Below are 54,628 nucleotides of genomic sequence, written 5' to 3' on the forward strand. Positions count from 1 at the left end.
GGGCATAACTCGTTCGGTTCGCCCGCGTTTTACCTGGTGCGGGCGAGTGCCCGCGACCTGTATGGCATGTATGGAAGGCAGGGACCCATGAGACGGGCTACCCGAAACGGTGTGCTCGCCGTAGCAGCAGCCTCCGGCGCGATGGCCGCCGTGACGATGCCGGCGTTCGCCGACTCCTCCGCCGCCGGTACCGCGGCCGGCTCGCCCGGCGTGGCCTCCGGCAACGGCGTGCAGCTGCCGGTGCACCTCCCGGTCAACCTCTGCGGCAACACCGTGGACGTGGTCGGCTTGCTGAACCCCGCGTTCGGCAACAGCTGCGCGAACAAGGGCGCCGCGCCGAAGCACGCGCCGGCGTCCGGGGCGGGCGCGACGAGCACGACGGCCGGCTCGCCCGGAGTCGTCTCCGGCAACGGTCTGCAGGCGCCGGTCGACCTGCCCCTGAACGCCAGCGGGAACAGCGTGGACGTCGTCGGGGTCCTGAACCCGGTGTTCGGCAACCAGTCGGTGAACGGCCCGGTCGACAAGCCCGTGCACCCGGCGCAGCCCGGTCGTCCGAGCGCGCCGGTGCCGCCCACGCGCCAGCCGTCGGCCCCCGAGCCCGAGCCGCAGCGTCCCGCCCCGGGCACGAAGACCGTCCCGCACGCCCGGGCGCCCCAGACCCCGGCCTCCGAGCGGACCGTGTCCGCGCTCGCCCACACGGGCGCCGACGCGACCGTGCCCGCCCTGGCCGGCAGCGCGGCCCTGGTCCTGGCCGGAGCGGTCCTCTACCGCCGCTTCCGCCCGGGCGCACAGGGCTGAGCGCACGGGGCTGAGCGCACAGGGCCGAGCGCACAGGGCCGAGCCTCCTGAACCTTCACCGAGGCGATCCGCAGGCCCCCGCCGAACGGGGACCTGCGGTGCGCACCCGCCGGCCCGCGGAGGAAGCGCCGTACTCGGCCGCGCGGTGGAACCTCCGGTCAGGCACCGCCGCCGGGTGGGTGGGTGGTGTCGGGCCGAGCCGCCGGGCGGGTGGATGTCGCCGGGCCGAGCCGCCGGGCGGGTGGATGTCGCCGGGCCGAGCCGCCGGGCGGGGTGCAGGGCCGAGCCGCCGGGCGCGAGGTGTCGTCGGGCCGAGCTGCCGGAGGACCGGGTAGATGCCGGGCCGCCTGCTGGGTGGATGTTGTGGAGCCGGGCCGCCGGACTGGGCAGATGTCGTGGAGCCGGGCCGCCGGACGGTCGATCTCGGCGAGCCGAGCGTCGGACAGGCGTCGGCCGAGCGCCGGACGGGTGCCGGACGGGTGCCGGCCGCCGGGCTCAGGCGCCGTGGAACCGTCGGTGCAGTGCGCGTACCTCGTCGGTCAGCTCCGGGACCGGGCCCTCCGCGGTCACTCCGGGGGCCACCTCGTGCACCCGGCAGGGGCCGTACCGGGGGTGCCGCCGCCCCCCACTCCTCCAGCCAGGTGCCGAGCTGGGCGGACGAGGCGACGTGGACGATCCGGCCGAGGCCGACCCAGGCGTGGGCGGCCGCGCACATCGGGCAGTGCTCGCCGGAGGTGCAGACCGTGGCAGCCGCCCGCTCCCCGGGTGTCAGCGGGGCCGCCGACCAGCGGGCCGGCTCGAATTCGGGATGCCGGGTGCGGTCGCCGCCCGCCACCCGGTCGTGGTGCTCGGCGAGCACCGTGCCGTCCCCGCGGACCAGCACCGACCCGAACGGCTCGTCCCCGGCCTCCAACGCCTCGGCGGCCAGCTCGACACAGCGGCGCAGATACGGCGGCTCGCTCTCCTCGATCACGGCGTACGGCCCTCCTCGCGGGCGTGACGATCTTCGGCGCCGCACAGCCTGGGGGTGCCGGCCGGGGCCGACGCCGTTAATGCGTTGTGGGGGGCGGCACCGGGGTGCTGGAGTGGCCCGTATGGATCATGCCGCGGTACTCGCCCTGTACGACCGGGACATGCGCGAAGGCGCCCGCCCGGAGAGCTCCGACGCCCGGGTCGAACGGACCGGGGGCGTGGTCCGCCACGTCGGCGGCGAGGGCGGCTGGAACGGCGTCCTCTGGTCGGACCTGGACGGCAGGGACGCGGACGCCGCGATCGCCGCCCAGATCGCCTACTTCGCGGGGCGCGGGGTGGAGTTCGAGTGGAAGCACCACGGCCACGACCGCCCCGTCGACCTGGGACGACGGCTCACGGACGCCGGGTTCGCCGCCGAACCGGAGGAGACGCTGATGATCGGCGGGACGAGCGACCAGCTCGTCGACGCGCCGCCGCCGCAGGGCGTGCGGATCGTGGAGGTGACCGACGCGGCGGGCGTCGAGCTCATGGTCGCGGCCAACGAGAAGGCCTTCGGTCACGACGGCTCCTTCCTGCGGGACCTCGTGCTCGCCCGGCTCACCGCGGACCCGGACACGATCGTCGCCCTGGTCGCCCTCGCCGGTGACGAACCGGTCAGTTCGGCGCGCATGGAACTCGTCCCCGGCACCCGGTTCGCCGGCCTGTGGGGCGGTGGCACCGCCCCGCAGTGGCGCGGCCGCGGCATCTACCGCGCGCTGATCGCCCACCGCGCCCGCATCGCCGCCGAGCGTGGCTACCGCTATCTCCAGGTCGACGCCTCCGACCAGAGCCGGCCCATCCTCGAACGTCTCGGCTTCGCCGCGCTGACCACCACCACGCCGTACCTCTACACGCCGTAGCCCCGGTCACGCCGTAGCCCCAGGCCGCCCAGCCCAGGCCGCTCAGCCCAGGCCGAAGCCGTCCGCCAGCAGATCGAGCTGGGCCGTGAGCAGGGTGGCCCCGTCGTGTCCCATGCCCTCGAACTGGCCGGACACCTCGAGGCCGCCGGCGCCGTGCACGTGTGTCCAGGCGAGCACGGCGCCCGCCAGGGCGACGCCCTCCGCACCGGGGGGCACCTGGGCGCGGGCCCACTCGGCCACCGCCGGGTCCTGCGCCGCCCACTCCGTCATCTGGGCCACCACCGGCCGTACCGAGGCCGAGGGATCCGCCTGCGGGAGCGGCGATGACCGAGGAGACCCCGTGGCGGGCGACGACCCGCAAGGGCCGCATGCGGGCCCGGCTGGACGAGGAGTACCTCGCCGCGCACCGCGAGGGGCGGGCCCGGGTGGTGCTGGGCCGCTCCGCCGACTTCGTCGGCCCCGGCGTGCTCAACTCCACCCTCGGCGGAGCGGTCTTCCCGGCCGCGCCGACCGGTGGCGAGGTGCTCGGCATCGGCGACATCGACCTGCCGCACAGCCATACGAGCATCCTGGACGTGGCGACCGGCCTGGCCACCCTCGGTGAACACCCCGAGGGCGACGGGCGGGTCCGGCACCTTCCGACCGCGCCGCGCCCGCCGTCAGCACGCGCGCGATCCACGCGATGATCGAGCGACGCCTCGGCGGCCCGCTGAACGTCCTGGTCGTCGGGGAGTCCCGCCCCTACGGCCCCTTCGACGCGGAGTTCATGACCGAGTACGAGGAGATGTGGTACCAGCACGAGGGGCTGCTCGGCGGGCGGTGAGGGGCGGCCGGCGGGCCGGGGCCGGGGTGGGCGGTGACCCGCTCGCGCGGGTGCGGATCGGCTCCCGCCCCGGCCCCGGCGCGCTCACCGGCGTGTCCTCACCGGCGTGTCCTCGCCCGGTCCAGCGCCGTCACTCCGAACGCCGCGAGGCCGATCTGGATCAGCCACTCGATCCAGTCGACCCCCTTGGTGTCGGCCACGCCCAGTACCGAGGCGAGGGCCGACCCGATCAGTGCGGCCACGATGCCGACCGCGATCGTCCACAGCATGCCGATCCGCTGGCGGCCCGGGACGACGAGTCGTCCGAGCACGCCGATGATGATGCCGATGAAGATGGCACTGATGATGCCGTCGATCTCCATCTCCGCCCCTCCTTGGTGAGAGCCTTGGGTGAGGGCCTTGGTGAGAGCCCGTCGACTGGCTTGTGCCCGCTCCGGGGTGGGGCAGTCGGTTCCGGTCCCGCTGCTGACGTTAGTGCGCACGTTATTGCCCGCGCTTGATGTTCACGGAGGGGGCGTGCCATGTACCTTTCAATAAGTCCACGCGTGTAGAACCCTTCCTTGCGAGGTCTACGCGCGCAGATCGCCGCCGCACCCGCCCTCTCCCCACCCCCTCACGGAGGTTCGCCGGATGCCCGGATCACCGAGACGCCCCCGCAAGGTCACCACGCTCCTGGCCGGCCTCGGCCTGCTCGTCACCGGAGCGGCGCTCCAGGTCGCCGCCACCGCCACCCCCGCCCACGCGGCCACCCCCCACCGGATCCTCTTCGACGACGGCCACGCCGAGGAGGCCGGCAACGCGGACTGGATCATCTCCACCAGCAAGCCCGACCCGCTCTCCCAGGACTCCTCCCCGTCCTCGGAGACGGACTGGACCGGAGCGCTGTCGTCGTGGGGTGTCGCCCTCCAGAAGACCGGCGACTACAGCCTCAAGACCGCCACGAGCGCCCTCACCTACGGCGGCTCGTCCACGACCGACCTGTCGAACTTCGACACGCTGGTCCTGCCGGAGCCCAACACGCTGTTCACCACCGCCGAGAAGACGGCGATCATGAACTTCGTGAAGAACGGCGGCGGTCTCTTCATGATCTCCGACCACACCGGCGCCGACCGCAACAGCGACGGCGAGGACGCCGTCGAGATCCTCAACGACCTGATGACGAACAACAGCGTCGACTCCACCGACCCGTTCGGCTTCTCCATCGACTCCCTCAGCATCAGCTCGGACTACCCCTCGGCCATCAGCGACAGCACCGACCCGGTGCTGCACGGCTCCTTCGGCACCGTGAGCAAGAGCCTGATCGCCAGCGGTACGACGGCCACCCTGAAGCCCGCCGACAACTCCGCCGTCAAGGGCCTGCTGTACCGCACCGGCTACTCCGGCAACACGGGTGCCTTCTTCGCCACCAGCACCTTCGGCAGCGGCCGGGTCGCCTTCTGGGGTGACAGCTCACCCATCGACGACGGCACCGGCCAGTCCGGGAACACGCTCTACGACGGCTGGCACGACTCCGGCGCCACCAACGCAGCCCTCGCCCTGAACGCCACCGAGTGGCTCGCCGGCGGGAGCAGCAGCGGCGGCGGTGACGACGGCGGCGGCTCCGGCACCTGCACCGCCGCCCAGCTCCTCGGCAACAACGGCTTCGAGTCCGGCGCCGGCACGTGGAGCGCCACCAGCGGGGTCATCACCAACTCCTCCAGCCAGTCGGCCCGTACGGGCTCCTACTACGCCTGGCTCGACGGATACGGCTCCGCCACCACCGACACGCTCTCCCAGTCGGTGACCATCCCGTCCGGCTGCACCACCGCCGCCCTCAGCTTCTATCTCCACATCGACACGGCCGAGACCACCACCAGTACGGCGTACGACACCCTGAAGGTCCAGGTGCTCAACAGCTCCGGCACGGTCCTGAGCACGCTCGCGACCTACTCCAACCTCAATGCCGCCGGCGGCTACACCCAGCGCGGCTTCAGCCTGGCGGGCTACGCCGGACAGACCGTCACGCTCAAGTTCACCGGCACCGAGGGCTCCACGCTCCAGACGTCCTTCGTCATCGACGACACGGCGCTCAACGTGAGCTGACCCCTCCTCACGCATGACCCGGCCCGGCCGATCCGCCTGTGCGGGCCGGCCGGGCCGCCTTTCTCGTTCGGGTGGGCCGGGGGCTACGCCTGCGGGGCGCTCCTCGCCGCCGTGAAGGCGCACATCATCCCCAGGACCACGGCCAGGGCGCCGATGATGATGTTGTTGACCACGACGCCGGTGTCCGGGCTGGTCCCGACGACCCACGGCGCGATGATCATCCACACGCCGAGTGCGCACATGGCCCAGCTCAGGCCGTACATCCGGGCCGGAGCGGCGGTGAATCCGAGACCCAGCAGACCGATCGCGACGCCCACGACCAGGTTGTGGGTCATGAGGTCGGGCTGGCTGGTGGTGTAGTGGAGCACCCACGGTGACACCGCGCAGTACAGACCGAGCAGGAACACCGGTCCGTCCACGAGCGCCACGTCACGGCCGCCGCCGAGCACGGCCTCGTAGCGTGCCCGCATCTCGGATACGTCGGGGTGGGTCGATATGTCACTTCTGTCTGGCGAGACGTTGGCCATCACTCGTCTCCTTCGACTGGCTGGCCTGACCGCGTCTGGTGCGGTGTGCGGTAAGCGCCGCGCACGGACATTCTGCGCTTATCCGGCCTTTATGTGTAGAGGTCGAGTCGTCCTGTTTCGCCGGGTGGAGAGCGCCCCCGGAGAGCACCGACACTCCCCGGGGGCGGGCGGGAGGGGCCGCTCTCCCGCCGGCCGCACTCGAGGGGACGTGGAGGTGCGGCCGAACGGTACTTCCGGGGGAGGGTGAGGGCCGGATGCACCGTCACACCCGGGGAAGGCAAACGCCCATCGCCGACGTGTGCAGCGTTTATGCGTCGAAAAGAGATTCGGTCCCCGGCGCGGTCGGGGGTCAGCCCTCGCCCAGGGGCTCCAGACGGACCCGCAGCCGCTGCATGCCGCGCCGCGCATGGCTCTTGACCGTGCCGAGCGGCCAGCCGGTGCGCTCCGCGATCTGGGTCTGGGTGAGGTCCTCGTAGAACGTCAGGCGCAGCACCCGCTGCTGGGGCGCCGGGAGCCGGGCGAGTTCGCCGCGCACCAGCACGCGGTCGAGAGCGGCCTCGGGGCGGTCCCGGTCCGGGTCGGTGAGGGCGAGCTGGGAGCCGGCCGCGGCGACGAGACGCAGCCGCCTGGTCCGCGCCGCCAGGCTGTCGGCGATCCTGCGGCGGGTGATGCCCACGATCCAGCCGCCCAGGGTGCCGCGTTCGGGCCGGTAGCCCGCACGGCCCCGCCACACGCCCAGGAACACCTGCTGGCTGACGTCCTCGGCCTCCCGCACGTCCCCCAGGGACCGCCAGGCCAACGAGTGCACCAGCGCGGACCAGCGACGGTAGGCGGCGGCCAGACAGGCCTCGTCGCCCGCCATCAGGCCACGGGCGATCTCCTCGTCGGCGAGCGGCTCGGCGCCTCTCGCGCGCACGGACGGGACAGCGGGGGACGGCTGCGGGCTCATGACGACGGCTCCTCACGTCGGGCGACCCGTCCCGGGCCGGTGCGGGACGTCCTGCGGGGCGTGGCCCCGTGAGGTCATCGTCCGAGCGGTGCGCGGTCCCTCTCAACACGCGTCGTTTCTGCGTCGTATCAGCCGTAAAGTCGGCACATGAGCGAGTTCACCGCCTCCGACGACACCGGACTGACCACCGGTGCCCTGGCCCGCCGCCTGGGCGTGGCGCCCACCACCCTGCGCTCCTGGGACCGGCGCTACGGCATCGGTCCCGCCGTGCGCGGAGACGGCCGGCACCGCCGCTGGCGCCCGGACGACGTGGCCGTACTGGAGGCGATGTGCCGGCTCACCTCGGCCGGGGTGCCGCCCGCCGAGGCCGCCCGCGCCGCGAAGGAGGGCGCCGGTCCGCCCCCGGGCAAGCCGGCCGGCGGGGTCCGGGAACACTCCCGTGAGACCGGCGGGCTCCCGCTGGGCGGCGACGTCCGCCAGGAGTGCAGGGGCCTGGCCCGCGCCGCCGTACGGCTCGACGCGCCGGCCGTCGCCGAACAGCTGACGCAGGCCGTCGACCGGCACGGACTGGCCGCCGCCTGGCAGGAGGTGATGGTGCCGACCCTGCACGCGGTGGGACGTAAGTGGGCCTCGTCCGGGGACCGGTACGTCGAGGTCGAGCACCTGCTGTCCTGGCACGTCTCCACGGCCCTGCGCCGCGCCACCCGCCCCGCCGCGCCCGGTGACGTCACGGGCGGGCCGGGGCCGGTGCTCCTCGCGTGCGTACCGGGTGAGCAGCACACCCTGCCGCTGGAGGCGCTCAACGCCGGTCTCAGCCGGCTCGACGTGCCCACCCGGATGTTCGGCGCCGCCGTGCCCGCGGAGGCGCTGTCCGCGGCCGTGCAGCGGCTGGGCCCGGTGGCGGTCGTCCTGTGGGCCCAGGCCCGCTCCACCGCGAGCCTGGCCCTCGCCCGGCATGTCGCGGCGACCCGCTGGGGCGTGCGCGGGGCCCGCCGTACACCGTCCGTGGTGCTCGGCGGCCCCGGCTGGGCCGGCCGCGCCCCCGGCCTGCCCCGCCCGACCGGCCTGGGCGACGCACTGGAGACGCTGGCGGCCGTGTACGACGCCGGGTGAGGCGTCCGGCGGCCCCTCAGCCGAGCTGCTTCAGCAGTTCCTCCGCGAGCGGGGCGGACGAGGCCGGGTTCTGACCCGTCACCAGGTTGCGGTCGACGACCACGTGCGGCGCCCACGGCTCGCCCACCCGCACGTCCACGCCCGCCTCGGTGAGCCGGTCCTCCAGCAGCCACTTCGCCCGCTCGGCGAGACCGGCCTGCCGTTCCTCGGCGTTGGTGAAGGCGGCCACCCGGTAGCCGGCGAAGGCGTTCGAACCGTCCTCCCGCACCGCCGCCAGCAGTGCGGCCGGACCGTGGCAGACGACACCGAGGGGCCGGCCGGAGTCCAGCGCCGCGATCAGCACCCGGCCCGAGACGGGATCGACGGCCAGGTCCTCCATCGGGCCGTGGCCACCCGGGTAGAACACCACCGCGTAGTCGGCGGGATCCACGTCCTCCAGCCGCACCGGCCGCTCCAGCTCGCCCATCCCGGCGAGCGCCGCGGCGATCCGGTCGGCCGCCTCCTGCCCGCCGTTGGCCGCCGCGGCCAGGCTGCCCTTGTCCACCGGCGGCACCACACCGCCCGGCGTGGCGACCACCACCTCGTGGCCCGCCGCGCGGAAGACCCCGTACGGGGCGACGGCCTCCTCCGCCCAGTAGCCGGTCGGGTGCGGGGTGCCGTCGGCGAGCGTCCAGTGGTCGCTGCTGGTCATCACGAAGAGGATCTTGGCCATGGGGGGTGCCTCCGGAAGTGTCGCGTGGGTCGTGCCCCTCGAATCTAGACCAGTGCCGCCGCGCTTCAGTCGCGGCCGCGCGCCCGTTTGAAGCGGGCCAGCCCGTCGGTGAGGTCCACGACCGGGTCGGGGTAGTCGACGGCCGCCCGGTCCAGACCGCGCAGCCGCCAGGGTTCGTGCACCGCCGCACCCTCCAGGCCCGCCAGCTCGGGCACCCAGCGCCGTACGTACGCCCCGTCGGGGTCGTAGCGCTTCGCCTGGGTGACCGGGTTGAGCACCCGGTTGGGCCGGGAGTCGGTGCCGGTCCCGGCCATCCACTGCCAGTTGAGCTGGTTGTTCGCCACGTCCCCGTCGACCAGGAGGTCCAGGAAGTGCCGGGCGCCGATCCGCCAGTCGACGTACAGCGTCTTCGTGAGGAAACTCGCCGTCAGCAGACGCCCCCGGTTGTGCATCCAGCCCTCGTGGAGCAGCTGCCGCATCGCCGCGTCCACCACCGGATAGCCGGTACGGCCCTCGCGCCACGCCTCGACGTCCTCGCCCGCCGTGCGCTCCGTCCGCCAGCGGTCGTGCTTGGTGCGGTAGTCCGCGAGCGCCGCGCCCGGCCGCGCGGCCAGCACCTGGCGGTGGAAGTCGCGCCAGGCGACCTGCCGTACGAACGCCTCGGCGCCCGGACCGCCCGCGGCGCGCGCCCGGTGCACCAGCTCGACGGGGGACAGGGCACCGAAGTGCAGATACGGCGAGAGCCGTGAGGTCGCGTCGCCGGCCAGGTCGTCGTGCCGGTCCTCGTACGCCGGGATGCCCGAGCGCAGCCAGGCGGTCAGCCGCGCGCGGCCCTGCGTCTCGCCGCCCTCGGCCAGGGCCGGCGACAGACCGGACAGGCCCTTGCGGTCCGGCAGTTCCTCCGAGCCGACGCCCTCCGGCACCCGTAGCGCCCGCGGCGCGCCGAGCACGTCCCGCAGCCGCTGGCGCGACCAGTGTCCGAAGTACGGGGTGAAGACCGCGAAGTGGTCCGAGGAGCCCGGGGCCAGCACACCGGGGTCCACCACGGTCGTCACCGTGCCGTGCACATGCAGCCGCACCCCTTCCGCCTCCAGCGCGTGCCGCAGCCGCTCCTCACGGCGCTGGGCGTACGCGCTCCCGTCCGCCGCCAGATGGACCTCGTCGGCCTCCGCCTCGCCGGCCACCCGGCACACCTCCTCCACCAGGTCCCCGGACCGCAGCACCAGCCGGCCGCCCCGCTGCCGCAGACCCGCGTCCAGATCGCGCAGGCAGTCGGCGAGGAACGCCAGCCGGTTGGGCGCGGCGAATCCCGCGCCGTCCACCGCCCGGTCGCGCACGAACAGCGGGACCACCTCGCGCGAGCCGTCGAGGGCCGCGCGCAGCGGAGGGTGGTCGTGCAGCCGCAGATCGGAGGTGAACAGGACGACCGAGACGTTCATGGCGGGCTCCGGGAGGAGGGGATGTCGGACTGTCAGGCGCTTCCGCCCGGCGGGGCCCGGCGGATGCGCCCGCCGTCAGCCGGTGGGCGTCCGTTCGTCCGTCCTCGCCGCCGCGTCCGCGAGGGCGGCCCGCGCGATGTTGCGGGCCATGCCGCTGAACACCACCGTGTGGAAGGGCGACACGCTCCACCAGTAGACGTGGCCGAGCAGCCCGCGCGGATGGAACAGGGCGCGCTGCCGGAACCGGGTGCGCCCGGAGTCGTCCGTCTCCGCGTACATCTCCAGCCACGCCAGACCCGGCAGCCGCATCTCCGCCCGCAGCCGCAGCAGCCGCCCCGGTTCGATCTCCTCGACCCGCCAGAAGTCCAGCGAGTCGCCCACCCGGAGCCGGGACGCGTCCCGGCGTCCCCGGCGCAGTCCCACCCCGCCCGCGAGCCGGTCCAGCCACCCCCGTACCGCCCAGGCGAGCGGGAAGGAGTACCAGCCGTTGTCGCCGCCGATGCCCTCGATCACCCGCCACAACGAGTCCCGCGGGGCGTCCACGTCCAGCTCGCGGTGGTCGCAGTAGAGGCTTCCGCCGGCCCAGTCGGGGTCGGTGGGCAGCGGATCGCTGGGCGCCCCCGGCAGCGAGGCCGAGGACCAGCGGGTGGTCACCCGGGCCTCGCGCACCTGCTGCAGGGCGAGCCGGAGCGCCTCGTCGAAGCCGATCGGATGACCCGGCGGATCCGGTACGTACCGGGCGATGTCGTGCTCACGGCACACCACCTCGTGCCGCAGCGACTCGGTGAGCGGCCGGGCGATCGACGCCGGCACCGGGGTGACCAGTCCGACCCAGTGGCTGGACAGACCGGGGGAGAGCATCGGCACGGGCAGGATCAGCCGGTGCGGCAGCCCCGCGACGGCGGCGTAACGGGCCATCATGTCGCGGTACGTCAGGATGTCGGGGCCGCCGATGTCGAAGGCCCGGCTGACCTCGGGCGGCATCCGTGCGGCGCCGACCAGCGTGCGCAGCACGTCCCGCACCGCGACCGGCTGGATCCGGGTGTGCACCCAGCTGGGGGTGACCATCACCGGCAGCCGCTCGGTCAGATAGCGCAGCATCTCGAAGGAGGCCGACCCCGAGCCGATGACGATCGCCGCCCGCAGCACGGCCGTGGGCACGCCGGAGCCGAGCAGGATGCGGCCGACCTCGGCGCGCGAGCGCAGATGCGGCGACAGCCGTTCCTCCGGGACGCCGTACGGGGTGAGTGCGCCCAGATAGACGAGCCGGTGCACTCCCGCGCCGTGCGCGGCCCTCCCGAAGATCCGCGCGGCCCGCCGGTCCGTCTCCTCGAAGCCCCCCCCGGCGCCCAGGGCGTGCACCAGGTAGTACGCGACGCCGACGCCCCGCATCGCCGCCGCGACGGACTCCGCGTCCGTGACGTCCCCGCGGACCACCTCCACCCGGCCCGCCCACGGATGGTCGCGCAGCCGTTCCGGCGAGCGGGCGAGGCAGCGCACCCGCAGGCCCGCCGCCAGCAGCTCCGGGACGAGCCGCCCGCCGATGTACCCCGTGGCTCCGGTCACCAGACACAGGGGTCCGGTGCCGAGGTCGTCTGCCGTCATGAGCTGTCGGTCCTTCGCGTCCGGCCCCCCTGCCTGCCGTTCTCCTCCGCCTACCGCTTTCCTCCGTCTACCCCTTCCCGCCGGAACACCGTCCCGGATGCGCAGCTCCCACCGGTGCCGCCCGATCGGCCGAGCGGGGCGGGCGACTAGGCTGACCGCGTGGCCACAGCGAACGATCAGGACCGGCAGCCGGCGGAGCGGCGACGGCCGTCCGGCGACCCCGGGGCGGGGACCGATCTGCACTCCTTCGCCGTGGCGCTGCGCCGGATGAACGGCGAGATCAACCGTCTGGTGCACGCGTTCGCCGGTGACCACGGACTGCACGCCACGGACGTCCAGGCGCTCGCGGCGATCCTCGACTCCGAGGAGCCGATGACACCGAAGCGGCTGCGTGAACACCTCGGGCTCACCTCCGGCGCCGTCACCGCGTGCGTGGACCGGCTGGAACGGGCCGGGCACATCCGCCGCGTCCGGGAGAGCGCCGACCGCAGGGTGGTGCACCTGTACTACGCGGCCGACGCGCGGTCCGCGGCCCGCACCTACTTCCGGCCGCTCGCCGAGGCGACCGAGGCGGCCCGCGCCCGCTTCACCGAGGACGAACTCGTGGTGGTGGTGCGGTTCCTGACGGCGATGAACGAGGAACTCGGCACCACCGCACCGCACGGCCGCTGAGCCGGGTTAGGATCCCCGGGAAAACTGACTCAATCATTGAGATTGTTCATCGCTGAGATTTCTGGAGCCCGGAGCCCCATGTCCTCCCCATCCCGACGAGCCCGGCGGCTCGTCCCGCTACTCCTGATCGCCGTCTGGCTCGCCGTCGGCGGCATCCTCGGCCCCTACGCGGGACGCCTCGGCGAGGTGGCCACCAACGACCAGGCCGCGTTCCTGCCGCGCAGCGCCGAGTCCACCGAGGTCGTCGACGCCCAGCGGGCCTTCCGCCAGGACGAGACGCTCCCGGCCGTCGTGGTGTGGACGGGCTCCGGCCTCGCGGACCGGCGCGCCGCGGCCGACCGGGCCCTCGCCTCCCTCACCGGTACCCCCGGGGTGCGGGGCCGGATCTCCCCGGCCGTCCTCGCCCGGGACGGCGCCGCCCTCCAGGCCGTGGTCCCGCTCCGCCCCGACCTCGGCGACGGACTCGCCGCCGCCCTCGACCGGATCCGAGCCGCCGCCGGGCGCGTCCCCGGCTCCACCGTCCACCTGGCGGGCCCCGCCGCGAGCCAGGCGGACCTCTCCGACGCCTTCGCCGGCATCGACGGACTGCTGCTCGCCGTCGCCCTGCTCACCGTCCTGGTCATCCTGCTGCTGGTCTACCGCAGCGTCCTGCTCCCGCTGGTGATCATCCTCGGCGCGGTCTTCGCGCTGGGTCTCGCCTGCGCGGTCGTGTACGTCCTCGCCGACCACGACGTGGTCCGGGTCGACGGACAGGTCCAGGGCATCCTGTCGATCCTCGTCATCGGCGCCGCCACCGACTACGCCCTGCTGCTGGCCGCCCGCTTCCGGGAGGAACTCGCGCTGGGCGGCGACCGCTTCACGGCGGTGCGGGCCGCACTGCGGCAGTCCTGGGGCGCCGTCGTCGCGAGCGCCGCGACCGTCGCGCTCGGCCTGCTCGCCCTGCTGCTCAGCGACCTCACCAACAACCGGGCGCTCGGACCGGTCGGTGCCGTCGGCATCGGCTGCGCCGTCCTGTCCTCGCTCACCTTCCTGCCCGCCGTCCTCGTCGTCCTGGGCCGCGCCGCGTACTGGCCGGCCAGGCCCAAGGCCGTCACCGCCGAACCCGGGGCGGAGGAAGGAGCCGCGGGGCAGGGCGTGTGGGGCCGGGTGGCCGGGCTCGTCGACCGGCGGCCGCGCCGGGTCTGGGCCGCGACCCTCGCCGTACTGCTGGCCGGCGCCGCCTTCGCGCCGGTGCTCGACTCCCGGGGCGTCCCCCTCGACGAGACCTTCGTGAACGCCGCACCTTCCGTCGCCGCCCAGAAGACCCTGAGCGAGCACTTCCCCGGCGGCGCCGGCAATCCCACCGTGGTCGTCGCGGACGCGGACCGCCTGGAGCGGGTGCTCACCGTGGCCCGCGCCACCGACGGCGTCGCCTCGGCGGCGGCCGGGACCGCGAGCGGACGCCCCGGCGGCTCCCCGCTGGTCGTCGGCGGACGCGTCCAGATCGACGTCACCCTGGCCTCGGCCGCGGACAGCGACGACGCCCGGCGGACCGTGGCCCGTCTGCGCACCGCCCTGCACGCCGTTCCCGGTGCCGACGCCCTCGTCGGCGGCTACACCGCCCAGCGCTACGACACACTGCGCACCGCCGAACGCGACCGCACGCTCATCGTCCCCGTGGTCCTCGCCCTCATCCTCCTCGTCCTGACCGGGCTGTTGCGGTCCCTGCTGCTGCCCGCCCTGCTGGTCGCCACGGTCGCCCTGAACCTCTTCGCCACGCTGGGCGTCTCCGCGCTCGTCTTCCGGTACGTGTTCGGTTTCACCGGCACCGACCCGTCCGTGCCGCTCTACGGCTTCGTGTTCCTGGTGGCGCTGGGTGTCGACTACAACATCTTCCTCATGTCCCGGGTCCGCGAGGAGTCCCTCGTGCACGGTGTGCGCCGGGGCGTCCTGCGCGGCCTGGTGAGCACGGGCGGGGTCATCACCTCGGCGGGCGTGGTGCTCGCCGCGACGTTCGCCGCGCTCGGCGTCATCCCTCTGGCCTTCCTCGCCCAGATCGCGTTCATCGTGGCCTTCGGCGTGCTCCTCGACACCCTCGTGGTGCGCTCCCTGCTGGTGCCCGCGCTGGTCCTGGACATCGGACCGCGCGCCTGGTGGCCGAGCCGTCCGGCAGGGGACCACCGGGCCACGGCCGACGACACCGCCCGGCCCGCGGCGGAGGAGGCCCCCGTGCCCTCGGCGTGAACATGCCCGCCGCGATCCGGGGCAGACGCACCGTAGTCGTCCCCCACGGGCCCCGAGCCGGAGGTGTCTGCCCCATGCGCGCGACGGTGCTGGAACGCTTTCCCGCGGGAGCGCCCCGCGGCTCCTGGCCGGCCGAGGAATGCGCGGCGAGACTGCGCGCCGAGGGCCGCCCCGCGACCGTCGTCATGGACCTGAAGTCCGACGCGTTCCTCGTCGTCGTCCCGGCGCGCGACGAGGAGTGCGGGACATGACCCGACCGCATGCCGGTACCGAGAGAATGCGGTTCCATTCCATGGCCGTTGAAGGGTTTCCCGGTCACGCCTTCGTGAAATCCCATGGTCCGCGATACGAGACCGGTCGGGTTTTCCTTGACTGCCGTCGCCGGCGACTGTCACGATCTACGGCATGAAGATGCGACTGGACCTCACGCGGCGACGCCACGTCGACCTCGCGCGCGTCTCCAGCGCCTCCTGTCGCGCCGCGGCCTGATCCCCCTTCCCCGAGATCCGTCGCGCTTTCCCTCTTTCCCCGTCTCAATTCGCTCTGCCCGCACAGTCCGTGCGTCCTGCACGGGCCTCCGGGCTGCCTGAATTCGGCGTGCCCGAAAACATTCCGCCCGAAAACATTCCGCCCCAGGAGTTCCGCATCCCTGCCGCGCCCCTGGGAATTCGCCTGTCGGGTTTCAGAGCGACGAGGTACGCCCGTCACCGCCGAAGCCGGCCGCAGGGCGCTGGAGGGCCGACTCCCCGAGCCGGCGCCCGAGTCCGGGACCGGTCCCCGTCTGAAACCCCTCGCCCGCTCCGAAAGAGGACCCATGGCCACCGTCCTGTCCGTCTCCGGCAGCCCTTCCGCCTCCTCCCGCACCGGCCGCCTGCTGCGCCACCTCGACCAGCGGCTCACCGCCCAGGGCCATGAGGTGATCCCGCTCGACGTGCGGACGATCCCCGCCGAGGCACTGCTCGGTGCGGACTTCCGCCACCCGGCGATCGTCGAGGCCACCGAGCTGTTCGCCCGCGCCGACGGCGTGGTCGTCGGCACCCCCGTCTACAAGGCGTCGTACTCCGGTGTCCTCAAGGCGCTGCTCGACCTGCTCCCGCAGTACGCGCTCACCGGGAAGACCGTCCTGCCGCTGGCCACCGGCGGCTCCACCGCCCATGTCCTGGCCCTCGACTACGCGCTGCGGCCCGTCCTGAACTCCATGGGCGCCGCGCACATCGTGCAGGGCTGGTTCACCCTCGACAAGGACATCACCGCCCACGAGGACGGCACGGTCACCGTCGCCCCGGCCACCGCCGAGGCGCTCGGCCAGGTCGTCGACCAGTTCTCGGCCGCCCTCGGCCGCACCCCGTACCTGGCCGCGGCGAGCTGACCACGGCCGCGGCGCCCCGGCCGCCGCGTCACGGACTCCTCCAGCGGCTTCCCCCCGGGCACCTGCGACTCGGCGGCACTCTCGATCGGAGACCCCACGTGTCCCTCACCTTCCACTGGTTCCTGCCCACCAACGGCGACAGCCGGCATGTCGTCGGCGGCGGTCACGGCACCCCGGCCACCGCCTCGGGACGGGACCGGCCGCCGACGGTCGCCTACCTGAGCCAGATCGCGCGCGCCGCCGAGGACCTGGGCTTCGTGGGCGCGCTCACCCCGACCGGAGCCTGGTGCGAGGACGCGTGGCTGACCACGGCCATGGTCAGCCGGCACACCGAGCGGCTGAAGTTCCTCGTCGCCTTCCGGCCCGGGTTCGTCTCGCCGACGCTCGCCGCGCAGATGGCGTCCACCTTCCAGCGCCAGAGCGGGGGGCGGCTGCTCCTGAACGTGGTGACCGGCGGCGAGAGCCATGAACAGCGGGCCTACGGCGACTTCCTCGACAAGGACGACCGGTACCGCCGTACCGGTGAATTCCTGGAGATCGTCCGGGGGTTGTGGGACGGCAGGACCGTCGACCTGGACGGCGGGCACCTGCGGGTGGCGGACGCGCGGCTGGCCCGGGTGCCGGACCCCGTCCCCGAGGTGTACTTCGGGGGCTCCTCGCCCCTCGCCGGGGAGATCGCCGCGCGGCACGCGGACGTGTACCTCACCTGGGGCGAGCCGCCCGCCCAGGTCGCCGGGAAGATCGCCTGGATCAAGGGGCTCGCGGCGGCGGAAGGGCGTGCTCCGCGGTTCGGCATCCGGCTGCACGTCATCACCCGGGACACCGCCGAGGCGGCCTGGGCGGAGGCGAACCGGCTGCTCGACGGGTTCGATCCCGAGACCGTGAGGTCCGTCCAGGCCGGGCTCGGGCGCAGTGAGTCCGAGGGACAGCGGCGGATGCTCGCCCTGCACGGCGGCAGCCGCGACGGGCTGGAGATCCATCCCAACCTGTGGGCCGGGATCGGGCTGGTGCGGGGTGGCGCGGGGACCGCGCTGGTGGGGAGCCACGCGGAGGTGGCCGAGCGGATCAAGGAGTATGCGGCGCTGGGGATCTCGGAGTTCGTGCTGTCCGGGTACCCGCATCTCGAGGAGGCGTACTGGTTCGGGGAGGGGGTGCTGCCGCTGCTCGCCGGAGAAGGGGTGTGGCAGCACCCTTCGGAGCAGCGGGTGAACTCCGTTCAGGTGCCGTTCGCGGGCTGAGACGGGTGTCCGGAGTGCGTGGACGAGTGTGGGTGTGGGTGCGGGTGCGGGTGCGTGGTGGCTTGTCGCGCAGTTCCCCGCGCCCCTAAGCGCTCAGGGAGTTGAGATGTGCTCGGCGGGATTCTCCCGTCTGCCCCTGGACCAGGAGGAACAGGGCCTCCCTCGCCAGGCGTTGGGCCCTGCTCGTCAGCAGCATCGCGCGGCCTCCTCCCGTCACCACGGCCGCCGTGGTCGCCGTCCGCATCAGCGCGTAGGCCTGGGAACGCAGGGCGAGGCGGTCTTCGAGGTGCTCGTGGGGCTTCGCCTCGTCGGTCAGGGTGTAGGCCTCGGCGCGCACCGTCGCGAGGCGGGTGCGCAGGCGGGCGGCCGTCGCCTCGTCCGACAACCCGAGTGCCGCCTCCGTGATGCCGAAGACCGCCGGGTTGGCGTTCACCGTCCTGAGGCGGTCGGTCGCGGCCCAGGTCCGGTGCGGGGTGCGCAGGGCCACCGCCTCCTCGGGGAGCCACAGGCCGTCCAGGTCCAGGGAGACCGTGCGGGCCGCGGTGAGGGCGGCCAGGCGCAGCGGGGCGGATGCCCGCAGACCCGGCTGGTCGCGGGCCTCCGTGAAGGCGAACAGGGCCTCGTCGGCGTCCGTGACTCCGGCGAGGAGCAGCACGTCGTTCAGGCCCCAGCCCGTGTACCAGGGGACCTTGCCGTCGAAGCGCCAGCCGCCCCGCTCGCGGGTGGCCCGGACGGGGACGCGGGGGTGGGACCGCAGATGGGCGTACGCCACCCCGGACAGCAGGTCGCCGGTCGCCAGCCGGCCGAGCAGGCGCTCGCGCACCGGGCCCTCGCTCTTCGCCAGGGTCAGCACCGGGGTGTGGTGCTGCGTCTGCACGAACCAGGTCGAGCAGCAGGCCCCGGCCAGGATCTCCGCCGTCTCCCGCACCACCGCGCCGGGCGCCTCGGCACCGCCGTACTCCTTCGGCGCGTTGAGCCCCAGCAGACCCGAGCGTCTGATCTCCGTGAGGTGGCCCACCGGCACCTCGCCCTGGTCGACCTGTTCGGCGTGCGGGAGGAGGAGGTCGTCGGCGAGGCGGCGGGCGCGGGTGACGAGGGGGTGCGGTGCGGTCATGGACGAGATTCTTTCCCGTGTCGGGGTCCGGGGTGTCGATCCGGGGGACTGCCGTTCGTGTAGGAGGTGGGACAACGGCACGAAGCCAAGGAGGACGTCATGAAGCACTACCTGCTCAGCGTGGTCCAGCCGGCCGGCGGGACGCCGCCCGCCCCCGAGGAGCTGGCCGAGATCATGCGCCGGGTGGAGGCGTACAACGACGAGCTGCGCGCCGCCGGGGCCTGGGTCTTCGCCGGCGGTCTGCACGGACCCGAGACGGCCACCGTGCTCCGGCCGAAGGACGGTGACGTGCTCGTCACCGACGGCCCGTACGCCGAAGGGAAGGAGTACCTCGGCGGTCTGTGCCTGATCCGCGCCGCCGACCTCGACGAGGCCCTGGAATGGGGCAGGAAGGCCGCCCTGGCCACCACCCTCCCCATCGAGGTGCGGCCGTTCGCGGACCGGCACTGAGGCCGGACGATGGGTGACCCCGTCGACGTCGAGGCCGTGTTCCGCGCGGAGTACGGCCGGGCCGTCGCCGTCCTGGTCCGCCACCTCGGTGACATCGGCCTCGCCGAGGAGGCGGTCCAGGAGGCCTTCACCACGGCCCTGCGGCGCTGGCCGGAGACCGGTCCGCCGCCCAGCCCGGCCGGATGGATCATCACCACCGCCCGCAACCGGGCCGTCGACCGGCTGCGCCGCGAGGCCGGCCGGGACGCCCGGCACGCCGAGGCGGCCCGGCTGTACGCCCCCGACCCGCCCGCGGAGGAGGGCCCCGTGCGCGACGACCGGCTCCGTCTGATCTTCACCTGCTGTCACCCGGCGCTCGCCCCGCAGGCGCGGGTCGCCCTGACCCTGCGGCTCCTCGGCGGTCTCACCACCGCGCAGATCGCCCGCGCGTTCCTCGTCCCCGAACCCACGATGGCCCAGCGCCTGGTCCGCGCCAAGGCGAAGATCCGCGACGCCCGCATCCCGTACCGGGTGCCCCGCGACGCCGACCTCCCGGACCGGCTGAACGGCGTGCTCGCCGTCGTCTACCTGATCTTCAACCAGGGGTACGAGGGTGATCCCGGCCTGTGCGCGGAAGCCCTGCGTCTCGGGCGGTTCCTCGGCGAGCTGATGCCGGACGAGCCCGAGGTCACCGGGCTGCTCGCGCTGATGCTGCTCGTCGAGTCCCGCCGGGACGCCCGTCAGGACGCCGGCGGCACGCTCGTCCCGCTGCCCGAACAGGACCGGCGCCGCTGGGACCGGGCGCTGATCGCCGAGGGACAGGACCTCGTCCGCCGCTGTCTGCGCCGCGACCGGCCGGGGCCGTACCAGATCCAGGCCGCCGTCCAGGCCGTCCACAGCGACGCGCCGACCGCCGCGGCCACCGACTGGGGGCAGATCCTGCGGCTCTACGACCAGCTGACGGCCCTCGCCCCGAGTCCGGTGGTGGCGCTGAACCGGGCGGTGGCGGTCGCCGAGGTCGACGGCCCGCGGCCCGCCCTCGACCTGCTGGACGCGCTCGACCTCGACGGCTACCACGTCTTCCACGCCGTCCGGGCCGACCTGTTGCGGCGCCTCGACCGCCGCACCGAGGCGGCCCGGGCCTACGCGTCCGCCCTCGCGCTGGCCGAGAACCCGGCCGAGCGCGCCTATCTGGAGAAGCGCCTGCACACCCTGCACGGACTGTAGTGGTTGCCCGGGGAATGTATTTTGGTCCATGAAAGGTTGGCATATACACCGAGCCGACCGCTCGCCGTCCGAACCCAGGGCCGCAAGGCCCGCGCACCCCAGCGAGGCACCGTGACCACCGCCGCCACCCCCGAGCAGCCCACCGGCCCCCTCGCCGCCCCCGAGCGGCCCGCCGATGTCGTGGCCCGGCTGCGCGCAGCCTTCCGCACCGGCCGCACCAAGCCCGTCGCCTGGCGCACGGACCAGCTGCGCCGCCTGCGCGCGCTGCTCACCGAGCACGGCGCCGACCTCGCCGCCGCCCTCCACGCCGACCTGGGCAAGAGCGCCACCGAGGCGTACCGTACCGAGATCGACTTCACGATCCGCGAGATCGACCACACCCTCGACCACCTGGACGCCTGGCTCACCCCCGAGCCCGCCCCGGTCCCGGCCCACCTCGGCGCCGACGCGCGCGCCTGGACGCAGGTCGACCCGCTCGGCGTCGTCCTCGTCATCGCGCCCTGGAACTACCCCGCCCAGCTGCTGCTGGCCCCGCTGGTCGGCGCCCTCGCCGCCGGAAACGCGGTCGTCGTCAAGCCCAGCGAGCTGGCCCCCGCCACCTCCGCCGCGCTGGCCCGGCTGCTGCCCGCCCACCTCGACACCGAGGCGGTCGCCGTCGTCGAGGGCGGCGTTCCCGAGACCACGGCCCTGCTCGCCGAGCGCTTCGACCACGTCTTCTACACCGGCAACGGCACCGTCGGCCGGATCGTGCTGCGCGCCGCCGCCGAGCACCTCACCCCGGTCACCCTCGAACTCGGCGGCAAGTCACCGGCGTTCGTCGACCGCGACGCCGATCTCACCGTCGTCGCCGACCGGCTGGCCCGCGGCAAGTTCCTCAACGCCGGCCAGACCTGTGTCGCCCCCGACTACGTCCTCACCGACCAGCGGACCGCCGCCGCCCTCGAACCCCTGCTGGCCCGCGCCGTCGAGACCCTCTACGGCGCCGACCCGCAGACCTCGCCCGAGTACGGCCGGATCGTCAACGAACGCCACTTCGACCGGCTCACCGCCCTGCTCGACTCCGGGCGGACCGTGACCGGCGGCCGTCACGACCGTACGGACAAGTACATCGCGCCGACCGTCCTCGCCGACGTCGACCCCGCGTCGCCCGTGATGGCCGAGGAGATCTTCGGCCCCATCCTGCCGATCGTGACCGTCGCCGGGCTGGACGAGGCGATCGGGTTCATCAACGACCGCGACAAGCCCCTCGCCCTGTACGTCTTCTCCGAGTCCGACACCACGCGCTCCCGCATCGCCGCCGAAACCTCCTCCGGCGGCCTCGGGTTCGGCCTGCCCCTCGCCCATCTCACCGTCTCCGACCTGCCGTTCGGCGGTGTGGGGGAGAGCGGCATGGGCAACTACCACGGCCGCTACTCCATCGAGACCTTCAGCCACCGCAAGGCGGTGCTGGACAAGCCGCTGGGCTGAGCCCGCCGGAACGCGACAGAAGGAAACGTGACAGAAGGAAACAGGGCAGAAGCGGGCATCGGTGGGGCAGTAACGGTGCCGCGATAGTCCGGAATGGCGCGGTCCGTAGTCCGAAGCGGCCAATTCCACCGGACTTTCGAATCCGGCATGCACGAAACGCGCGTCCCGAACGCCGTGGTGGCAGAAGGTGTAACCGTCGCCTTCCGGGGCTCCTGAGCCCCGCACACCCAGCGGAAGGACCGAACGGTCCGTGAACGACCAGTTCGCACAGCTCGCCCGGGACGTGGCGCTGTCCCTGCTCGCCCTCCGGGTCTTCGGACCCGGGGCCGTCACGCTCGCGCGCCGGGTCGCCGCCGCCCTCGTGCGGGTGGGCGTCCGGGAGATGGACCACCGGCTCCCGGGAGGCGATCGGTGACCCAGGAGGAGCTGCGCCCCACCGGCAACCCCAGGGCGCCGGAGAAGCTGCCGCTGGACTTCAGCGCCTTCCACCAGCTGCACCGCCCGCGCTACGTCCGCGAGGCCGAGCGCTGTCTGCGCTGCCGGGCGGACGCCGAGGAGGCCGTCGACGAGGCGTTCGTCCAACTCGCCCGGGAGTGGCCGCAGATACTGCGCGCCGAGAACCCCGCCGCCTACGCCTGGCGGGTCATGAAGAACCGCGTCGTCGACCACGCCCGGGCCCGGGGCCGGCGCGCCACCCTCATGGACACCGCCGTCTTCGAGACGGTGACCCTCCAGGGCGCCGAGGACGCCTTCGAGGTCATCGAGCAGAACCTGCGGCTGTTCCACGCGATCTCCGCCCTCCCCGAACGCCAGCAGGACGTCATCCGGCTGCGCTACTGCGAGGGCTACGACACCGCCGAGGTGGCGCACGAACTCGGCATCACCGAGGCCGGGGTGCGCTCCATCGAGCGCTACGCCAGGCACCGGCTGCGGGAGATCTACACATCGTGCGCCGAGGAGGAGGCGGAGCGTTCATGACCTACGACACCGTGAGCGACATCGACACGCTGCTGGCCGGGGCGCGGCTGGTGCCCACCGCCCCCTACCGCCGCTGCGACATCGAGGCCGCCGAGGCCCGGATAGCCGCCCGGGTCGCGGTCCCGGCCGCCGACGGCATCGGGGCGCGGACCCGCCCCCAGCAGGCCGCCGCCCGCCGTCCCCCGAGGGTCCATCCCTCGGCCCGGGACCTGCGGGCCCTGTGCGAGGCGCTGCTGACCCGCCCCGGCGCCCTGAGCGACCTCGGCGCCTTCCACGGCAGCGCGCTGCCCGAACCCTCCGGAGCGCGCGTCCTCGGCGCCCTCCTCCATCTGGCCGGCTGCGAGGACAGCGGCCGCTTCTGGTGGCAGTACGGGGCCGGCGCCGGCGACACGATCTCCTCGTACTGCCTCTACCTCCACCACCGCTCGCACGGCGAGGACGAGGAGGCGGACTGGTGGCTCAGCCACACGGAGATCACCCCCGCCACCCTGAGCCGGGAGGCCACCGAGGTGGAGATCGCCACGGCCCTGCACGTGCTCAGAGGTCTGCGGCGCGGCCGCCGGGGACTGACCAAGGCGCTGCGCGCCCTGGTGGAGTACGTCCCGGCCGTGGTCGGCTTCGTCGACGAGGACCTGGAACTGCCCCTCCCGGACGGCGATCTCGCCGGCATCGTGGAGGAGGCCGTCGCCCACGGCGGCACCCCGCCCGCCGGGGAACGCCGGTGCGTACGGTCCCGCCCGCTGCTCGAACGCCGGGAGTCGGCCGTGCACACCGTCTCCTCGGCCACCCCGCGCACGGCCCGCCACTGGAGCCGGGACGTCCAGGAGGCGCTGCGCAAGTGCGAGGAGACCGTGGCCTGTTGACGGCGCGCCACGAGGAGGCGCCGGCGTCCGCGGCAGCTCGATCGCCGTACTGCGCCGGGCCGTCGAGCTCGGCGTCGACCACATCGACACCGCCGCCTTCTTGATCACTTCATACGCGGCGGGGAGTGGCTGGAGGTACCCGCCCGCGACCTGCGGGTCAGCAACGCGCCGTCGACCTTCACCGCCCGGTCGTCCCTGGTCGCCCAGCGCCTGCGTACGCCGTCCTCGTGCTCGGCCTGCGCCCGTTCCACGGCCTCGACGTCCATACCGTCCACGGACCAGGCGACCATGCCGTAGGAGGTGGCGCGCATCGCCAGGTCGGTCTGCGCCTGGTGGCGCTCCAGGGCTGTGCCCATGGCGTACAGGTTGTTTTCGCAGACGAACAGCAGGGGGAGGTTCCACAGGGCCGCGAGGTTCGCCGTCTCGTGGAACTCGCCCTCGGCGAAGGCCCCGTCGCCGAAGAAGCAGCACGTGACGCGGTGCTGTCCGCGCATACGGTCGGCGAGCGCCAGGCCGGCGGCCAGGGGGAGCCCGCCGGCGACGATGGCGTTGCCGCCGTAGAAGCGCCGGCTCGCGTCGAACAGGTGCATGGACCCACCCCGGCCGCCGCTGCACCCGGTGGCCCTGCCGTACATCTCCGCCATGACCGCCTCGGCGGTGATGCCGCGCGCCAGCGCGTGACCGTGGTCGCGGTAGGTGGAGACGACCGCGTCCTCGGGTGTCAGCGCCTCGTTGACGCCGACGGCGACGGCCTCCTCGCCGATGTAGAGGTGGACGAAGCCCCGGATCTTCGTGGCGCTGTACAGCTCGACGCACCGCTCCTCGAAACGCCGGATACGCAGCATCGTCTCCAGCAGATCCGTGCGGTGCCCCGTACCCGGCCCCAGCTCGGTCTTCGCGGTCTTCGGGGTCTTCGGGGACTTCGCGGCCTTCGGGGACTTCCTTGCGGGTTTCCGGGTACGGCTGGGGCGGGCCAGGCTCATACGGATCCCTCCAACGTGGACAGGTCGCCGGTGGGCAGGCCGAGTTCGCGTGCGCGCAGCAGTCGGCGCATCACCTTGCCGCTGCGGGTCCTGGGCAGGTTCTGGTCGAACGCGATCTCCCGGGGAGCGACGGCGGGACCCAGCTTGCGGCGGCCGAAGCCCAGCAGCTCCCGTTCCAGGTCCGGGGTCGCCTCCACCCCCGGGCGCAGGGACACGAACGCCTTGACGACGTTCCCGGCGACCGGGTCCGGCCGCCCGATCACCCCCGCCTCGGCCACCAGCGGGTGTTCCATCAGCGCGCTCTCCACCTCGAACGGGCCGATGAGATGACCCGCCGACTTGATCACGTCGTCGGCGCGTCCCACGAACCAGTACCAGCCGTCGGCGTCCCGGCGCACCAGATCGCCGGTCAGGTACCAGCCGTCGGCGAACGCCGCGTCGTAGCGCTCCTTGTCGTGCAGATAGCCGCGGAACATCGAGGGCCACCCCGGCCGCAGCGCCAACTCGCCCTCGACGCCGGGAGTGCCCACTTCCGTCACCCTGCCGTCGACGACCAGGGCACGGCCGTCCTCGCCCTGCTCCAGCACGCTCGCCTCGACTCCTGGCAGTGGCCGTCCCATCGAGCCGGGCCGGATCTCGCAGGCCGCGAAGTTCGCGATCATGATGCTGCCGGTCTCCGTCTGCCACCAGTTGTCGTGCACCGGCAGGCCCAGCACGTCCCGGCCCCATACGACGGCCTCCGGGTTGAGGGGCTCACCGACGGAGGCGACGAAGCGGAGGGCGGAGAGGTCGTGCGAGCGCGGCAGGGCGTAGGGGCCCTGGCGCGGTGTGGCGCGCATCAGCATGCGCAGGGCCGTCGGGGCGGTGTACCAGACCGTGACGTGTTGTCCGCCGAGGATCCGGTACCAGCGCCGTGCGTCGTAGTCGCCCTCGTCGAGGACCACCGTCACGCCGTGGACGAGCGGGGCGATGACGCCGTACGACATGCCGGTGACCCAGCCGGGGTCGGCGGTGCACCAGTACACGTCCTCGGGACGCAGGTCGAGTGCGTGGGCGGCGGTGGCGTAGTGCGCGACGACCGCCTCGTGGACGTGGACCGCGCCCTTGGGCGTGCCGGTGGTACCGCTGGTGAAGTGCAGCAGGGCCATGTCGTCGGGGGACGTCGGGGGAATGGCGAAGGTGTCGGGGGCCGTGGACATCAGGCCGTCGAAGGACGCGGTGCCAGGCAGCTCTGCGGCGCCGGGGCCGATGATCAGGACGTGTTCCAAGCCGGGCAACGACGCGCGGCGCCCGGCGACCTTGCGCCGGTAGAGGTCCGCGGTGGTGACCAGGACCCGCGCGTCGCCGAGACGCAGCCGCTGCTCGACCGGATCGGGGCCGAACGCTGAGAAGAGGGGGCAGAGCACGCTGGTGTTCTTCAGCGTGCCGAGCACCGTCGTGTACAGCTCGGGGCGGCGGCCGAGCAGCGTGAACACCCGGTCCCCGTGGCCGACGCCGAGCGACCGCAGTACGTTCGCGAAGCGGGCGGTACGGCGGGTCAGCTCGGCGTACGTGACGGTGGAGACGGAGTCGTCCCGGGCCACGCAACTCAGCGCGACCTTCTCCCCGGCACCCGAAGCCGCGTGCCGGTCGACCGCCTCGTGGGCCATGTTGAGGCCGCCGCCGGGGAGCCCGGCCAGCTCGCTGCGCGCCTGCGACCACGTGAAGGCCGAGCGGGTCAGGTCGTAGTCGGCGAGACGCGGCGGCACCGCGGGGTCGGTGTCCTTGGGGATGGTGTCCCAGTGCATCGGTGCTCCTCCCGGCACTGCCCCCGTTTCTCCAGGGTCCCCGAGCGGCGCTGTGACCGCACTTCGGTCGCAGGACATGGTCCGACGCACCGATGGGGCGCATGCACGGCGTCATGGAGCCGGGGGCCGCCCGCTTCTTGCGGGCCCGAATCGCACGGTGCGCGGCTCCGCTCCGCTTCTCCGTGTCACCTTGTGGCCCTCGGCTCACTTCCATGACACCGCTGTGCGCCGCCGGTGTGCAGGGCCGAAGGGCCCTTGGCAGCTCGGCCGACCGGCCCGGCCCGGCGGCGCGGCACGACCTTCACCACACCGGCGACCCGACCGTCGGCCTCCACGACCGGCACGGCACTGACATTCCGGCGGTTCGGCTCTCCGTCCCCGGCATCACCGGGCCGTGTGCCATCGCAACCCGGCCGGAGGCGCCCGACCTGTGTCGCGGTCGCTCGCCTGCGGTGCGACGGTATTCACAGGGGTCTCCGAGCAGCAGGACGGGAAGGCGGTGGCGGTGATGGAACTCCCGCTGGTCGTGGGCGTCGACGGATCGGACTCCAGCCTGCTGGCGGTCGACTGGGCAGTGGACGAGGCGGCACGGCACGGACTGCCGCTGCGGCTGGTCCACGCCTTCCGGTGGGAGCGTTACGAGCGAACCCTGCCGTCGTTCACCACCGGTCGTCGTTCCGGGGAGGTGATGGCGCAGAACATCGTTGCTTCCTGCGCGCAACGCGCCGGACTCCGGGACCCGGAGGTGAAGGTGTCCGAGGAGGTACTCCCCGACGACGCCGTGTCCGCACTGCTGCGCACGGCGCCCGACGCGTTCGCCCTGGTCGTGGGAGAACGCGGGCGGGGTGAGGTGCCCGGGCTGCTTCTGGGGTCGGTCAGCCTGGCCGTGGCGGCGCGCGCGGCGTGCCCGGTCGTCGTGGTCCGGGGCGCGAAGCCCAACGTCCAGGGATCCCTCGGCCGGATCGTGGTCGGCGTCGGCGACGAGGCCGAGCACACGGGTGCCGTACGGTTCGCCGCCCACGAGGCACAGGCACGCGGCTGCGCCCTGACAGCCGTACGGGCATGGCGCCGCCCGGCCCACGCCGGGGACGACGCCACCCAGGCGCATGACGAGCGGGCCTCCACCGAACTGGAGGACGCCCTGCGCGAAGCCGCGCGGGAACACCCCGACCTCTCCGTCCACCGCCACACCGTCGAGGGCCCGGCGCACCGCGTCCTGCTCGACGCTGCGGCCGACGCCGACCTGGTCGTCGTCGGAGCCCGACGCAGGCACGGCCACTTCGGTCTGCAACTCGGCAGGGCCGCCCACACCCTGCTGCATCACTCCGCCTGCCCGGTCGCCGTCGTCCCTCAGCGGGTCTGAGGGCCACCGCGTGGCCCGGTCCTGCCGAGCCGAGGAGAAACCGCTTCGTGCGCCGCGCCGGACACACGTACCGCGGTGACCTTGTACTCGGGGCAGGAGGTAACGGTGTCCGTGTGGTCGGAGGTGAGGCGGTTCACGCCGCTCGCGGGGAAGTGGAAGGAACTGAACACCTGGCCGGGTGCGGTCTGTTCGCTGACCCGGGCGACGAGCCGGGCCCGGCCGTGCCGGCTCTCCACGGTGAGCTGTGCGCCGTTCCGCACGTCGTACCGGGCGGCGTCATCGGGGTGGAGGTCGAGGTGGTCGACGGGATCGAGTGCGAGGGTGCCGCCGCGGCGGGTCATGCTGCCGGAGTTGTAGTGCGCCCAGCGCCGACCGGTGACCAGGAGCAGTGGGTAGTCGTCGTCGGGTTGCTCACCGGGTGGGAGGTAGGGGGCCGCGGAGAGGTGGGCCCGTCCGTCCGGTGTGGCGAAGCGCTCCTCGTACAGCTTGGCCAGCCCGGGGCGGCCCGGGTGAGGGCACGGCCACGGCACGGCGCCCTCCCGGTCCAGCCGTTCATGGGACAGACCGGCGAAGACGGGCGCGATGCGTCCGCATTCGGCAAGGGCGTCGGCCGGACGGGGGCAGGCCAGGTCGGCCCCCATCGCAGCGGCGAGGGCGTGGACGACGTCGAAGTCGCTCCAAGCCTCACCCGGCGCAGGCACGGCGGGGCGGACCCGCTGGAACCTGCGGTCGAAGTTGACGAAGGTGCCGTCCTTCTCCAGCCAGGACGCGGCCGGCAGGACGACGTCGGCATGGCGGGCGGTCTCGGACAGGAAGAGTTCGTTGCACACCACGAGCGGGCATGTCCGAAGGGCTTCGGTCACGCGGTTCGTGTCGGGGTCGGTCGCGCAGACGTCCTCGCCGATGACCCACAACGCCCGCAGATCCCCGGCCCGCGCGGCGGCGAACATGTCCGGGATCCTCAGGCCCGGGCGGTCCGGGATCCGTACACCCCACACCGCTTCGGCCCGGGACCTTGCGCCAGGGTCGGTCACCTTCCCGTAGCCGGGCAGCAGGTCGGGCAGCGCGCCCATGTCCGAGGCGCCCTGGACGTTGTTCTGGCCGCGCAGCGGATTGACACCGTACCCGTGGTCGGTGCCGACGGCGCCGCGCAGGATCGCCAGATTGGCCAGTGAGCGCACGCCGTCCGTGCCGTGCAGGTGCTCGGTGACGCCGAGGCCGTAGACGATGGCCGGCTGCTCGGCCCTGCCGTACAGCCGCGCGGCGGCGACCAGGTCCGCGGCGGGTACCCCGGTGGTCTGCGCGACCCGGTCGGGCGGGTAGTCGTCCAGCAGCTCGGTGAGCTCGGACAGACCGGTGGCCCGCTCGCGCAGGAACTCCTCGTCGGCCAGTCCTTCGGTGAGCAGGACGCGGGCGAGCCCGTGGAAGAGCGCCACGTTGGTGCCGGGCCGGGGCCGTAGATGCACGTCGGCGTGCAGGGCGAGGCCCACGGCGCGGGGGTCGGCGACGATCAGCCTGGCGCCGTGCAGCACGCGCTGGAGCAGCCGCGCGCCGACCACCGGGTGGGCCTCGACGGGATTGGCGCCGACGACCAGCAGGCAGTCCGCCCGCTCCACGTCGTCGAAGCTGTCCGTGCCCCCGGAGAGCCCGAAGGAAGCGGTCAGGCCGGCGGCGGACGGCGAGTGGCACAGGCGGGAGCAGTTGTCGACGTTGTTCGTGCCGATGACGGCCCGCATGAACTTCTGGACGAGGTAGTTCTCCTCGTTCGTGGCGCGGGCCGAGGAGATCGCTGCCACGGAGTCCGCGCCGCCGTCCGTGACGGCCGCGCCCAGCCCTCGCGCGACATGCCCGAGTGCCTCGTCCCAGCTCACCGGCTCGAGGCGGCCGTCGCGCCGCAGCAGGGGCCGTGTGAGGCGTTCGGGAGAGGTGAGATATCCGTGGGCGAAGCGTCCCTTGACACAGGCGTGCCCCCGGTTGACCGGGCCGTCCCGGGCGGGGAGGACCGCCGTGACCCCGCCGTCGGAGGCGACGACGTCCAGAGCGCAGCCGACACCGCAGTATCCGCATGTCGTACGCGTCCCGGCCGGCCGGTGGGCGGAGGTGAGCCCGCGCCCTGGCCCCGGCTCGGTGATCGCGCCGGTGGGACAGGTGTCCACGCATCCGCCGCAGGCCACGCAATCCGACTCGGCCCAGGGCCCGCCGGTTCCGGGAGCGACCACCGTGTCGGCGCCCCGGCCGGTCAGGGTCAGGGCGAAGGTACCCTGCACCTCGGCGCACATGCGGACACACCTCCCACAGGCGATGCAGAGGTCCCGGTCCAGGTGGACGTAAGGGTGGGAGTCGTCCGCACCCCGGCCTCCGGCAGCCCGAGCCGTGTCGGGGCCGATGCCCGACGAGCGGCAGACCTCGGCCAGTTCGCTGGGGTTGTCCCCGGTGAGGGCGCGGGGCGGCAGAGCCGATGCGATGAGCTCCACCGCGTCCCGGCGCAGCCGCCGGAGATCGTCGGCGGCGGCTTCGACATGCGCCCCCGATGCGGCCGGGGTCACGCAGGCCGCCACGACCGACCCGTCGGCCCGCACGAGACACGTACGGCATGACCCGGCCGGGCCGATCCGGTCGTCGGAGCAGAGCGAGGGCAGTTCGACACCGGCTGCCCGTACCGCCACGAGCAGTGAGGCTCCCTCGGGAACGGTGACGCCCGTACCGTCGACCTCGACCTCGATACCGCTTCCGGTCATGACTCCCATCCCGGCAGTCGCTCCCCGTAGGCGCGGGCGAGGCTGCGCACCGCCGGTGGGATGCGCCGCCCGAAGGCGCACAGACTCGCCTCGGCGAGGACACGCCCGAGTCGTTCCCATTCGGGGCCGGGCGGGGTCCCGGCCGACGCCAGCTCCAGGCCGCGGCGCGAGCCCACCCGGCAGGGGGAACACGCGCCGCAGCTCTCCGCCGCCGCGAACTGCCAGATGTGCCGCAGCGCTTCCCGAGGCGGCACCCGCTGGTCGAAGGCGACCAGCCCGGCATGGCCGAGCGCGGCGCCACGGGACGCGAGGCCGGCGGTGGTCAGCGGTACGTCCAGCGCGTCAGGGCCGAGGAAACCGCCCAACGGACCGCCGACCTGCAACGCGGCGAGCTCGCTGCCGTCCTGCAGACCGCCGCCCAGCTCGGTGACGATGCGCGGCAGCGGGGTCCCCAGCTCGACCTCGTACGCCCCCGGCCGGGCGAACCGCTCCGACAGACAGACCAGCTTCGTCCCGCTCTCGTCGGGTGTGCCACGTCGGGCGTAGTCCTCTCCGCCACGCGCGATGATCCACGGGACGGAGGCGAGGGTCTCGACGTTGTTCACCACCGTGGGCGCGCCCCACAGACCGCGCCGGGTGGGGTAGGGCGGGCGCGGCCGGGCACAGCCCCGGTCCCCCTCCAGGCTCGCGATCAGCGCCGTCTCCTCGCCCGCCACGTACGATCCGGCGCCCGCCACCACCTCGACGTCGAGCCTCGTGTCCGTCGCGTGCACGGACGGGCCGAAGTGCCCGTCGGCGTACGCCTGTTGCACCGCCTCCCGCATCCGCGCCAGGGCCAGCGGATACTCCGAGCGCACCAGGATCACACCCCGGCCGGCCCCGCACGCGAAGCACGCCAGGGCCAAGCCCTCCAGCACCCGCTCCGGCTCCGCCTCCATCAACAGCCGGTCGGCATAGGAGCCGGGATCCCCCTCATCCCCGTTGGCCACGACGACGGTGCCGGGAGTCCGGCCGGCCGCCTCCCACTTCGAGGCCACCCGGAATCCCGCGCCACCACGGCCCCGCAGACCGGAGGCGGCCACCTCCCGCTGAACCTCGTCAGGACGGCCCGCCGTCACCGTCCGCGGCCACACCTGCCACGGGCGCTCACCGGCCAGTACCGTTCCCAGGAGCACGGGGTCGCCGGTGTCGTCTGCCACCGGGATCCCGGGCGCCCGTGAGGGTGCGCGTCCCGCGAGCTGACCGGTCAGCGTCCGGCCGGTGCACGGGGTGTCGTCGTCGAGTGCCGCGGGGCCCGTGTAGCAGTACCCCAGACAGCGGATCGTCTGCAGCGAGGTCTCACCGTCGGGCGAGACCCTGCCCGCGGCGACGCCCAACTCGTGCTCCACATCGGGGAGGTGCCGGCCGGCCTGTGCGGCGAAGCACGCGGTTCCCGCACAGACGCGGACGTGACGGCGGCTGTGCGGGGCGGCGAGGTCCGCGTAGTACCCGGCCGGTCCGAGCGCGGACGCAGCGGGAAGTCCCAGAGCGGCGGCGACGGCCGGAGCCCAGGTTCCGGGGCTGTCCGCCGTTCCCGCCCTGGCCTCCGCCAGCGACTCGATCAGCCGGCCTCCCGGCCGACCGCGCCGGTCGGCCAGGGCCCGAAACGCATCGAAACGGTCCGCGGAGCCCACGGGAATCATGACCTCATCGTGGAGCCGGTGGCCGGCGACCGCAATCGGGCGGCGGCGGGCGCTGTCCGCGTCTTCCCCAGCCTCGGCGTGACCCTCACGGCGGGAGGCCAGCCGGGCGGGACCAGCGGACGTATATGCCGCGCAGCGTGGTGATCTGCCGGGACTGCCGCTGTGGCAGCCCCGAAGATCAGCGGAGTCGATCGCACCCAGCAGGTCGCGCCCCGGCTGGAGCGGCTGCTGTGCGACGACGTGGAGCGACACGTCGAGGTCATCGGCTCCCGTCTGGAGCCGGCAGCCGGCGACGTCCTCTCGGACGGGAAGTCGTCCCTCGCGGCGGCGAACGCGCTGACGCTCGATGTGGACAGGTCGCGGGCGGCGGCCGAGCCCTCGTCCCTCTCGTCGCGTCGTCGCGATCGTGAGGGTGTCACCGGCAGTAAACCCAGGTGCGGGGACCCGGGGTCCGGGGAGAAGATGCGGCTGTGGATGATGAATCGGACGAGGTGAACGAGGCGGTGACGGGCGAGCTGCGCCTGATGGACCCCAGGGTGCGGGCGTCGCGCACCCTGGCCGGGGAACTGCTGGACCCTGAGTTCGTCGAGGTCGGTGCCTCGGGCCGGCGGTGGACCTTCGAGCAGATGCTCGCCGAGTTGCCGGACATGACCGGCAGTTTCGAGGAGGGCCCCCGCTACCAGCCGTCGGACATCACCGGAGTCGTTCTGGCGCCCGGGCTGGTGCACCTCACGTACGAGACCGTGCGCGATGGCCGGAGGGCGCGACGCAGCTCGCTCTGGCGCAGGAGGAGCGGCGGGAGCGGCTGGCAGATGTACTACCACCAGGCCACTCCCGTTCCGCCGGAGGTCGCGTAACAGGGACCGCACCCTTCGTCGCCCGCGTCGGGGAAGGGGCCGTGCAGGCCGACCACCGGTTTCGGGTCATGGCGCAGCGCGTCGGTATCGAGGTCGTCGACGATGCGGTAGGTGCCCTTGCCGCCTCGGGCGGCGGACACAGCGCGGATCCCCGGGTCGCCGAACGCAGAGCTCGGATGGCGGCGACCGCACGCCCTGCGGACTGTCGAGGCAGTCCATGCCGAAGTCCGTGGTGGACGCGCACGTCGTGCGTGCCCCACGGCGGCGGAACTCGCGGCTCACGGTCGACGGTTCTCCGATGGGCTCGCCCAGGCCCTTGTCGTGGGGGCAGCGGCCCGCCTCGGTGCGCAACAGGACGGTGGTGATGTCTGCGGCGCCGCCACCCGGCAGCAATCCTCGAACTGCCCGCCCCCGTCGTCGCGGACGCCCTCGGCCACCCCCGACCACACCACCCCCCGGCTCCGCAACGAGACCGGCGGGACATGGAGCCGATACCCCCCTGGGGATCACGGTCCCCGGGGCGAGGGCCCGGTGACCGTGGCCGGCCGAGGCGACTGGCGTCCCCGTAGTTTTACGTATAACCTCTCCCGTCAATCGCCTCTGCCGCGCCTCCCGAAAGGCCCCGATGTCCCGCATCGCCCTGGTCACCCTCGTCGTCGACGACTACGACGAGGCGATCCGCTTCTACACCGACGCGCTCGGCTTCCGGCTCGCCGAGGACGAGCCCCGGCCCGACGGCGCCCGCTGGGTCGTCGTACGGCCGGGCGAGGGCCAGGACGGCACCGGGCTGCTGCTCGCCCGGGCCAAGGGCGACGCCCAGCGCGACCGGATCGGTGACCAGACCGGCGGCCGCGTCGGCTTCTTCCTGCACACCGACGACTTCGCCCGCGACCACGCCCGGATGCTCGCGGCCGGCGTGACCTTCCTGGAGGAGCCCCGCCACGAGCCGTACGGCTCCGTCGTCGTCTTCCAGGACCTGTACGGCAACCGCTGGGACCTGCTCCAGCCCGCCGGCTGATCCGCTTCCCGTACCCCCGTACCCCCGTACCCCCGTACCCCCGTACCCCCGTACCCCCGTATACCGAACCGCCCCGCCCAGCCCTGCCCGAGGAAAGACCCGCCATGACTGCTACGCGCGTAGACGCCGATGTGATCCGCCGCCTTCCCAAGGCCGTCCTGCACGACCACCTCGACGGCGGCCTGCGCCCCGCCACGGTCGTCGAGCTCGCGGCCGAGATCGGCCACGCGCTGCCCACCACCGACCCCGACGAGCTGGCCGCCTGGTACTTCGAGGCCGCCAACTCCGGCGACCTGGTGCGCTACATAGCCACCTTCGAGCACACCCTCGCCGTGATGCAGTCCCGCGAGGGTCTGCTGCGCGTCGCCGAGGAGTACGTCCTCGACCTCGCCGCCGACGGCGTCGTCTACGCCGAGGTCCGCTACGCGCCCGAACTGAACGTGCGGGGCGGGCTTACGCCGAACGAGGTCGTGGAGACCGTGCAGGAGGGGCTCGCGGCCGGAATGGCGAAGGCAGCCGCGGCCGGCACCCCGGTCCGCGTCGGCACCCTGCTCTGCGGCATGCGGATGTTCGACCACGTCCGTGCGGCCGCCGACCTGGCCGTCGCCTACCGTGACGCCGGCGTCGTCGGCTTCGACATCGCCGGCGCCGAGGACGGCTTCCCGGCCGCCGACCACCTCGACGCCTTCGAGCACCTGCGCCGCGAGAGCGTGCCCTTCACCATCCACGCCGGTGAGGCCTTCGGGCTGCCCAGCATCCACCAGGCGCTCCAGGTGTGCGGCGCCCAGCGCATCGGGCACGGGGTGCGGATCACCGAGGACATCGTCGACGGCAAGCTCGGGCGGCTCGCGAGCTGGGTGCGCGACCGCCGTATCGCGCTGGAGATGTGCCCGACGTCCAACCTCCAGACGGGCTGCGCCGCCTCCATCGCCGAGCACCCGATCACCGAGCTGAAGGACCTCGGCTTCCGTGTCACCCTCAACACCGACAACCGTCTGGTGTCCGGCACCACCATGACCCGCGAGATGGCGCTGCTCGTCGAGCAGGCCGGCTGGGGCGTCGAGGACCTGCGCACGGTCACGGTGAACGCCCTGAAGAGCGCGTTCATCCCGTTCGACGAGCGCAACGCCCTCATCGAGGACGTCGTCCTGCCGGGTTACGCCGGCGCGCTCTGAAGCAGCCCGCGCACATAAGCGGCCTGTCCGACGTGCTGAAGATCGTCGGACAGGACGCTGACCAGCCGTACGCCCAGCGTGACCGGAGGATCCCAGCGCACGTCCACGACCCGCTCGAGATCGGCCGCCGTCAGCGCGCGCAGCGCCTTGTGGCTCTGCTCGTGCACGGCGTCGTGGTAGCCGGTCAGCAGGCCGGGGTCGGCGACCCGCACCTTCGCCACCTTCGCCGGACCGTGCCCGTATCCGGTGTCATGGCGCGGCAGGTCAAGACCGAACCGTTTCTCCCAGTTGTCGGCCTGGCCCCACCACACCTGGTCGAGGTCGAAGGCGTCGGCGATGTGGTCGTCCTGGACCCGGGTGAGATGCCAGACGAGCCAGGTGACCGAGTTGGTCGCGGGGGTGGGCCGGGCGTTGAGGGCGTCGGTGTCCAGGCCCTCGACGGCGGCGTGGACTTCTTCCTGGATGCGGTTGAACCCGTCGATGAGGATGTCCTTCGCATGCATGACTCCACCATCGCGCAGCCCACGCCCGCCCGCCGCTTCTTTGCCCGCCCCTGGGGAGGCCCGGGGCCGGTGGCCGCCGTTCGGATCACCCCGGGCGGCCCTTGAGGTGATTGCCGCACGCCGCGCGAGCCCGGCCCGCGCGGCGGGGGTACGGCATTCAGGACGTCCGGCGGGTGCCGGACCCGGACCCCAGGTGAGGAGCTCGGCGATGTACGCAGCGGTGCGGCGGTACGAAGGGGTGACCGACCCGGCGGAGGCGGGACGGCTCGTGCACGAGGGGTTCGTCCCGCTCATGCGCGAGGTCCCCGGCTTCGTGGCCTACTACTGGCTCGACGCCGGGGACGGGGTGATGGTCTCGACCAGCGTCTTCCAGGACCGGGCGGGCGCCGAGGAGTCGATCGCGCGGGCCGCGGACTTCGTACGGGAGCACCTCGCGGCCCTCCTGCCCAACCCTCCGCAGGTCATGGCGGGCGAAGTGGTCGCCTTCGCCTGACGGGGTCAGGCCTCCCCGGCCTCCAGCAGCGCCATCAGCGCCCGGGCCGCCGGGCTCGTCGCGTCGGGGGCCGGCAGCAGGGCGACCGTCTCGTAGGCCGCCTCGCCGGTGTCCTTCAGGGGCAGCGCGGTCAGCGCCTCGCGCTTGTGCCGGAAGTGCCGCGGTACGACGGCCACCCCGAGGTTCTCGCCCACCAGGTCCAGCAGACTGTGCACGTCGTTGACCTCCAGCGCGACCGTACGGCGTACGCCCGCCTCCACGAAGGCGGCGTCGGTGGCCCGGCGCGGCCCCCAGTCCGGGTGGAAGTCGACGAACACCTCGCCCGCGAGGTCCTCCGGGACGAGGGCGGCCGCCGCCCGGGTGAGCCGGTGGTCGGGATGGCACAGCACGTACATCGGCTCGGTGGCCAGCGGCACGCAGCGCAGCTGGTCGGTGTCGGCCTGGGTGCGGTAGGCGAAGGCCAGGTCGAGCCGGCCCGCCGCCACCTCCTCGCCGAGAGCGCCCGAGCCGGTCTGCCGCAGCCGGATCTCCACGTCCGGGTGCCGTCGCCGGAACGCGGCCAGCAGCCCCGCCACATGCACCCCCGCGATGCACTGCTCGGTGCCCACGGAGAGCGTCCCGCGCACCACGCCCTGCACCGCGGCCACCGCTTCGTGCGCGGCCTTCACCTGCGCCAGGATCCGCTCCGCCTCCGCCAGCAGCGCCCGCCCCGCCTCGGTCAGCGTCACCCGCCGGGTGGTCCGCACGAACAGCGGCGCCCGCAGCTCGCGCTCCAGCGCCCGGATGGACGCCGACAGGCCCGACTGGGACACCAGCAGCCGTTCGGCGGCCCGGGTGAAGTGCTGGTCCTCGGCGACCGCGACGAAGTGCTGGAGGTGGCGCAGTTCCATGATTGAGAAGCGTAACCGCACAATTCCATCGGATTCTTCTGTTGGACCACTGCACGGCTCTCGGGAACAGTGGAGGCGGAAGATCGTGGGCCAACCCCGGATGGAGTCGCGTTGTACACCGCACACCCCGACCGCTACGCGGACATGCCCTACCGGCGCACCGGACGCAGCGGCCTGAAGCTCCCCGCGCTGTCGCTCGGACTGTGGCACAACTTCGGTCCGGACCGTTCGGCCGAGACCCAGCGGGCCATCCTGCGCCGCGCCTTCGACCTCGGCATCACCCACTTCGACCTGGCCAACAACTACGGCCCGCCGCCCGGCGCCGCTGAGTCCGCGCTCGGTCACTTCCTGAAGACGGACTTCGCGTCCTACCGGGACGAGCTGGTGATCTCCACCAAGGCCGGCTACCTGATGTGGCCCGGACCGTACGGCGAGTGGGGCTCGCGCAAGTACCTGCTGTCGTCGCTGGACCAGAGCCTGAAGCGGATGGACCTGGACTACGTCGACGTCTTCTACTCGCACCGCCCCGACCCGGAGACTCCCCTGGAGGAGACGATGGGCGCCCTGCACTCCGCCGTCCAGCAGGGCAAGGCGCTCTACGTCGGTGTCTCCAACTACTCCGCGGAGCAGACCCGCGAGGCCGCCCGCATCCTGGGCGAGCTGGGCACCCCGCTCCTCATCCACCAGCCGCGCTACTCGATGCTCGACCGCCGCCCGGAGAGCGAGGGCCTGCTCGACGCCCTCGATGAGCTCCAGGTCGGCTCGATCGTCTTCTCCCCGCTGGAGCAGGGCCTGCTCACCTCCCGCTACCTCGACGGCATCCCCGAGGACTCGCGCGCGGCGAGCGACAGCCCGTTCCTGAACTCCGACGCGCTCACCGAGGACCTCGTCGGCAGGCTGCGCGCCCTGGACGACATCGCCAAGTCCCGCGGGCAGTCCCTGGCCCAGCTCGCCCTGGCCTGGGTGCTGCGCGGCGGCCGGGTCACCTCCGCGCTGGTCGGCGCGAGCAGCGCCCGCCAGATCGAGGACAGCGTCGGCGCGCTGGCCAACCTGGACTTCGAGGACGGTGAGCTGGCCCGCATCGACGCGGTGATCAACGGCTGAGCCGCTCGCGGACCGCGGCCGGACGCCGTAGGTTCACGATTCCTCCCCTTCCGGTGGTCCTCGTTCCCGTAGACCGCCGCACGGGGAGGCACGCATCGTCGGCCAGGGCGCTATCCGGCCACCGCAGCCGAATCCGTCGTGTCATCGGCCGGTTACCAGGCGAAACGGTCCGCAGGTGAGCGGAGGGATCGGGTCCACTGCCGGATTTCGGCCAGGAGTGGCGGTGAATATGCCAAGAGACTGGCCGGAAAGTCATGGTGACAGTGTTTTAGAAGTGAACATACTCGAACGTCAGGGGCAGTCCGCCCCACAGGAGCCGCACGGAAAGCGAGGCAGGGCCGGCATACGAGCACTCGGGGGAGTGGAGACATGCACGACGAATTCCTGTGCCATGTCACGGCGTACGGATACTGCGACGGCCGCCGCATCGGCGTACCGCTCGGGACGTACCGCGCGCCGACGCTGGCGCTCGCGCTGTGGTGGTTACGGGACCGCGCGTCATGGATGGCCGAGCGCCTCGATCCGCAACCCGACGGCCCGCGCGTCCCGCCGGGCGCCCTCGTGCCCGTCGGCGACGGCGTCCCCGACGTACCCGCCCTGCTGCGGTCCTGGTGCGCGAACATCGACCAGCAGGAGCTGGTGGCCGACGAGTTGGCGGGGGGACGGCTGGTGCGGGTCGCCGTCAGTGACGACACCACCGAGTACGAACTCCTCGCCGAGTCCGTGGACGCCCTGCGGATGCAGCGGACGGTCCCGGCGCTCGTCCTCCCCGTCGGCTGAACTCCACTCCGAGGGTGCACACCACTGGGCGTCCCCAGGTGCGAATCGATAGAATTCCGGCATGGTGGAGCGCCCCGTCGCCCCGACTGCGCCCGAACTCGTGCTGGAGACCGAGACGGGCTCCACGGTGATGATCCCCGGACGTGCCTACTACCTCGGCCGGGACCCGCTCAGCGACATCGTGATCGACGATGCCCGGGTCTCCTGGCACCACGCCGTGCTGCGGCCCGACGGCGACCACTGGACCCTCACCGACGAGGACAGCACCAACGGCACCTGGTCCGAGGGCCGCCGTGTCCGGGTGCTCGGCGTCGGCCCCGGCAGCGTGATCCGCTTCGGCAGCCCGGCCGACGGTCCGTGCGCCGTCCTCGCCACTCGACCGCCACCGGCCCCGGAACGGCCCTCGGCCGTGTCCATGCCCGCCCTGACCGGCACCTTCCGCCGGCCCACCTCCGTACGGCCGCTGCCCACCCGGACCGTCCGCATCGGCCGCGCCGCCGACAACGACCTCGTCATCGACGACCTGGTCGTCTCGCGCCGCCACGCCGAACTGCGCGCCCTGCCCGAGGGCGGCTACGAGATCGCCGACCTCGACAGCCACAACGGCACCTATCTCAACGGCTTCCCCGTCACCCGCGCCCCGATCGGTCCCGGGGACATCGTCGGCATCGGCCACTCGGCGTTCTGCCTGGTCGGCGACGAACTCCAGGAATACGTCGACACCGGCGAGGTCTCCCTCGACGTCCAGGACCTCACCGTCGCCGTCGACCGCGGGCGCAAGACCCTGCTCGACCATGTGTCGTTCCCGGTGGGGGAGAAGTGCCTGCTCGCCGTCGTCGGCCCCAGCGGCGCCGGGAAGTCCACCCTGCTCAACGCCCTCACCGGGCAGCGCCCCGCCGACCACGGCACCGTCGTCTACGACGGCCGTGACCTCTACCACGACTACGCCGAACTGCGCCAGCGCATCGGCCTCGTCCCCCAGGACGACATCCTGCACGCCCAGCTCACCGTCCGCTCCGCCCTCACCTACGCCGCCGAACTGCGCTTCCCGCAGGACACCGCCAAGGCCGAGCGCCGCGAGCGGGTCACCGAGGTCATCCGCGAACTGGGCCTCGAACAGCGCGCCGGACAACCGGTGCACAGCCTCTCCGGCGGCCAGCGCAAACGCGTCAGCGTGGCGCTGGAGTTGCTCACCAAACCCTCGCTGCTCTTCCTCGACGAGCCGACCTCCGGCCTCGACCCCGGCATGGACCGCTCGGTGATGCACATGCTGCGCGGCCTCGCCGACGACGGCCGCACCGTCATCGTCGTCACCCACAGCGTGCTGAGCCTCGACGTCTGCGACCGGCTCCTGGTCCTCGCCCCCGGCGGCCGGGTCGCCTACTACGGGCCGCCCGGGGACGCCCTCGGCTTCTTCGGCTTCGCCCAGTGGCCCGAGGCCTTCGAGGCCTTCGAACGGGACCAGGACCGGGACTGGGCCGGACAGTACCGCGACTCCGCGTTCCACCACCGCTACGTCGTCAACTCCAGCGCCCAGCCCCGGCTGCCCCGCGAGGGCCCCGTCATCCTGCTGCCGCCGCCCCGGCCCCGCAGCCGCGCCGCCCAGCTCGGCACCCTGGTCCGCCGCTACACGGCCGCGCTGGGCGCCGACCGCACCTTCCTCGCCATCATGGTCGCTCTGCCGTTCGTGATGGGCGCCATGGCCCGCGCCCTCGCCGGCGGAGAACTCACCCGGGACACCGCCATGAACGCGCTGCTGATCCTGTGCGTCGGCGGCGTCCTCACCGGCGCGGCCAACGCCGTGCGCGAACTCGTCAAGGAACGCGTCATCTACCGGCGGGAGCGGGCCGTCGGCCTGTCCAGATCGGCGTACCTGATGTCCAAGGTGGTCGTCCTCGGCGCGGTCACCGTGGTCCAGGCGGTCGTCCTCACCCTGGTGGCCCTGCTCGGCGTCGACCTCAACGCGCCAGGCGGCGAGGGCGTGTTGCTGCCACCCCTGGTCGAGATCACGATCGCCGTCGCCCTGTTGGCGTTCACCGCGATGATGCTCGGCCTGCTGGTCTCCGCGCTGGTGCGCAAGGAGGAGGTGACGATGCCGCTGCTCGTGCTGCTCGCCATCGTCCAGGTGGTCTTCTGCGGAGCCCTGCTGAAACTCGACGGGGTGCCCGGCCTGGCAGAACTGTCCTGGCTCGTGCCCTCGCGGTGGGCGCTCGGCGCGATGGCCGGCACCATCGGACTCGCCCGGATCGTGCCCGGCGACATCACCGCGGACCCGCTGTTCGAGCACCGGGCGGCGGTGTGGCTGCTCGACATCGGCATGCTCGTCGTGCTCTCGGCCGTCTTCGGGTTCGTCGTCTCCCGGCTGCTGCGCCGGCACGAACCCGCCGTGATGCGGAAATAGGGGCGGCCCATGACGACCACCGCCTTCGGGCCCACGCACGTCGTCCCCCCGCTCGGCATGCCCGCCTGGGAGGCCCCCGACCCCGCCCGGCCCACCGTGCCCCTGGACCCGCTGCTGCCCGTCCGGCTCCTGGAGCGGCGCGGCGACTGGGGCCACGTGCTGTGCGCCAACGGCTGGCAGGCCTGGGTCGACGGCCGCCACCTCGTCGCCGTACCGCAGGACCCGCCCGCCCCGGACGCCCCGCCCACCGCCGTCGCCGACCCGAGGTCCCTGCTCGCCCGGGCCGAGGAGGCCCTCGCGCGCTACCGGGCCGCGGTCGAGGAACTGGCCGGCGGCGCCCTGGACGGCGAGTCCTTCCGGCGGCGGACCCGGGACCTGCGGATCGGGGTGGTCGTCGACGGCGAGTCCGTGTGGCTGTACGACTCCACCGAGAAGCGCTGGGTCTACGGCGACGGCACCCGGCTGAGCACCTACGCGACCGACCACCCGCCCGACACGGCCCCCGGAGCGCCCTGATGGGCACCAGCGCGTTCTCCGGGCGCCCCTCCGACCTGGTGGGCCGGCAGATCGCGGGCTACCGCATCGAGCACGAGATCGGCCGGGGAGGCATGGCCGTCGTCTTCCGCGCCCGCGACCTGCGCCTGGAACGCACCGTCGCCCTCAAGCTGCTCGCCCCGGAACTGGCCCGCAACGACACCTTCCGCAAGCGCTTCACCCATGAGTCCCTGGTCGCCGCCGCGATCGACCACCCGCACATCGTGCCGGTCTTCGAGGCCGGGGAGACCGAGGGCGTGCTGTACATCGCCATGCGCTACGTCGAGGGCAGCGATCTGCGCGGCCTCCTCGACCGCCAGGGCCCACTGCCGCTCGCGACGGCCGTACGGATCGCCGCGCAGGTCGCCTCCGCGCTGGACGCGGCCCACGAGCACGGCCTGGTCCACCGGGACGTCAAACCCGGGAACATCCTGGTCTCCCGGGGCACCGACAGCGACCACCCCGAGCACGTCTACCTCACCGACTTCGGCCTGACCAAGAAGTCGCTGTCGCTGACCGGCTTCACGACCGTCGGCCAGTTCGTCGGAACCCTCGACTACGTCGCCCCCGAGCAGATCTCCGGCCGCCCGGTCGACGGCCGCTGCGACGTCTACAGCTTCGCCTGCGTCGTCTACGAGACCCTCGCCGGGCATCCGCCCTTCCTCCGCGAGGAGGACATGGCCCTGCTCTGGGCCCACCAGGAGGACGAGCCGCCCCCGCTCACCGAGTCCCGGCCCGACCTGCCCCCGCAGGCCGACGCCGTGTTCGCGAAGGCCCTGGCCAAGAGCCCCGAGGCCCGTCACGACACCTGCCGGGCCTTCGTCGCGGCCCTGCGGGCGGCGGGAGGGGGCGACCCGAGCGCCGGGCACCCGTCGACCGAACCGGCCGGTCTCCCCGCCGTACCCCCGCCTCCCCCCGCCTGGGCCCGGCCCGTCTTCCGCGACCTTCAGCCCTGACCCGGGGGCGGGCCCGTCGCGCCGCGCCGGTGCACCGGCCGCGCCAGCAGCGCGCCCAGGAACCCGGTGACCAGCCCCCACAGCGCCGCCAGCCCCAGCGCGGACCACACCTCGGGACGCAGGAACAGGTCCCCGGAGAGACCGGCGAGATCGTTGATGCCGAGCACGGTCAGGCCGTAGTGCGCCGAGACCCGGCCCAGCAGACAGATCGTCAGCACGGTGAGCACCAGCGCGGCCGCCATGTGCACGGCGTGCCGCCAGGCACGCGTCCGGGCCGGGGAGCGGGCCGCCATCACGAACGCGGCCCCCAGCAGCAGGACCACGTCCACCACGACCAGCCACCACACCCGGCCGTCGTACTCGGCCATGCTGCTCAGGTTCAGCGCGGCGGTCTCCTTGCCGCGCAGCACCTCGTCCAGCACATGGGGCATGGGCAGCCCGAACGGGCCGTCCACCCGGCCGTTCCAGGTGGCGCCCAGCCCGAGGGTGAACACCATCCACACCAGGTTGGGCAGCCCGAGCAGGACCACCGCCAGGGTCTCCGGCGCGTGCCCGCGCGTCGCCGCCACCACCAGGGCCACGACCAGGCCGACGACGACACACGCGAGCAGCAGCGCGACCATCGCGTACGCCGCCGGCCGCACCGACTCCTGGAACCGCAGCAGCCGGGCCGGCAGCGGCGCCCCGGGTGAGACCAGCAGCGCCAGCAGCAGCACCCCGGCCAGCCACAGCACCCCGACCAGCAGCGTGAGCGGCACGTCCGTGGTGAAGCCCACCTCCGGGTGGACGCCGAACAGATCGCCCAGGTCGTTCAGCGTGTCGTTGCCCAGGTCGATCGCGAAGGTCTGGCGGGCGGCGAGCGCCAGCCCCAGCAGACCGAGCAGCCACAGCACGGCGATCCGGGCCGCCCAGCCGGCCAGCTCCCGGGCCCCGGCGACCGCCCGGTGCCGCAACGGCCGCAGGAACCCCGCGGCGGTGACCAGCGCCCCCACCAGGGTCACGGACAGCGGGATCACCGTCAGCCCGGCCCGGGTGTCGGCGAGTCCGCCGGCGTCCCCGGACAGCTCCACGGTGCCCCCGACGGCCGTGACCACGGTCGCCGCGACCACCCGGGGGAACGCGTCCTGCGGCAGGTCCGTGGCCCCCGCCGCCCACAGGCCGAGCGCGGCGACGACCACCATCGAGGCGAGCCCCGTCAGCGCCACGCCGAACGCCGTGGCCCATCCGTGGCGGCCGGCCGCCACCCGGTCGCTGCCGGGCCGGCCGGCGGCCTGGTCGGTGGGGGTGCGTGGGCTCACGCTGCCACGCTAAGCAGGGCCGGGAGAGCCCGCCCGTCGGGAGGGGCCGTCCGCGTCCGGCTTGCGGGCTCCGCCCGGGCGGAGCACACAATGAATCCGTTGTGGCACAAAGCGGTGCGTATTTCCGAAAGTCGGGCATCGCTGAACATATTCCACATCGGGAGAGCATGTGAGCGTCGAACCTCCGTCCTCCGACCGCCCCGCGGGGCCGCCCTCCGGCCCCCTCTCGGGCCCCTCGCAACCACCCCCGCCGCCCTCCTCGGGACCCCCCACCGAACCGGTGGACGCGGTGTCCTCAGGCGGTTCGTCCGGGGGTTCGTCCGGCGGTTCCTCCGGCGGCGACGTCCCGGACGGCCCGCCCGGACCGGAGCCCGAGCCCGGACCCGACTCCGGCCGCCCCTGGTGGCGCTCCGCTCCCCGGCTCGCCCTGCTCGGCACCGCCGTCGTGGCCGCCGTCGCCCTCGCCGTCCTGCTCACCCTGCCCGGCTCCGGCGGCTCCGGCGGTGCGGGCGGCGCCAAGATCTTCACGCTGGCCGCCGCCAGGACCGGCCCGGACCCCTTCACCGAGTCCACGGCCACCGACAACTCCACCGCGACGGCCTCCGCCGCCCCCGCACCGGGCACGACCGAGCCCACCGGCAACGCCCTCAAGAGCGTCGACGGCGGGGCCGCCGGGGTGTACGGCGGCACCCGCGACACGGCCAGCTGCGACGTGGAGAAGCAGATCGGCGCCCTGGCGGCGGCCCCCGCCAAGAACAGGGCGTTCGCCTCGGTGGCCGGTGTCGAGCCCGCCGGGGTCCCCGGCTATCTGCGCTCACTCACCCCCGTACAGCTGCGCATGGACACCTGGGTCACCAATCACGGCTACCGCGACGGCGCCGTCACCACCTACCAGTCCGTCCTCCAGGCCGGCACCGCCGTCCTCGTCGACGGACACGGCGTGCCCCGGGTGCGCTGCGCCTGCGGCAACCCGCTGACCAGGCCCGTCCCGCAGCAGACCGCGCCGGAGCGCACCGGCGACACCTGGCCCTCGTACAAGTCTTCGAACGTCGTCGTGATCACCCCCGCCGTGAAGGTGGTCAAGGAGTTCGTCCTCTACGACCCCGACCACGGCCACCACTGGTTCGCGCGGCACCGGGGCGACACCGGGGGCAAGCAGGACCGGACCACGCATCCCCCCAAGAAGCCCCTGGTGTTCGTGATCATCACGCCGCCGCCGAACCCCTCCAGCTCCAGCCCGAGCCCCTCCACGTCCGCGTCGCCCTGTGACCCGGCCCGGAAGAACTCCTGCCCGCCCACCTCGCCCTCGTCGTCCTCCAAGTCGCCGTCCTCGAAGTCCCCGTCGTCAAAGTCGCCGTCGTCGGAGTCCCCGGGCTCGAAGTCCCCGTCGTCGGAGTCGCCGAGCCCGAAGTCGCCGAGCCCGGAGTCGCCATCCTCCTCGCCGCCGAAGAACGGCCTCGTGGAGGAGTCGTCGACCCCGCCGTCGTCCTCGGGGCAGAAGCCGCCGGAGCCCGAGCCGCCGAGCACCTCGGTGCTGACCTCCTCCGGAGCCTCCTCGAGCTCACCGACCCTGTGAGGCAGCCCATGGCCCTCCGCGTGCACGGGGTGAGCCGGACGGGGACTGTGCGGCGCGGCACGGGGTACGAGCACAGGTGCAGCAGCGTCCGGCCAGTCCGGCTTCCCAGAGAGACACGCATGATCGAGCACCTGGACGGGGCAGTGATAACGACTGGTTTCGACGTACCCGTGGAACCGCTGAGGCGGGCGGCGCACTACACCGGTGAACCCGGGTGCATCGCCGAGGCCCGCAGTTTCGCCGCGCACTTCGTCGACCAGCTCAGGACCGAGTGGTGCGCCCGCATCGGTGAGCGCGCGAGCGGGGAGGTGATGCTCGTCGTCAGCGAACTGATCACCAACGCCGACCGGCACAGCAACGGCCCGTACATCCTGGAACTGGAGGGCACCGACTGCACCGTCACGGTGTGCGTCTACGACAGCAGCGACGCGCTGCCCCTGCGCTTCCCCAAGGACCCCGAGCGCGTCGGCCGGCACGGGCTGGAGATCGTGCACGCGCTGGCGGCCGAGGTCACCGCCGAGCGCGTGCCGGTCGGCAAGCGGGTCCGGGCCCTGCTCACCTTCGGCGAGTGACCCCGGCCCGGGCTCAGGCGCAGCCCAGCTCGCCCAGCATGCCCTCGCGCAACCGCGTGATGATCCGCTTGATCAGCCGGGACACATGCATCTGGGAGCAGCCGAGCTGCTCGCCGATCTCCGCCTGGGTGGCCTCCTCCACGAACCGCAGATGCAGGATCCGCCGGTCGCGTTCGCCGAGCTCGGCCATGAGCGGGGCGAGCGACTGGAAGTCCTCGACCAGCCGCAGCCCGTCCTCCTCCACGCCGATGAAGTCCGCGAGGACCGACTCGCCGTTCTCCGGGCCGTCGCCGGTGAGCGCGGCGTCGAGCGAGGAGGAGTTGTAGCCGTTGGCGGCGATCTGCGCCTCGACCACCTCGTTCTCCGGCAGGTTCATCAGCGTGGCCAGCTCCGCCACGGTGGGCTCCCGGTCGAGCCGGCCGGCCAGTTCGTCGCGCGCCTTGGCCAGTTCCACCCGCAGCTCCTGGAGCCGCCGCGGCACGTGCACCGCCCAGGTGGTGTCCCGGAAGAACCGCTTGATCTCCCCGACGATGTACGGCAGGGCGAACGACGTGAACTCCACCTCGCGGGAGATCTCGAACCGGTCGATGGCCTTGATCAGCCCGATCATCCCGGTCTGGACGATGTCCTCCATGTCGTCCCCGCGACCGCGGAACCGTCCGGCCGCGAACCGCACCAGGGACATGTTCATCTCGATGAGCGTGTTGCGGGCGTACTGGTAGTCGTGCGTGCCCTCTTCGAGTTCGGTCAGCCGCTTGAAGAACTGGCGGGACAGCTCCCGTGCGTCGCGCGGAGCCACGCTCCGCGGGTCCTCGACTCCCGGCAACGATGCTCCACCCGTGCTGGTCCCGGCGGTGTCCTCGACGACCTTGCCCTCCGACCCGATCACGGCGGTGTGCATTACCTCTCCCCACGAAGTCACGGTTCGACGTGTTCTGTTCTCGTCATGTGAGCGGACGCGCAACTGCCCGACCCGCTCACGGGGCGGGTACCCCGACTTCGCCGGGACATGCGTACCGAGGGGAACGACGTCCTCCGCCACGCTCCGTACCCGTTCGTGACAGCACTCTCCCCGAGTGTCCGCGCCGGCGCTCCATTCACGGCACGTACACGGGGGAGTGGCGGATGAACGCGTCGGGGGAGCGGGGCCCGTACCGGGCGTGGGCGCGGTGGTTCCTCGCGGGGCTGCTGGCGCTGGTCTGCGTCGCCGCCGTGCACCTCTGCGCCGGCCGCCTCGGTCACGACGGGACGGGGACCGGCACCAGGGCCGGCGGACCTTCCGCGGAACCGGCGGACCGGGAGCAGGACGTCCGCGCCCCGCATCCGCCCCGCACCCTCACCACCCGCGCCGACTTCACCGTCGGCTCCGGCACCTGGCGGGCCACGGTCCGGCACACCCTCCTCCTGCGCCCCGGTGACCCCCTTCTGACGGCGATCAGGGAGGGCCGCGCCGCGGCCGGCGCCGCCCGCCTCGACGACCGGCTCGCCGGTGACGTCCGCTATGCGGCGGGGGAGGGCCTGCGCACCGACGGCGGCACGGACCGCCGGCTGACGGCACCCGAGGTGACCCAGGACGGGCCGCGGGAGCGGGCGGTCGAGTGGCGCCCGGTGGCGCGGGCGGGGGTGCAGTGGCGGCTGGTGCGCTCCTTCCGTTCCTGGGCCTCGCTGACCGCGCCGGTCACCGCCGTCGTCGTGGCCGCCGCGACCGCCGTCGCCACCGTCCTGGCCGCCGCGACCGCCGTCGCCACCGCCCTGGCCGGCGCGGCGGCCGTCTCCATGACCCAGCAGCCCACCGACGGCGGCAGCCTCCAGCAGCAGTCCTCCTATTCGTCCGGCCCGTGACCGCAGGCGCCCGATTCCACCGAGGGCGGAACCCGAACCCCTTCCTGTCGCGCTCCCGGCTCCTAGGCTGGTGCGGTGACCGATCAAGCGCCGAACCGAGCCCGTGTGATTCCCCTGCGCCCGCCCGCCGGACGCCCGGCCCCCGAGCGGTCCGCGCCCCGGGAGCCGCTCTGGCGCGACCTCGTCGGAGACGTCCTGCGCAGCGAACGCCAGTCCCAGGAACGCACGTTGAAGGACGTCGCCGACGCGGCCCGGATCTCCATGCCCTATCTGTCGGAGGTGGAGCGCGGCCGCAAGGAGGCCTCCTCCGAGGTCCTCGCGGCCGCCGCCCACGCCCTCGGCCTGAGCCTGGGCGACCTGCTGGCCAGGGCCCAGGGCGAACTGGTCCGGCTCGACCGACCCGCCCGGCACGGGCGTACGACGACGACCTCCTCGTACGACGGCCTCTGCCTGGTCGCCTGACGGGGGATCAGACGCCGACGAGGCGCCGGCTCAGCACCTCGTCGGCCAGCCCGTACGCCACCGCCTCCCGTGCGGTGAACACCTTGTCGCGGTCCATGTCCGCGCGCAGGACGGCGGGACCGTGACCGGTGTGCCGGGCGAGCACCTCCTCCACCTGGGCGCGGATGCGGACCATCTCCCTGGCCTGGAGCGCCAGATCCGAGACCGTGCCCTGACGGCCGCCGCTGGCCGGCTGGCCGAGCAGCACACGCGCGTGCTCCAGCACGAACCGGCGGCCCGGATCCCCGCCCGCCAGCAGCACGGCCGCCGTCGAGGCCGCCTGGCCAACACAGAACGTGGAGATCGGCGCCCGGACGAACGTCATCGTGTCGTAGATCGCCATCAGTGAGGTGAACGAGCCGCCGGGGGAGTTGAGGTAGAGCGAGATCTCCTGCTCCGGGGCCGCCGACTCCAGATGGAGGAGTTGCGCGATGACGACATTGGCCACCCCGTCGTCGATCTCGGTGCCGAGGAAGATGATCCGCTCCGACAGCAGCCGGCTGAACACATCGGAGGACCGCTCGCCCTGCGCGGTGCGCTCGACCACGTGCGGAATCGTGTAGCTCCCCATGTCACAGTCCCATCCGTCGCCGCGCCGGGGCCGGTCGGACCTCGGTGAACGAGTCCACCACCCGGTCCACGATGCCGTACTCCCTGGCCTGTTCGGCCGTGAACCAGCGGTCGCGGTCGCCGTCCCGCGCGATCGTCTCCGGCGTCTGGCCGGTGTGCTCGGCGGTCAGCCGCTCGATGGTCCGCTTGGTGAACTCGTGGTTCTCCGCCTGGATCTCGATGTCGGCCGTGGTGCCGCCGATGCCGGCCGACGGCTGGTGCATCATCACGCGGGCGTTCGGCAGCGCGTACCGCTTGCCGGGCGCGCCCACACTCAGCAGGAACTGGCCCATGCTGGCCGCGAAGCCCAGGGCGAGCGTCGAGACGTCGTTCGGGATGAGCCGCATGGTGTCGTAGACGGCCAGCCCGGCGTGCACCGAGCCGCCCGGGCTGTTGATGAACAGCGCGATGTCGGTGTGCGGATCCTCCGCCGAGAGGATCAGCAGCTGGGCGCAGACCCGGTTCGCCGACACCTCGTCGACCTGGGTGCCCAGCAGCACGATCCGCTGGGCGAGGAGCTGGGCGGCGAGATGGTCGTCGAACCGGGTGGACGGGGTGTCGCCGTCCTCGGCCCGTGGGGCGAGCGTGGTCGGTTCAGGCATCGGTTCTCCTCGTGGTCGCGGGGATGCCGTCGCCTTCACTGTCGGCCCCGGACCACGCCCGCGGCCGGTTTCTCTGCCCGCGGCAGATCCGCCGACGGCAGAGCCCCCACGGGCCCCCGGCTCAGCCCTTCTCGCGCAGCTGCCGGAAGAACGCGCGCACGTCGTCCACCAGCAGATCGGGCTCCTCCACCGCGGCGAAGTGGCCGCCCCGGTCGAACTCCGTCCAGCGCACCAGGTTCTCCGTCCGCTCCGCCCGGGCCCGCAGCGGGACCTGCGGTTCCGCCGGGAACAGCGCGAGCGCCGTCGGCGCGGCGGACGGCTCGTGCGGAGCGGCCCTCCGGCCGGACGCCGCGTGCTGGCGCTCGTAGTAGATCCGCGCGGACGAACCGGCCGTCCCCGTCAGCCAGTACAGCATCACGTTGGTGAGCAGCCGATCCCGGTCGACCGCCTCCTCCGGCAGCTCCCGCGCGTCCGTCCACTCGCGGAACTTCTCGACGATCCAGGCGAGTTGCCCCACCGGTGAATCGGTCAGGGCGTACGCCAGGGTCTGCGGACGGGTTGCCTGCTGGACGGCGTAGCCGATGCCCTCCGCCGAGAACGCCGCCCAGCGGCGCCAGGACTCCCGCGCGCGCTCCCGCTCCCCGGGGCTCATCGCCTCCAGTTCCTCGGGCGTGGGCTCCCGGGTGGCCTGGGCCCCCGGCAGCAGGTTCAGGTGCACCCCGATCACCCGGCCGGTGTGGGCGCGGCCCAGCTCGCGGGAGATCGCCGCTCCCCAGTCGCCGCCCTGCGCCCCGAACCGCTCGTAGCCCAGCCGGGTCATCAGCTCGGCCCAGGCGTCCGCGACCCGGCCCGCCTCCCAGCCCGCGCCGGTGACCGGCCCGGACAGTCCGAACCACGGGATCCCCCGGTACGACGACATGGAAGGCGTCGGACGGGTCGCCGCCGTGCGCCGCCGGATCGGCGAGCGGTCCCACCACGTCCAGGAACTCCACGATCGAGCCGGGCCAGCCATGGGTGAGGACCAGCGGGGTCGCGTCCGGTTCGGGGGAGCGCACGTGCGCGAAGTGGAGCTGTGTGCCGTCGACCGTGGTGGTGAACTGCGGCCACTCGTTCAGCCGTGCCTCCGCCGCTCGCCAGTCGTACTCCTCGCGCCAGTACCGGGCCAGGTCGCGCAGATAGTCACCCGGCACGCCGTAGGCCCAGCCGGTGGCGGGCAGCCCCTCCGGCCAACGGGTGCGGTCGAGCCGGTCGTGCAGATCGTCGAGGTCGCGTTGCGGGATGTCGAGGCGGAAGGGCCGGATACCGCTGTCGGCGGTCGATGACGTCATGGGACCGGATGCCAGTTCCGTGGATCCGCCGCCATCCGGATGGTTTCCGGCCCGACCGATGAGTTCCCGGGCGTCCCCCGGTCGACACTGATGACCGCGTTCCACGCCTCAGGAGGGACCTCATGACCACCGACGGATTCACCACGTGTCTCTGGTTCGACGGCCAGGCCGAGGAGGCCGCCCACCACTACGTGTCGATCTTCGACAACTCCGCCGTCGGGCGGGTGACCCGCTACACCGAGGCCGGACCCGGTCCCGCCGGAACCGTGGTCACGGTGGAATTCACCGCCAACGGCCAGAAGTTCATCGCCATCAACGGTGGCCCCGAGTTCACGTTCAGCGAGGCGATCTCCTTCCAGATCGACTGCGCCGACCAGGACGAGGTCGACCACTACTGGGCCAAGCTCACCGAGGGCGGCGGCGAGCCCGGGCCGTGCGGCTGGCTGAAGGACAAGTACGGCGTGTCCTGGCAGGTCGTCCCGACCGAGCTCACCGCCATGATCACCGACCCCGACCAGGAGAAGGCCGCCCGGGCCACGAAGGCCATGCTCTCCATGGGCAAGCTCGACATCGCGGAACTGCGCAGGGCCTACGCCGGCGGGTAACGGCGGTGGCCGGACGGCGAGGGCGCGCTACCCGGCCCGGGCCTCCGCGAGGATCTCCCTGATCACATGCCGGGAGTTCTCCGCCAGCGCCGGGTTGGTCTCCCAGTAGTAGGGCAGCTGGATCAGCGAGATCGACAGGGCCCAGCCCCGGCCGCGCGCCCACTCGTCGTCGTCCGCGCCCACCGCCTCCCGGAACGTACCGCGGGCCGAGGCGGGCAGCAGGTTCCAGGCCGGGATGAGGTCGACGGCCGGATCGCCCACCCCCACACTCCCGAAGTCGATCACGGCCGTCAGCCGCCCCTGCGCGACCAGCACGTTCCCGGGCGAGAGATCCCCGTGCGCCCACACCCCCGGCGCGGTCCGTCCCGGCACCCGCAGCGCCTCCTCCCACAGGGCGGTGACCGCGTCGGTGTCGATCCGCCCCCGCAGCTGCGCGAGGGCGTCACGGGTGAACGCGTCCCGCTCGCCCAGCGGCACACCCCGGTGGTTCGGCGGCCCGTCCTGGACGTCGACCTCGCGCAGCCCCGCGATGAACGCCCCCAGGTCCGCCGCCAGCGGCTCGGGCTCCTCGACGGCCCCCGCGACCGGATTACGGCCCTCCAGCCAGCGGTAGACGGACCACGGCCAGGGGAAGCCCTCGCCCGGGACGCCCTGAGCCAGCGGCACCGGCGCGGCGACCCGCAGACCCGGGCCCAGCCGGGCCAGCCAGCGCTGCTCGTGCGCCACGCTCTCCACCGCGCCGGGATACCGGGGAAGCCGGACCACCTTGTCGGTGCCCAGCCGGAACATCGCGTTCTCCGTCCCGGAGGACGGCAGCCGCCGCACGGGCAGCCCCGCCCATTGCGGGAACTGGGCGGCGATCAGCCGGCCCACCAGCGGGTCGTCGAGATCGACCTCGTCGGGGCGCATCCTCTGGGCACACATGCGGCCATTGCAACGGATCAACACCCGTGCCGTCCAACGAAATTGGACGGCACGGTACGCACCCGGCGGCTCAGACCCGGTCGGCCACGATCATCAGATACTGGAAACTGCCGTTCTTGTAGGCGGTCAGGAACGTGTCCTCGATGCCCGTGACCAGGTGGTCGGCCTGCCGGCGCAGCTCCCAGTACGGGATGGCCGTCGCGGTGAGGTCCTCCACATGGACCGGCACCAGCCGGTTGTCCGCCATCGCCCGGAAGTAGCGCGAGCGGGGGTGGATGTCGCAGATGTAGTGCGCGTTGATGAGCGACACCTCGCGCGAGGCCTGCCCGTAGGTGTCGTTGTAGCAGCCGGTGATCACGACATAGCGGCCGCCGCGGCGCAGCACCCGGGCGTGCTCGGCGAACAGCAGGTCCAGCTCGACGTACATGCTCGACTCGTTGTTCCACGAGGCCGCGTACGCACCGGTCTCCAGGCCCGTGTCCAGCATGTTGCGGTGGTGGTAGCGCACCTTGTCGCCGATGCCCCGCTTGCGGGCCTGCTCGTTGGCGAACGCGGCCTGCTTGGCGGAGATCGTCACCCCGTCCGCGTGGCAGCCGTAGCGCAGATTGGCCGTGACACTGCCGCCGCCGCGCCCGCAGCCGGCGTCGAAGACCCGGTCGGACGGGGTGAGCGGGCCGAGCCGGGAGGCGAGGAGCTCCGCCTGGGCGTGCTCCAGCCGGTGCAGTTCGGTGGTGATCCGCTCCTTGCGCAGCTCGGGATCGGGCTCGTCGAGCACCGACCGGTCGGCGTCGCCGACGCCGTAGTGATGGTGGTAGAGATCGTCGATCCGGCCCAGTTCGAGGTTGACCGGGTTCTCCTCCGCGTTCCAGTAGTCCGCGATCCGGTTCTGGTAGACGGACTGGGCCGGCAGCGGCAGGGCCTCGGTGAGCGCCTCGGGGGTCATGGTCAACGGTGACTCCTTGTGATGGTGATGCTCAGGTGCGTTACGTGACGGAAAGTCAGAAGCTGGCTGTTCACCAGTAGTTGGGCAGCGAGTAGCGGTGGGTGTTGGTGGCGTGCCACTCGTGGTTGCCGGCCACCCAGTCCGACAGACCCTGGAGATAGCGCTCGACGAGCGGTGAGGTCGCGGCGAGCACCGCCGACTCCGACTCGAACGCCTCCATGATCTCGTTGTGGAGGCCGACCGACTTCAGATAGGCGGCCTTCAGCCCGCACCGGTCGTTGGCGGCCACGACCTGCGGCAGATTGAGATGGCTGGGATCGGACGCCAGCTCCTTGGTGAAGGAGTACAGGTCGTTCACGATCGTGGTGGCGTTGCAGGCGAGCGCCGTGACCCGCTGGATCTCCGGACGGGCGTAGAGCTGCTCGGGCAGTTCGTAGCCGTCGACCGCGTCGACGATCGACAGACACGGCCGGAAGTTGTTGAACTGCCGCATCACCAGGTACTCCCAGACCTTCGGCCGGTACCCGGTCTCCATCCAGGCCGCCTCGCCGAGGTAGCCCAGGTGCAGCCGCGCCATGTCGTGCACGAACCGGTCGGTCTGGCTGGGCGTGGCGAGGGCCGCGTACTCCTTCAGCGCCCAGAAGTACGAGCGCAGCGGACCGTCGGCCTGCATGCCCTGCGTCCACTCCTCCTGGTGCGCGGGCGGCCCGTGGAAGGGATCCAGTGCCGACTGCGCCAGGATCAGCCGGCCGGCCAGACCGGTGCGGGAACCGCCCCGGCCCTCGTCCTCCTCGCAGTAGCAGCTGTCCACGACGTTCTCCGCCAGCAGCAGCTTGCCGGCCGCCGTGAGCCGGTCCAGATCGGCGGCGCCCGGATGCTGGAGCACCACCGCCCGGCCGAACTGGAACCCCGTGAAGTCGCCGTTCCACGCCGTCGGGAACAGATCCAGGCCGCGGGCCCACTCCTCCAGCCGGCGGTCGACCTCCGCCGCCTTCTGCGGATCGGCGGGGGCGACCTCCCGGTGGCGCAGCCCCGGGATCGCACCGCTGTGCCGGGCCGCGAGGC

54 protein-coding genes and 3 pseudogenes (1 of these 57 running past the window's edge) are annotated in these 54,628 nt (G+C 73.1%); 33 read left to right on the forward strand and 24 right to left on the reverse strand.

What is annotated here, in order from left to right; genetic code table 11:
- Positions 1–87 precede the first annotated feature (87 nt).
- Entirely contained in the window at positions 88–798 is a 711-nt protein-coding gene (locus tag AQJ64_RS23605) for a chaplin family protein (RefSeq protein ID WP_206189941.1), read from the forward strand.
- Positions 799–1,293: 495 nt separating this feature from the next.
- Here the strand turns inward: AQJ64_RS23605 and AQJ64_RS23610 are convergent.
- Positions 1,294–1,771: pseudogene (locus AQJ64_RS23610) on the reverse strand (nucleoside deaminase).
- Positions 1,772–1,892: 121 nt separating this feature from the next.
- Here AQJ64_RS23610 and AQJ64_RS23615 point away from each other — a divergent pair.
- On the forward strand, positions 1,893–2,669 hold the full coding sequence (locus tag AQJ64_RS23615) for a GNAT family N-acetyltransferase (protein ID WP_055638657.1): 777 nt from the start codon (positions 1,893–1,895) through the stop codon (positions 2,667–2,669).
- Between the two features lie 42 nt (positions 2,670–2,711).
- Here the strand turns inward: AQJ64_RS23615 and AQJ64_RS48255 are convergent, their stop codons facing one another.
- Positions 2,712–2,939, reverse strand: coding sequence for a hypothetical protein (locus AQJ64_RS48255; RefSeq protein ID WP_240512971.1), 228 nt, complete (start codon positions 2,937–2,939; stop codon positions 2,712–2,714).
- 44 nt (positions 2,940–2,983) lie between these two features.
- On the opposite strand from AQJ64_RS48255, the pseudogene AQJ64_RS23625 reads away from it, so the two are divergent.
- Positions 2,984–3,468: pseudogene (locus tag AQJ64_RS23625) on the forward strand (Rossmann-fold NAD(P)-binding domain-containing protein); the annotation flags it as partial.
- 122 nt (positions 3,469–3,590) lie between these two features.
- On the opposite strand, the gene AQJ64_RS23630 reads toward AQJ64_RS23625, so the two are convergent.
- On the reverse strand, positions 3,591–3,854 hold the full coding sequence (locus tag AQJ64_RS23630; protein WP_059202953.1) for a GlsB/YeaQ/YmgE family stress response membrane protein: 264 nt from the start codon (positions 3,852–3,854) through the stop codon (positions 3,591–3,593).
- Between the two features lie 268 nt (positions 3,855–4,122).
- Between AQJ64_RS23630 and AQJ64_RS23635 the strand changes: the two genes are divergently transcribed.
- A complete protein-coding gene (locus tag AQJ64_RS23635; protein WP_059202954.1) occupies positions 4,123–5,574 on the forward strand; it encodes a M6 family metallopeptidase in 1,452 nt (483 codons plus the stop codon).
- Positions 5,575–5,657: 83 nt separating this feature from the next.
- On the opposite strand, the gene AQJ64_RS23640 is transcribed toward AQJ64_RS23635, so the two are convergent.
- Positions 5,658–6,101, reverse strand: a complete 444-nt coding sequence (locus AQJ64_RS23640) for an SPW repeat protein (RefSeq protein WP_059202955.1) — start codon at positions 6,099–6,101, stop codon at positions 5,658–5,660.
- A gap of 349 nt (positions 6,102–6,450) precedes the next feature.
- A complete protein-coding gene (locus AQJ64_RS23645; protein WP_055638942.1) occupies positions 6,451–7,050 on the reverse strand; it encodes a sigma-70 family RNA polymerase sigma factor in 600 nt (199 codons plus the stop codon).
- Positions 7,051–7,197: 147 nt separating this feature from the next.
- Here AQJ64_RS23645 and AQJ64_RS23650 point away from each other — a divergent pair, with 147 nt between their 5' ends.
- The gene (locus AQJ64_RS23650) at positions 7,198–8,163 is read left to right on the forward strand and encodes a MerR family transcriptional regulator (RefSeq protein ID WP_055638943.1); all 966 of its coding nucleotides are present in this window, start codon (positions 7,198–7,200) and stop codon (positions 8,161–8,163) included.
- Positions 8,164–8,179: 16 nt separating this feature from the next.
- Here AQJ64_RS23650 and AQJ64_RS23655 read toward each other — a convergent pair whose 3' ends face one another.
- The 3 genes from AQJ64_RS23655 to AQJ64_RS23665 all read right to left on the reverse strand — a co-directional run bounded on the left by AQJ64_RS23655 (position 8,180) and on the right by AQJ64_RS23665 (position 11,919).
- Positions 8,180–8,875 carry a type 1 glutamine amidotransferase domain-containing protein gene (locus AQJ64_RS23655; RefSeq protein WP_055638944.1) on the reverse strand — a complete coding sequence of 232 codons (696 nt, stop codon included), beginning with the start codon at positions 8,873–8,875 and terminating at the stop codon, positions 8,180–8,182.
- Between the two features lie 65 nt (positions 8,876–8,940).
- Positions 8,941–10,314, reverse strand: coding sequence for a cryptochrome/photolyase family protein (locus AQJ64_RS23660; RefSeq protein WP_059202956.1), 1,374 nt, complete (start codon positions 10,312–10,314; stop codon positions 8,941–8,943).
- Positions 10,315–10,389: 75 nt separating this feature from the next.
- Positions 10,390–11,919 (reverse strand): SDR family oxidoreductase, encoded by a 1,530-nt coding sequence (locus tag AQJ64_RS23665; protein ID WP_059202957.1) that lies wholly within the window; start codon positions 11,917–11,919, stop codon positions 10,390–10,392.
- A gap of 159 nt (positions 11,920–12,078) precedes the next feature.
- On the opposite strand from AQJ64_RS23665, the gene AQJ64_RS23670 reads away from it, so the two are divergent.
- The 6 genes from AQJ64_RS23670 to AQJ64_RS23685 all read left to right on the forward strand — a co-directional run bounded on the left by AQJ64_RS23670 (position 12,079) and on the right by AQJ64_RS23685 (position 17,421).
- A complete protein-coding gene (locus AQJ64_RS23670) occupies positions 12,079–12,591 on the forward strand; it encodes a MarR family winged helix-turn-helix transcriptional regulator (protein WP_055638996.1) in 513 nt (170 codons plus the stop codon).
- 78 nt (positions 12,592–12,669) lie between these two features.
- Positions 12,670–14,814: an MMPL family transporter gene (locus tag AQJ64_RS23675; protein WP_055638997.1), complete on the forward strand. Its 2,145-nt coding sequence runs from the start codon at positions 12,670–12,672 to the stop codon at positions 14,812–14,814.
- A 74-nt stretch (positions 14,815–14,888) separates the two neighbouring features.
- Positions 14,889–15,065 carry a hypothetical protein gene (locus AQJ64_RS49745; RefSeq protein WP_167739018.1) on the forward strand — a complete coding sequence of 59 codons (177 nt, stop codon included), beginning with the start codon at positions 14,889–14,891 and terminating at the stop codon, positions 15,063–15,065.
- Between the two features lie 160 nt (positions 15,066–15,225).
- A complete protein-coding gene (locus tag AQJ64_RS52440; protein WP_351405193.1) occupies positions 15,226–15,303 on the forward strand; it encodes a putative leader peptide in 78 nt (25 codons plus the stop codon).
- A 325-nt stretch (positions 15,304–15,628) separates the two neighbouring features.
- Positions 15,629–16,183, forward strand: a complete 555-nt coding sequence (gene ssuE / locus AQJ64_RS23680; RefSeq protein WP_055638998.1) for an NADPH-dependent FMN reductase — start codon at positions 15,629–15,631, stop codon at positions 16,181–16,183.
- A gap of 98 nt (positions 16,184–16,281) precedes the next feature.
- Positions 16,282–17,421: an LLM class flavin-dependent oxidoreductase gene (locus AQJ64_RS23685; RefSeq protein WP_055638999.1), complete on the forward strand. Its 1,140-nt coding sequence runs from the start codon at positions 16,282–16,284 to the stop codon at positions 17,419–17,421.
- A gap of 85 nt (positions 17,422–17,506) precedes the next feature.
- Here the strand turns inward: AQJ64_RS23685 and AQJ64_RS23690 are convergent, their stop codons facing one another.
- Entirely contained in the window at positions 17,507–18,535 is a 1,029-nt protein-coding gene (locus AQJ64_RS23690; protein ID WP_055639000.1) for an acyl-CoA dehydrogenase family protein, read from the reverse strand.
- 99 nt (positions 18,536–18,634) lie between these two features.
- Here AQJ64_RS23690 and AQJ64_RS23695 point away from each other — a divergent pair, with 99 nt between their 5' ends.
- The 6 genes from AQJ64_RS23695 (at position 18,635) to AQJ64_RS23715 (ending at position 23,499) form a co-directional block, all read left to right on the forward strand.
- Positions 18,635–18,985: a YciI family protein gene (locus AQJ64_RS23695; RefSeq protein WP_055639001.1), complete on the forward strand. Its 351-nt coding sequence runs from the start codon at positions 18,635–18,637 to the stop codon at positions 18,983–18,985.
- A 9-nt stretch (positions 18,986–18,994) separates the two neighbouring features.
- Complete coding sequence (locus AQJ64_RS23700; RefSeq protein WP_055639002.1) at positions 18,995–20,191, forward strand: RNA polymerase sigma factor; 1,197 nt, start codon at positions 18,995–18,997, stop codon at positions 20,189–20,191.
- Between the two features lie 111 nt (positions 20,192–20,302).
- The gene (locus tag AQJ64_RS23705) at positions 20,303–21,658 is read left to right on the forward strand and encodes an aldehyde dehydrogenase family protein (protein ID WP_059202958.1); all 1,356 of its coding nucleotides are present in this window, start codon (positions 20,303–20,305) and stop codon (positions 21,656–21,658) included.
- A 250-nt stretch (positions 21,659–21,908) separates the two neighbouring features.
- The gene (locus AQJ64_RS49210; protein ID WP_157881142.1) at positions 21,909–22,073 is read left to right on the forward strand and encodes a hypothetical protein; all 165 of its coding nucleotides are present in this window, start codon (positions 21,909–21,911) and stop codon (positions 22,071–22,073) included.
- On the forward strand, positions 22,070–22,636 hold the full coding sequence (locus AQJ64_RS23710; protein WP_240512925.1) for an RNA polymerase sigma factor: 567 nt from the start codon (positions 22,070–22,072) through the stop codon (positions 22,634–22,636). Before AQJ64_RS49210 ends, AQJ64_RS23710 begins: the two co-directional genes overlap by 4 nt.
- Positions 22,633–23,499, forward strand: coding sequence for a hypothetical protein (locus tag AQJ64_RS23715; protein ID WP_055638028.1), 867 nt, complete (start codon positions 22,633–22,635; stop codon positions 23,497–23,499). Before AQJ64_RS23710 ends, AQJ64_RS23715 begins: the two co-directional genes overlap by 4 nt.
- A gap of 104 nt (positions 23,500–23,603) precedes the next feature.
- On the opposite strand, the gene AQJ64_RS23720 is transcribed toward AQJ64_RS23715, so the two are convergent.
- The gene (locus tag AQJ64_RS23720) at positions 23,604–24,482 is read right to left on the reverse strand and encodes a thiamine pyrophosphate-dependent enzyme (RefSeq protein WP_240512924.1); all 879 of its coding nucleotides are present in this window, start codon (positions 24,480–24,482) and stop codon (positions 23,604–23,606) included.
- Positions 24,479–26,269, reverse strand: coding sequence for an acetate--CoA ligase (gene acsA / locus AQJ64_RS23725; protein WP_055638027.1), 1,791 nt, complete (start codon positions 26,267–26,269; stop codon positions 24,479–24,481). The genes AQJ64_RS23720 and acsA overlap by 4 nt, the downstream gene beginning before the upstream one ends.
- A 508-nt stretch (positions 26,270–26,777) precedes the next feature.
- Between acsA and AQJ64_RS23730 the strand changes: the two genes are divergently transcribed.
- Positions 26,778–27,632, forward strand: a complete 855-nt coding sequence (locus AQJ64_RS23730; protein WP_055638030.1) for a universal stress protein — start codon at positions 26,778–26,780, stop codon at positions 27,630–27,632.
- Here the strand turns inward: AQJ64_RS23730 and fdhF are convergent.
- Together fdhF and AQJ64_RS23740 are read right to left on the reverse strand one after the other, a co-directional pair.
- Positions 27,620–30,370 carry a formate dehydrogenase subunit alpha gene (fdhF, locus tag AQJ64_RS23735; protein WP_107120621.1) on the reverse strand — a complete coding sequence of 917 codons (2,751 nt, stop codon included), beginning with the start codon at positions 30,368–30,370 and terminating at the stop codon, positions 27,620–27,622. The genes AQJ64_RS23730 and fdhF overlap by 13 nt on opposite strands.
- Positions 30,367–32,052, reverse strand: coding sequence for an NAD(P)H-dependent oxidoreductase subunit E (locus tag AQJ64_RS23740; RefSeq protein ID WP_055639159.1), 1,686 nt, complete (start codon positions 32,050–32,052; stop codon positions 30,367–30,369). The genes fdhF and AQJ64_RS23740 overlap by 4 nt, the downstream gene beginning before the upstream one ends.
- A 162-nt stretch (positions 32,053–32,214) precedes the next feature.
- Here AQJ64_RS23740 and AQJ64_RS50190 point away from each other — a divergent pair, with 162 nt between their 5' ends.
- Together AQJ64_RS50190 and AQJ64_RS23750 are read left to right on the forward strand one after the other, a co-directional pair.
- Entirely contained in the window at positions 32,215–32,547 is a 333-nt protein-coding gene (locus tag AQJ64_RS50190; protein ID WP_055639158.1) for a hypothetical protein, read from the forward strand.
- A 29-nt stretch (positions 32,548–32,576) separates the two neighbouring features.
- Complete coding sequence (locus AQJ64_RS23750) at positions 32,577–32,909, forward strand: DUF4440 domain-containing protein (protein ID WP_055639160.1); 333 nt, start codon at positions 32,577–32,579, stop codon at positions 32,907–32,909.
- On the opposite strand, the gene AQJ64_RS51785 is transcribed toward AQJ64_RS23750, so the two are convergent.
- Entirely contained in the window at positions 32,870–33,169 is a 300-nt protein-coding gene (locus tag AQJ64_RS51785; protein ID WP_079061905.1) for an LD-carboxypeptidase, read from the reverse strand. The genes AQJ64_RS23750 and AQJ64_RS51785 overlap by 40 nt on opposite strands.
- Before the next feature lie 365 nt (positions 33,170–33,534).
- On the opposite strand from AQJ64_RS51785, the gene AQJ64_RS23755 reads away from it, so the two are divergent.
- Together AQJ64_RS23755 and AQJ64_RS23760 are read left to right on the forward strand one after the other, a co-directional pair.
- The gene (locus tag AQJ64_RS23755) at positions 33,535–33,927 is read left to right on the forward strand and encodes a VOC family protein (RefSeq protein ID WP_059202959.1); all 393 of its coding nucleotides are present in this window, start codon (positions 33,535–33,537) and stop codon (positions 33,925–33,927) included.
- Between the two features lie 104 nt (positions 33,928–34,031).
- Positions 34,032–35,102, forward strand: coding sequence for an adenosine deaminase (locus tag AQJ64_RS23760; RefSeq protein ID WP_055633269.1), 1,071 nt, complete (start codon positions 34,032–34,034; stop codon positions 35,100–35,102).
- On the opposite strand, the gene AQJ64_RS23765 is transcribed toward AQJ64_RS23760, so the two are convergent.
- On the reverse strand, positions 35,084–35,605 hold the full coding sequence (locus AQJ64_RS23765; protein WP_055633270.1) for a mycothiol transferase: 522 nt from the start codon (positions 35,603–35,605) through the stop codon (positions 35,084–35,086). The two genes, AQJ64_RS23760 and AQJ64_RS23765, sit on opposite strands and share 19 nt — an antisense overlap.
- Before the next feature lie 208 nt (positions 35,606–35,813).
- Between AQJ64_RS23765 and AQJ64_RS23770 the strand changes: the two genes are divergently transcribed.
- Positions 35,814–36,098 carry a hypothetical protein gene (locus tag AQJ64_RS23770; RefSeq protein WP_055633271.1) on the forward strand — a complete coding sequence of 95 codons (285 nt, stop codon included), beginning with the start codon at positions 35,814–35,816 and terminating at the stop codon, positions 36,096–36,098.
- 5 nt (positions 36,099–36,103) lie between these two features.
- Here AQJ64_RS23770 and AQJ64_RS23775 read toward each other — a convergent pair whose 3' ends face one another.
- Positions 36,104–36,988, reverse strand: a complete 885-nt coding sequence (locus AQJ64_RS23775) for a LysR family transcriptional regulator (RefSeq protein ID WP_055633272.1) — start codon at positions 36,986–36,988, stop codon at positions 36,104–36,106.
- A gap of 111 nt (positions 36,989–37,099) precedes the next feature.
- Here AQJ64_RS23775 and mgrA point away from each other — a divergent pair, with 111 nt between their 5' ends.
- The 5 genes from mgrA (at position 37,100) to AQJ64_RS23800 (ending at position 42,763) form a co-directional block, all read left to right on the forward strand.
- Positions 37,100–38,092 carry an L-glyceraldehyde 3-phosphate reductase gene (mgrA, locus tag AQJ64_RS23780; protein WP_055633273.1) on the forward strand — a complete coding sequence of 331 codons (993 nt, stop codon included), beginning with the start codon at positions 37,100–37,102 and terminating at the stop codon, positions 38,090–38,092.
- 369 nt (positions 38,093–38,461) lie between these two features.
- Positions 38,462–38,872, forward strand: coding sequence for a hypothetical protein (locus AQJ64_RS23785; RefSeq protein WP_055633274.1), 411 nt, complete (start codon positions 38,462–38,464; stop codon positions 38,870–38,872).
- Positions 38,873–38,933: 61 nt separating this feature from the next.
- Positions 38,934–41,273: an ABC transporter ATP-binding protein/permease gene (locus tag AQJ64_RS23790; protein WP_055633275.1), complete on the forward strand. Its 2,340-nt coding sequence runs from the start codon at positions 38,934–38,936 to the stop codon at positions 41,271–41,273.
- 9 nt (positions 41,274–41,282) lie between these two features.
- Positions 41,283–41,789, forward strand: a complete 507-nt coding sequence (locus tag AQJ64_RS23795; RefSeq protein ID WP_059202960.1) for a hypothetical protein — start codon at positions 41,283–41,285, stop codon at positions 41,787–41,789.
- Complete coding sequence (locus tag AQJ64_RS23800; RefSeq protein ID WP_059202961.1) at positions 41,789–42,763, forward strand: serine/threonine-protein kinase; 975 nt, start codon at positions 41,789–41,791, stop codon at positions 42,761–42,763. Before AQJ64_RS23795 ends, AQJ64_RS23800 begins: the two co-directional genes overlap by 1 nt.
- Here AQJ64_RS23800 and AQJ64_RS23805 read toward each other — a convergent pair.
- Positions 42,754–44,061 carry a streptophobe family protein gene (locus AQJ64_RS23805; protein WP_397801408.1) on the reverse strand — a complete coding sequence of 436 codons (1,308 nt, stop codon included), beginning with the start codon at positions 44,059–44,061 and terminating at the stop codon, positions 42,754–42,756. The two genes, AQJ64_RS23800 and AQJ64_RS23805, sit on opposite strands and share 10 nt — an antisense overlap.
- Positions 44,062–44,230: 169 nt before the next feature.
- Here AQJ64_RS23805 and AQJ64_RS23810 point away from each other — a divergent pair, with 169 nt between their 5' ends.
- Together AQJ64_RS23810 and AQJ64_RS23815 are read left to right on the forward strand one after the other, a co-directional pair.
- Positions 44,231–45,637 carry a DUF6777 domain-containing protein gene (locus AQJ64_RS23810; RefSeq protein WP_059202962.1) on the forward strand — a complete coding sequence of 469 codons (1,407 nt, stop codon included), beginning with the start codon at positions 44,231–44,233 and terminating at the stop codon, positions 45,635–45,637.
- A 119-nt stretch (positions 45,638–45,756) separates the two neighbouring features.
- A complete protein-coding gene (locus tag AQJ64_RS23815; protein ID WP_055636062.1) occupies positions 45,757–46,209 on the forward strand; it encodes an ATP-binding protein in 453 nt (150 codons plus the stop codon).
- Between the two features lie 13 nt (positions 46,210–46,222).
- Here the strand turns inward: AQJ64_RS23815 and AQJ64_RS23820 are convergent, their stop codons facing one another.
- Complete coding sequence (locus AQJ64_RS23820; protein ID WP_055636063.1) at positions 46,223–47,110, reverse strand: RNA polymerase sigma factor SigF; 888 nt, start codon at positions 47,108–47,110, stop codon at positions 46,223–46,225.
- Between the two features lie 224 nt (positions 47,111–47,334).
- Between AQJ64_RS23820 and AQJ64_RS23825 the strand changes: the two genes are divergently transcribed.
- On the forward strand, positions 47,335–48,051 hold the full coding sequence (locus AQJ64_RS23825) for a hypothetical protein (RefSeq protein ID WP_055636064.1): 717 nt from the start codon (positions 47,335–47,337) through the stop codon (positions 48,049–48,051).
- Between the two features lie 75 nt (positions 48,052–48,126).
- Positions 48,127–48,513, forward strand: a complete 387-nt coding sequence (locus tag AQJ64_RS23830; RefSeq protein WP_055636065.1) for a helix-turn-helix domain-containing protein — start codon at positions 48,127–48,129, stop codon at positions 48,511–48,513.
- Between the two features lie 7 nt (positions 48,514–48,520).
- On the opposite strand, the gene AQJ64_RS23835 is transcribed toward AQJ64_RS23830, so the two are convergent.
- The 3 genes and pseudogenes from AQJ64_RS23835 to AQJ64_RS23845 all read right to left on the reverse strand — a co-directional run bounded on the left by AQJ64_RS23835 (position 48,521) and on the right by AQJ64_RS23845 (position 51,091).
- Positions 48,521–49,123 (reverse strand): ClpP family protease, encoded by a 603-nt coding sequence (locus tag AQJ64_RS23835; RefSeq protein ID WP_055636066.1) that lies wholly within the window; start codon positions 49,121–49,123, stop codon positions 48,521–48,523.
- Position 49,124: 1 nt separating this feature from the next.
- Positions 49,125–49,763 (reverse strand): ATP-dependent Clp protease proteolytic subunit, encoded by a 639-nt coding sequence (locus AQJ64_RS23840; protein WP_055636067.1) that lies wholly within the window; start codon positions 49,761–49,763, stop codon positions 49,125–49,127.
- A 121-nt stretch (positions 49,764–49,884) separates the two neighbouring features.
- Positions 49,885–51,091, reverse strand: a pseudogene (locus tag AQJ64_RS23845) (epoxide hydrolase family protein).
- A gap of 122 nt (positions 51,092–51,213) precedes the next feature.
- On the opposite strand from AQJ64_RS23845, the gene AQJ64_RS23850 reads away from it, so the two are divergent.
- Entirely contained in the window at positions 51,214–51,696 is a 483-nt protein-coding gene (locus tag AQJ64_RS23850; protein WP_055636068.1) for a VOC family protein, read from the forward strand.
- 27 nt (positions 51,697–51,723) lie between these two features.
- Here the strand turns inward: AQJ64_RS23850 and AQJ64_RS23855 are convergent, their stop codons facing one another.
- The 3 genes from AQJ64_RS23855 to AQJ64_RS23865 form a co-directional block, all read right to left on the reverse strand.
- Positions 51,724–52,620 (reverse strand): aminoglycoside phosphotransferase family protein, encoded by an 897-nt coding sequence (locus AQJ64_RS23855; protein WP_055636069.1) that lies wholly within the window; start codon positions 52,618–52,620, stop codon positions 51,724–51,726.
- A 70-nt stretch (positions 52,621–52,690) separates the two neighbouring features.
- Positions 52,691–53,563: a geranyl diphosphate 2-C-methyltransferase gene (locus tag AQJ64_RS23860; RefSeq protein ID WP_206189787.1), complete on the reverse strand. Its 873-nt coding sequence runs from the start codon at positions 53,561–53,563 to the stop codon at positions 52,691–52,693.
- Between the two features lie 70 nt (positions 53,564–53,633).
- A protein-coding gene (locus AQJ64_RS23865; RefSeq protein WP_240512769.1) for a family 2 encapsulin nanocompartment cargo protein terpene cyclase crosses the window boundary here: on the reverse strand, positions 53,634–54,628 show its 3' portion. It continues 70 nt past the right edge of the window; the window shows 995 of its 1,065 coding nt (coding positions 71–1,065); the start codon falls outside the window, past its right edge; it ends in the stop codon at positions 53,634–53,636.

It is taken from the genome of Streptomyces griseoruber (assembly GCF_001514205.1).
GTDB classification, from domain to species: domain Bacteria; phylum Actinomycetota; class Actinomycetes; order Streptomycetales; family Streptomycetaceae; genus Streptomyces; species Streptomyces griseoruber.

What these genes read in the sequence shown, in the direction of transcription:
- AQJ64_RS23605 (WP_206189941.1), top strand. Translation starts at nt 88, where the DNA reads ATGAGACGGGCTACCCGAAACGGTGTGCTCGCCGTAGCAGCAGCCTCC.
- AQJ64_RS23615 (WP_055638657.1), top strand. Translation starts at nt 1,893, where the DNA reads ATGGATCATGCCGCGGTACTCGCCCTGTACGACCGGGACATGCGCGAA.
- AQJ64_RS48255 (WP_240512971.1), bottom strand. Translation starts at nt 2,939, where the DNA reads ATGACGGAGTGGGCGGCGCAGGACCCGGCGGTGGCCGAGTGGGCCCGC.
- AQJ64_RS23630 (WP_059202953.1), bottom strand. Translation starts at nt 3,854, where the DNA reads ATGGAGATCGACGGCATCATCAGTGCCATCTTCATCGGCATCATCATC.
- AQJ64_RS23635 (WP_059202954.1), top strand. Translation starts at nt 4,123, where the DNA reads ATGCCCGGATCACCGAGACGCCCCCGCAAGGTCACCACGCTCCTGGCC.
- AQJ64_RS23640 (WP_059202955.1), bottom strand. Translation starts at nt 6,101, where the DNA reads ATGGCCAACGTCTCGCCAGACAGAAGTGACATATCGACCCACCCCGAC.
- AQJ64_RS23645 (WP_055638942.1), bottom strand. Translation starts at nt 7,050, where the DNA reads ATGAGCCCGCAGCCGTCCCCCGCTGTCCCGTCCGTGCGCGCGAGAGGC.
- AQJ64_RS23650 (WP_055638943.1), top strand. Translation starts at nt 7,198, where the DNA reads ATGAGCGAGTTCACCGCCTCCGACGACACCGGACTGACCACCGGTGCC.
- AQJ64_RS23655 (WP_055638944.1), bottom strand. Translation starts at nt 8,875, where the DNA reads ATGGCCAAGATCCTCTTCGTGATGACCAGCAGCGACCACTGGACGCTC.
- AQJ64_RS23660 (WP_059202956.1), bottom strand. Translation starts at nt 10,314, where the DNA reads ATGAACGTCTCGGTCGTCCTGTTCACCTCCGATCTGCGGCTGCACGAC.
- AQJ64_RS23665 (WP_059202957.1), bottom strand. Translation starts at nt 11,919, where the DNA reads ATGACGGCAGACGACCTCGGCACCGGACCCCTGTGTCTGGTGACCGGA.
- AQJ64_RS23675 (WP_055638997.1), top strand. Translation starts at nt 12,670, where the DNA reads ATGTCCTCCCCATCCCGACGAGCCCGGCGGCTCGTCCCGCTACTCCTG.
- AQJ64_RS49745 (WP_167739018.1), top strand. Translation starts at nt 14,889, where the DNA reads ATGCGCGCGACGGTGCTGGAACGCTTTCCCGCGGGAGCGCCCCGCGGC.
- AQJ64_RS52440 (WP_351405193.1), top strand. Translation starts at nt 15,226, where the DNA reads ATGCGACTGGACCTCACGCGGCGACGCCACGTCGACCTCGCGCGCGTC.
- ssuE (WP_055638998.1), top strand. Translation starts at nt 15,629, where the DNA reads ATGGCCACCGTCCTGTCCGTCTCCGGCAGCCCTTCCGCCTCCTCCCGC.
- AQJ64_RS23690 (WP_055639000.1), bottom strand. Translation starts at nt 18,535, where the DNA reads ATGACCGCACCGCACCCCCTCGTCACCCGCGCCCGCCGCCTCGCCGAC.
- AQJ64_RS23695 (WP_055639001.1), top strand. Translation starts at nt 18,635, where the DNA reads ATGAAGCACTACCTGCTCAGCGTGGTCCAGCCGGCCGGCGGGACGCCG.
- AQJ64_RS23700 (WP_055639002.1), top strand. Translation starts at nt 18,995, where the DNA reads ATGGGTGACCCCGTCGACGTCGAGGCCGTGTTCCGCGCGGAGTACGGC.
- AQJ64_RS23715 (WP_055638028.1), top strand. Translation starts at nt 22,633, where the DNA reads ATGACCTACGACACCGTGAGCGACATCGACACGCTGCTGGCCGGGGCG.
- AQJ64_RS23720 (WP_240512924.1), bottom strand. Translation starts at nt 24,482, where the DNA reads ATGAGCCTGGCCCGCCCCAGCCGTACCCGGAAACCCGCAAGGAAGTCC.
- acsA (WP_055638027.1), bottom strand. Translation starts at nt 26,269, where the DNA reads ATGCACTGGGACACCATCCCCAAGGACACCGACCCCGCGGTGCCGCCG.
- AQJ64_RS23730 (WP_055638030.1), top strand. Translation starts at nt 26,778, where the DNA reads ATGGAACTCCCGCTGGTCGTGGGCGTCGACGGATCGGACTCCAGCCTG.
- fdhF (WP_107120621.1), bottom strand. Translation starts at nt 30,370, where the DNA reads ATGACCGGAAGCGGTATCGAGGTCGAGGTCGACGGTACGGGCGTCACC.
- AQJ64_RS23740 (WP_055639159.1), bottom strand. Translation starts at nt 32,052, where the DNA reads ATGATTCCCGTGGGCTCCGCGGACCGTTTCGATGCGTTTCGGGCCCTG.
- AQJ64_RS23750 (WP_055639160.1), top strand. Translation starts at nt 32,577, where the DNA reads ATGGACCCCAGGGTGCGGGCGTCGCGCACCCTGGCCGGGGAACTGCTG.
- AQJ64_RS23755 (WP_059202959.1), top strand. Translation starts at nt 33,535, where the DNA reads ATGTCCCGCATCGCCCTGGTCACCCTCGTCGTCGACGACTACGACGAG.
- AQJ64_RS23760 (WP_055633269.1), top strand. Translation starts at nt 34,032, where the DNA reads ATGACTGCTACGCGCGTAGACGCCGATGTGATCCGCCGCCTTCCCAAG.
- AQJ64_RS23765 (WP_055633270.1), bottom strand. Translation starts at nt 35,605, where the DNA reads ATGCATGCGAAGGACATCCTCATCGACGGGTTCAACCGCATCCAGGAA.
- AQJ64_RS23770 (WP_055633271.1), top strand. Translation starts at nt 35,814, where the DNA reads ATGTACGCAGCGGTGCGGCGGTACGAAGGGGTGACCGACCCGGCGGAG.
- AQJ64_RS23775 (WP_055633272.1), bottom strand. Translation starts at nt 36,988, where the DNA reads ATGGAACTGCGCCACCTCCAGCACTTCGTCGCGGTCGCCGAGGACCAG.
- AQJ64_RS23785 (WP_055633274.1), top strand. Translation starts at nt 38,462, where the DNA reads ATGCACGACGAATTCCTGTGCCATGTCACGGCGTACGGATACTGCGAC.
- AQJ64_RS23790 (WP_055633275.1), top strand. Translation starts at nt 38,934, where the DNA reads ATGGTGGAGCGCCCCGTCGCCCCGACTGCGCCCGAACTCGTGCTGGAG.
- AQJ64_RS23795 (WP_059202960.1), top strand. Translation starts at nt 41,283, where the DNA reads ATGACGACCACCGCCTTCGGGCCCACGCACGTCGTCCCCCCGCTCGGC.
- AQJ64_RS23800 (WP_059202961.1), top strand. Translation starts at nt 41,789, where the DNA reads ATGGGCACCAGCGCGTTCTCCGGGCGCCCCTCCGACCTGGTGGGCCGG.
- AQJ64_RS23815 (WP_055636062.1), top strand. Translation starts at nt 45,757, where the DNA reads ATGATCGAGCACCTGGACGGGGCAGTGATAACGACTGGTTTCGACGTA.
- AQJ64_RS23820 (WP_055636063.1), bottom strand. Translation starts at nt 47,110, where the DNA reads ATGCACACCGCCGTGATCGGGTCGGAGGGCAAGGTCGTCGAGGACACC.
- AQJ64_RS23825 (WP_055636064.1), top strand. Translation starts at nt 47,335, where the DNA reads ATGAACGCGTCGGGGGAGCGGGGCCCGTACCGGGCGTGGGCGCGGTGG.
- AQJ64_RS23835 (WP_055636066.1), bottom strand. Translation starts at nt 49,123, where the DNA reads ATGGGGAGCTACACGATTCCGCACGTGGTCGAGCGCACCGCGCAGGGC.
- AQJ64_RS23840 (WP_055636067.1), bottom strand. Translation starts at nt 49,763, where the DNA reads ATGCCTGAACCGACCACGCTCGCCCCACGGGCCGAGGACGGCGACACC.
- AQJ64_RS23850 (WP_055636068.1), top strand. Translation starts at nt 51,214, where the DNA reads ATGACCACCGACGGATTCACCACGTGTCTCTGGTTCGACGGCCAGGCC.
- AQJ64_RS23855 (WP_055636069.1), bottom strand. Translation starts at nt 52,620, where the DNA reads ATGTGTGCCCAGAGGATGCGCCCCGACGAGGTCGATCTCGACGACCCG.
- AQJ64_RS23860 (WP_206189787.1), bottom strand. Translation starts at nt 53,563, where the DNA reads ATGACCCCCGAGGCGCTCACCGAGGCCCTGCCGCTGCCGGCCCAGTCC.